At 44.1% G+C, this 57,671-nt stretch carries 46 protein-coding genes (2 of these 46 running past the window's edge); 29 read left to right on the top strand and 17 right to left on the bottom strand.

Annotated features, from left to right (window positions below; genetic code table 11):
* Positions 1–351 carry the beginning of a S8 family peptidase gene (locus PCAR9_RS17190; protein WP_179984666.1) on the bottom strand. 2,127 nt of this gene lie to the left of the window's left edge, so the window shows 351 of its 2,478 coding nt (coding positions 1–351); its start codon is at positions 349–351; its stop codon lies beyond the left edge, outside the window.
* 285 nt (positions 352–636) lie between these two features.
* Between PCAR9_RS17190 and PCAR9_RS17185 the strand changes: the two genes are divergently transcribed.
* The 3 genes from PCAR9_RS17185 (at position 637) to PCAR9_RS17175 (ending at position 4,164) form a co-directional block, all read left to right on the top strand.
* Positions 637–1,695, top strand: coding sequence for a chemotaxis protein (locus PCAR9_RS17185; protein ID WP_179984665.1), 1,059 nt, complete (start codon positions 637–639; stop codon positions 1,693–1,695).
* 92 nt (positions 1,696–1,787) lie between these two features.
* Positions 1,788–2,840: an aldo/keto reductase gene (locus PCAR9_RS17180; RefSeq protein ID WP_179984664.1), complete on the top strand. Its 1,053-nt coding sequence runs from the start codon at positions 1,788–1,790 to the stop codon at positions 2,838–2,840.
* Between the two features lie 154 nt (positions 2,841–2,994).
* A complete protein-coding gene (locus PCAR9_RS17175; RefSeq protein ID WP_179985269.1) occupies positions 2,995–4,164 on the top strand; it encodes a Na/Pi symporter in 1,170 nt (389 codons plus the stop codon).
* Positions 4,165–4,247: 83 nt separating this feature from the next.
* On the opposite strand, the gene PCAR9_RS17170 is transcribed toward PCAR9_RS17175, so the two are convergent.
* Positions 4,248–5,411, bottom strand: coding sequence for a DcaP family trimeric outer membrane transporter (locus PCAR9_RS17170; protein WP_179984663.1), 1,164 nt, complete (start codon positions 5,409–5,411; stop codon positions 4,248–4,250).
* 257 nt (positions 5,412–5,668) lie between these two features.
* Here PCAR9_RS17170 and acs point away from each other — a divergent pair, with 257 nt between their 5' ends.
* On the top strand, positions 5,669–7,615 hold the full coding sequence (acs, locus tag PCAR9_RS17165; protein ID WP_179984662.1) for an acetate--CoA ligase: 1,947 nt from the start codon (positions 5,669–5,671) through the stop codon (positions 7,613–7,615).
* Positions 7,616–7,632: 17 nt separating this feature from the next.
* The gene (locus PCAR9_RS17160; protein WP_179984661.1) at positions 7,633–8,277 is read left to right on the top strand and encodes a response regulator transcription factor; all 645 of its coding nucleotides are present in this window, start codon (positions 7,633–7,635) and stop codon (positions 8,275–8,277) included.
* Here PCAR9_RS17160 and PCAR9_RS17155 read toward each other — a convergent pair.
* The 4 genes from PCAR9_RS17155 to rimK form a co-directional block, all read right to left on the bottom strand.
* Complete coding sequence (locus tag PCAR9_RS17155) at positions 8,237–9,208, bottom strand: type 2 periplasmic-binding domain-containing protein (RefSeq protein WP_179984660.1); 972 nt, start codon at positions 9,206–9,208, stop codon at positions 8,237–8,239. The genes PCAR9_RS17160 and PCAR9_RS17155 overlap by 41 nt on opposite strands.
* Positions 9,209–9,278: 70 nt before the next feature.
* Complete coding sequence (locus tag PCAR9_RS17150) at positions 9,279–9,713, bottom strand: ATP-dependent zinc protease family protein (protein WP_118491981.1); 435 nt, start codon at positions 9,711–9,713, stop codon at positions 9,279–9,281.
* A gap of 15 nt (positions 9,714–9,728) precedes the next feature.
* Positions 9,729–10,760 (bottom strand): succinylglutamate desuccinylase/aspartoacylase family protein, encoded by a 1,032-nt coding sequence (locus PCAR9_RS17145; protein WP_179984659.1) that lies wholly within the window; start codon positions 10,758–10,760, stop codon positions 9,729–9,731.
* 42 nt (positions 10,761–10,802) lie between these two features.
* Positions 10,803–11,708 carry a 30S ribosomal protein S6--L-glutamate ligase gene (rimK, locus tag PCAR9_RS17140; protein ID WP_025257684.1) on the bottom strand — a complete coding sequence of 302 codons (906 nt, stop codon included), beginning with the start codon at positions 11,706–11,708 and terminating at the stop codon, positions 10,803–10,805.
* 336 nt (positions 11,709–12,044) lie between these two features.
* On the opposite strand from rimK, the gene PCAR9_RS17135 reads away from it, so the two are divergent.
* The gene (locus PCAR9_RS17135) at positions 12,045–12,668 is read left to right on the top strand and encodes a mechanosensitive ion channel family protein (RefSeq protein ID WP_179984658.1); all 624 of its coding nucleotides are present in this window, start codon (positions 12,045–12,047) and stop codon (positions 12,666–12,668) included.
* Positions 12,669–12,747: 79 nt separating this feature from the next.
* On the opposite strand, the gene PCAR9_RS17130 is transcribed toward PCAR9_RS17135, so the two are convergent.
* A complete protein-coding gene (locus PCAR9_RS17130; RefSeq protein ID WP_179984657.1) occupies positions 12,748–16,191 on the bottom strand; it encodes a PAS domain-containing hybrid sensor histidine kinase/response regulator in 3,444 nt (1,147 codons plus the stop codon).
* 257 nt (positions 16,192–16,448) lie between these two features.
* Here PCAR9_RS17130 and PCAR9_RS17125 point away from each other — a divergent pair, with 257 nt between their 5' ends.
* The 4 genes from PCAR9_RS17125 to PCAR9_RS17110 all read left to right on the top strand — a co-directional run bounded on the left by PCAR9_RS17125 (position 16,449) and on the right by PCAR9_RS17110 (position 21,045).
* Positions 16,449–16,715: a DUF4212 domain-containing protein gene (locus PCAR9_RS17125; RefSeq protein WP_039216401.1), complete on the top strand. Its 267-nt coding sequence runs from the start codon at positions 16,449–16,451 to the stop codon at positions 16,713–16,715.
* A gap of 3 nt (positions 16,716–16,718) precedes the next feature.
* Positions 16,719–18,425 (top strand): sodium:solute symporter family protein, encoded by a 1,707-nt coding sequence (locus PCAR9_RS17120; RefSeq protein ID WP_179984656.1) that lies wholly within the window; start codon positions 16,719–16,721, stop codon positions 18,423–18,425.
* Between the two features lie 98 nt (positions 18,426–18,523).
* Positions 18,524–20,353 carry a putative nucleotidyltransferase substrate binding domain-containing protein gene (locus PCAR9_RS17115; RefSeq protein WP_179985268.1) on the top strand — a complete coding sequence of 610 codons (1,830 nt, stop codon included), beginning with the start codon at positions 18,524–18,526 and terminating at the stop codon, positions 20,351–20,353.
* Between the two features lie 5 nt (positions 20,354–20,358).
* Positions 20,359–21,045 (top strand): 3'-5' exonuclease, encoded by a 687-nt coding sequence (locus PCAR9_RS17110; RefSeq protein WP_179984655.1) that lies wholly within the window; start codon positions 20,359–20,361, stop codon positions 21,043–21,045.
* Here the strand turns inward: PCAR9_RS17110 and PCAR9_RS17105 are convergent.
* The 3 genes from PCAR9_RS17105 to PCAR9_RS17095 form a co-directional block, all read right to left on the bottom strand.
* On the bottom strand, positions 21,042–22,025 hold the full coding sequence (locus tag PCAR9_RS17105) for a GGDEF domain-containing response regulator (protein ID WP_179984654.1): 984 nt from the start codon (positions 22,023–22,025) through the stop codon (positions 21,042–21,044). The two genes, PCAR9_RS17110 and PCAR9_RS17105, sit on opposite strands and share 4 nt — an antisense overlap.
* A 210-nt stretch (positions 22,026–22,235) precedes the next feature.
* Positions 22,236–22,655 (bottom strand): MAPEG family protein, encoded by a 420-nt coding sequence (locus PCAR9_RS17100; RefSeq protein ID WP_179984653.1) that lies wholly within the window; start codon positions 22,653–22,655, stop codon positions 22,236–22,238.
* Positions 22,656–22,874: 219 nt separating this feature from the next.
* Positions 22,875–23,084, bottom strand: coding sequence for a fasciclin domain-containing protein (locus tag PCAR9_RS17095; RefSeq protein ID WP_232091243.1), 210 nt, complete (start codon positions 23,082–23,084; stop codon positions 22,875–22,877).
* A 75-nt stretch (positions 23,085–23,159) separates the two neighbouring features.
* On the opposite strand from PCAR9_RS17095, the gene PCAR9_RS17090 reads away from it, so the two are divergent.
* Positions 23,160–24,317 carry a tetratricopeptide repeat protein gene (locus PCAR9_RS17090; protein ID WP_179984652.1) on the top strand — a complete coding sequence of 386 codons (1,158 nt, stop codon included), beginning with the start codon at positions 23,160–23,162 and terminating at the stop codon, positions 24,315–24,317.
* 55 nt (positions 24,318–24,372) lie between these two features.
* Here PCAR9_RS17090 and PCAR9_RS17085 read toward each other — a convergent pair whose 3' ends face one another.
* From PCAR9_RS17085 to PCAR9_RS17065, 5 genes are all read right to left on the bottom strand, one after another.
* On the bottom strand, positions 24,373–25,212 hold the full coding sequence (locus tag PCAR9_RS17085; protein ID WP_179984651.1) for an isopenicillin N synthase family dioxygenase: 840 nt from the start codon (positions 25,210–25,212) through the stop codon (positions 24,373–24,375).
* 169 nt (positions 25,213–25,381) lie between these two features.
* Positions 25,382–26,593 (bottom strand): NupC/NupG family nucleoside CNT transporter, encoded by a 1,212-nt coding sequence (locus PCAR9_RS17080; protein ID WP_179984650.1) that lies wholly within the window; start codon positions 26,591–26,593, stop codon positions 25,382–25,384.
* A gap of 12 nt (positions 26,594–26,605) precedes the next feature.
* A complete protein-coding gene (gene udk / locus PCAR9_RS17075; protein ID WP_014950808.1) occupies positions 26,606–27,229 on the bottom strand; it encodes a uridine kinase in 624 nt (207 codons plus the stop codon).
* Positions 27,230–27,417: 188 nt separating this feature from the next.
* Entirely contained in the window at positions 27,418–28,371 is a 954-nt protein-coding gene (locus PCAR9_RS17070) for a hypothetical protein (RefSeq protein ID WP_179984649.1), read from the bottom strand.
* Positions 28,371–29,264 carry a PhnD/SsuA/transferrin family substrate-binding protein gene (locus PCAR9_RS17065; protein ID WP_179984648.1) on the bottom strand — a complete coding sequence of 298 codons (894 nt, stop codon included), beginning with the start codon at positions 29,262–29,264 and terminating at the stop codon, positions 28,371–28,373. The genes PCAR9_RS17070 and PCAR9_RS17065 overlap by 1 nt, the downstream gene beginning before the upstream one ends.
* A 381-nt stretch (positions 29,265–29,645) precedes the next feature.
* On the opposite strand from PCAR9_RS17065, the gene PCAR9_RS17060 reads away from it, so the two are divergent.
* Positions 29,646–32,816 (top strand): TonB-dependent receptor, encoded by a 3,171-nt coding sequence (locus tag PCAR9_RS17060; protein ID WP_179984647.1) that lies wholly within the window; start codon positions 29,646–29,648, stop codon positions 32,814–32,816.
* Positions 32,817–33,014: 198 nt separating this feature from the next.
* Positions 33,015–33,698: a type 1 glutamine amidotransferase domain-containing protein gene (locus PCAR9_RS17055; protein ID WP_179984646.1), complete on the top strand. Its 684-nt coding sequence runs from the start codon at positions 33,015–33,017 to the stop codon at positions 33,696–33,698.
* An 85-nt stretch (positions 33,699–33,783) separates the two neighbouring features.
* On the opposite strand, the gene argR is transcribed toward PCAR9_RS17055, so the two are convergent.
* Positions 33,784–34,248: a transcriptional regulator ArgR gene (gene argR, locus PCAR9_RS17050; protein WP_179984645.1), complete on the bottom strand. Its 465-nt coding sequence runs from the start codon at positions 34,246–34,248 to the stop codon at positions 33,784–33,786.
* Positions 34,249–34,485: 237 nt separating this feature from the next.
* Between argR and mdh the strand changes: the two genes are divergently transcribed.
* Positions 34,486–35,424 (top strand): malate dehydrogenase, encoded by a 939-nt coding sequence (gene mdh, locus PCAR9_RS17045; RefSeq protein WP_015068149.1) that lies wholly within the window; start codon positions 34,486–34,488, stop codon positions 35,422–35,424.
* A gap of 800 nt (positions 35,425–36,224) precedes the next feature.
* The gene (gene katG, locus PCAR9_RS17040; RefSeq protein WP_179984644.1) at positions 36,225–38,414 is read left to right on the top strand and encodes a catalase/peroxidase HPI; all 2,190 of its coding nucleotides are present in this window, start codon (positions 36,225–36,227) and stop codon (positions 38,412–38,414) included.
* Positions 38,415–38,576: 162 nt separating this feature from the next.
* Here the strand turns inward: katG and ppc are convergent, their stop codons facing one another.
* Positions 38,577–41,198: a phosphoenolpyruvate carboxylase gene (gene ppc / locus PCAR9_RS17035; RefSeq protein WP_179984643.1), complete on the bottom strand. Its 2,622-nt coding sequence runs from the start codon at positions 41,196–41,198 to the stop codon at positions 38,577–38,579.
* A 233-nt stretch (positions 41,199–41,431) separates the two neighbouring features.
* On the opposite strand from ppc, the gene bamJ reads away from it, so the two are divergent.
* From bamJ to PCAR9_RS16965, 14 genes are all read left to right on the top strand, one after another.
* Positions 41,432–42,052 carry a BamJ family beta-barrel-assembly machinery protein gene (gene bamJ, locus PCAR9_RS17030; protein WP_015068144.1) on the top strand — a complete coding sequence of 207 codons (621 nt, stop codon included), beginning with the start codon at positions 41,432–41,434 and terminating at the stop codon, positions 42,050–42,052.
* A 331-nt stretch (positions 42,053–42,383) separates the two neighbouring features.
* Positions 42,384–43,562: an enoyl-ACP reductase FabV gene (gene fabV / locus PCAR9_RS17025; RefSeq protein ID WP_179984642.1), complete on the top strand. Its 1,179-nt coding sequence runs from the start codon at positions 42,384–42,386 to the stop codon at positions 43,560–43,562.
* A gap of 509 nt (positions 43,563–44,071) precedes the next feature.
* Entirely contained in the window at positions 44,072–45,412 is a 1,341-nt protein-coding gene (locus tag PCAR9_RS17020) for a Na(+)-translocating NADH-quinone reductase subunit A (protein WP_179984641.1), read from the top strand.
* A 3-nt stretch (positions 45,413–45,415) separates the two neighbouring features.
* Positions 45,416–46,618, top strand: a complete 1,203-nt coding sequence (locus tag PCAR9_RS17015; RefSeq protein ID WP_015068141.1) for an NADH:ubiquinone reductase (Na(+)-transporting) subunit B — start codon at positions 45,416–45,418, stop codon at positions 46,616–46,618.
* On the top strand, positions 46,608–47,372 hold the full coding sequence (locus tag PCAR9_RS17010; protein ID WP_118492034.1) for a Na(+)-translocating NADH-quinone reductase subunit C: 765 nt from the start codon (positions 46,608–46,610) through the stop codon (positions 47,370–47,372). Before PCAR9_RS17015 ends, PCAR9_RS17010 begins: the two co-directional genes overlap by 11 nt.
* 10 nt (positions 47,373–47,382) lie before the next feature.
* Entirely contained in the window at positions 47,383–48,015 is a 633-nt protein-coding gene (locus PCAR9_RS17005) for an NADH:ubiquinone reductase (Na(+)-transporting) subunit D (RefSeq protein WP_015068139.1), read from the top strand.
* A gap of 3 nt (positions 48,016–48,018) precedes the next feature.
* Positions 48,019–48,627 (top strand): NADH:ubiquinone reductase (Na(+)-transporting) subunit E, encoded by a 609-nt coding sequence (nqrE, locus tag PCAR9_RS17000; protein WP_179984640.1) that lies wholly within the window; start codon positions 48,019–48,021, stop codon positions 48,625–48,627.
* A 20-nt stretch (positions 48,628–48,647) separates the two neighbouring features.
* Positions 48,648–49,880, top strand: coding sequence for an NADH:ubiquinone reductase (Na(+)-transporting) subunit F (nqrF, locus tag PCAR9_RS16995; RefSeq protein WP_179984639.1), 1,233 nt, complete (start codon positions 48,648–48,650; stop codon positions 49,878–49,880).
* 131 nt (positions 49,881–50,011) lie between these two features.
* A complete protein-coding gene (locus tag PCAR9_RS16990) occupies positions 50,012–51,037 on the top strand; it encodes an FAD:protein FMN transferase (RefSeq protein ID WP_179984638.1) in 1,026 nt (341 codons plus the stop codon).
* Positions 51,038–51,046: 9 nt separating this feature from the next.
* The gene (gene nqrM / locus PCAR9_RS16985) at positions 51,047–51,280 is read left to right on the top strand and encodes a (Na+)-NQR maturation NqrM (RefSeq protein ID WP_014950791.1); all 234 of its coding nucleotides are present in this window, start codon (positions 51,047–51,049) and stop codon (positions 51,278–51,280) included.
* Between the two features lie 314 nt (positions 51,281–51,594).
* Entirely contained in the window at positions 51,595–55,185 is a 3,591-nt protein-coding gene (locus PCAR9_RS16980; protein ID WP_179984637.1) for an FG-GAP repeat domain-containing protein, read from the top strand.
* A gap of 277 nt (positions 55,186–55,462) precedes the next feature.
* On the top strand, positions 55,463–56,536 hold the full coding sequence (gene dinB, locus PCAR9_RS16975) for a DNA polymerase IV (RefSeq protein ID WP_179984636.1): 1,074 nt from the start codon (positions 55,463–55,465) through the stop codon (positions 56,534–56,536).
* A 430-nt stretch (positions 56,537–56,966) separates the two neighbouring features.
* Positions 56,967–57,215 (top strand): DUF1653 domain-containing protein, encoded by a 249-nt coding sequence (locus PCAR9_RS16970; RefSeq protein WP_179984635.1) that lies wholly within the window; start codon positions 56,967–56,969, stop codon positions 57,213–57,215.
* 63 nt (positions 57,216–57,278) lie between these two features.
* Positions 57,279–57,671, top strand: the 5' portion of a protein-coding gene (locus PCAR9_RS16965) for an MBL fold metallo-hydrolase (protein ID WP_179984634.1). It continues 498 nt past the right edge of the window; 393 of the gene's 891 nt are visible here — the first part of the coding sequence; the start codon lies at positions 57,279–57,281; its stop codon lies beyond the right edge, outside the window.

Below are 57,671 nucleotides of genomic sequence, written 5' to 3'. Positions count from 1 at the left end.
TTCACGCGCGTCTGCGTTGTATAAGCTCATCTCTCGGTTTGCAAATACTGAGCGTACCCCGTCAAATTGTGCAATAGCTTCAATTTGAGCCTTAGTGGCTACTACACCAATAATTGGAAGGTTTTTAAATTGAATGCCTTCTGTAATCCCCAAGTTTAATAGTTGGGTAATTTGCGATTCGGCAAGGGGCGACATCTGATCGTACGTAACAACCGCCATTAGTGATTCTGTAGGGGATAGAGACACTAGTTTATCGGCCATTTGCGAGCCAATGTAAGCGTCGGCTAGCGTGTGAGCCGAAGGACTTGCCAGCATTGCAGCAGCTAAGGTAGATAGGGCGAACTTCTTCATATTCTTCTCCAAATTCTAAAAGCTGCGGTTTGCTTTGGTATCGGGTTACGTCATCGCAGCAATGTACGCCTTAATAGTGACTTTTTGAAAAGGGCCAGAACATAGGGGTTTCACCCTAATTATGAGATTTTTTTAAATAGCAGAACGTTCAAAAATGCTACAAATGTTTAATAATAAAACGCGTATTAAACATCTATATTGTTGACGTATGTTGATGTGTTTTCAGCGTTTATTAGATTTTGTTTATGTAGCTAATGTTCGCCCTTCTCCCAAGAGGAGCTTGTCATGAAGTTCGACTCTATTAAATCTCGCCTAGTTTTAATGACCCTTGTTTGCGTTATTGGTATGGGGGTGTTAGTTGTTAGCCAGCATTACTTCACCCAACGACTTATAGGTTTACACCAGCAGCGTGATGTGTTGTTAAGAATGGGGCAAGATCTGCTGCAAATGCGACGACATGAAAAAGATTTTCTTCTTCGCCACGAGACAGTTTATTACGACAAGTTCCTTGAGCGGAGCTATGAATTTAAAGGGCGGCTAACAACGCTTGTTCCCTTATTTAATGAGTACAGATTGCCTGTGGCCGACGTGGAAAGCCTGTCATCTTCGATGGAAGCCTATAGCGGTACATTTCGACAGGTTGTATCGCTTCAAGAGCGCATCGGCTTAACGCAAAACGATGGTTTAAGAGCACGTATTACCGAGTTAGAAAATACCCTTGACGAAGGGCAACTTGCTCAGGACTCGCAAGCGAGTGAACTGTTAACTAATATTCAACTGGCAACGCGTAACTATCAGATAAACCAAGAAGGCGTGTATGCAAGGCAAATGATGACGTTGAGTGAGCGTTTAGTGGCCGAAAATGGCGGTACCGCTTTACTGAACGGCACTTTGGTTCAGTATAGAGAAGCGCTTTTACAGTTAGTTGATGCATTTACTACCTATGGCGTAACTCATAATGAAGGGCTTCGTGGAGAATTTAGACAAAGCGCTCACAATGTTGAAACTCAGCTAAGAGGTGTTGATGCCGCCTTGCAACCCATGATTGAGCAACAAGAAGCAAAAGTACGTATTTATAGCTTAAGTATTGCCGCGCTTACCTCTGTCGTGTTAATTCTGGTACTGATCAAGAGTTTTGCGACATTTCATCGAGCATTTGTTAACTTTCTTACTTTCTTTTATCGCTGCAAGCGTCAGTATCAAATGATTGATACCAGAAAGTTAGGATTTGCAGAGTTAAAGTCACTTGCAGAGCTGGCGAATGAAATGGTCGAGTCGAAAAGAGATATTGAGGCACGCCTCGCCAGCGTAGAAGCCGAGTTGGCCAATAAGAAAGCCTCATAGCTTTCATTTAAAAAAGCTATAAGTAGGTAGATTTTCTAAAGCGGCCGACTCACTATTGCATTAACAAGGTATAAGCCAAGGTAGAAGCAAAGATGAAGTTTAACCGCTTAGGAAATAGCGACCTACAGGTGTCAGACATCTGTTTAGGAACAATGACATGGGGTATTCAAAACACCCAGCAAGATGCAGATGAACAAATAGCTTACGCCCTTGATAAAGGCGTTAACTTTTTAGATACCGCGGAAATGTACCCCGTTCCCCCTAATGCGCAAACCTATGGCGATACAGAGCGAATTATAGGTAATTGGATCTCGCGAAATGAAGCGAAGCGCTCAGATATTATATTGATGACCAAAGTTGCTGGCAGCGGCTTGAAGTATATCCGCAATGCTGGGCCAATTACGTCTGATGCGGTTAGCAACGCGCTTACTGATTCGCTAGAGCGTTTAAATACTGACTATATTGATGTTTACCAGCTACATTGGCCGAACAGAGTCACGCCACATTTTGGAAAACATTGGCCTGATGGCGCGAATCCCACCAAAACGAATCGCGAAAAAGAAATAGAGGGTATGCGCGATATTCTCATGGGAATTAAGCGTGCATTAGACGAAGGTAAAATAAGACACTGGGGGCTGTCGGACGATACGCCTTGGGGCATTCACATTTTTCTCACCCTTTGCAAAGAGCTCGATATGCCTCTTCCTGTATCTATCCAAAATGAGTTCAGCTTACTGCACGCAAAAGACTGGCCCTATTTAATTGAGATGTGTGAACTAGAAAATATCGCTTACCTGCCTTGGTCACCATTAGCGACAGGCATACTAAGCGGCAAATACCAAAACGGCGCACGGCCAGAAGGTAGCCGGTGGACGCTAGCTCAGCGGATGGGGCTTTTCAGAGATAAAGCGCCTGCGCAGGCTGCTACAGCAGAATATGTGAAAATTGCAGAAAAAGCAGGAATAACACCCTCGCAATTAGCGCTAGCATGGTGTCAGCAAGTACCAGGTGTAACGTCTACTATTATTGGGGCAACAACAATGCCTCAGTTAAAGGAAAATATCGATGCGTTTGATATCACGCTCTCAAACGAGACGTTGGAGGAGGTTCACAAGGTCTTTAGACAATATCCGTTAGGCTTCTAAGCGCGACTTTTTCCAGCTTAAAATGGCGAGCTTTACTAGGGCTAGGTGATATTTGGTGTATATCAAATATCAACTAGCCCAGAGTATTTATCGTCATTTTTGTGTAATACGCACGTCATACTATAAATTTTTCAAGTATGAATCTGTGCGTATTATGTCAATGATTGACCCCCAAGCCGCTCAAACTCAAGCTGCTCAAAACAATGTGGTAGAACACACACACAATGGGCGCAAATGGCTTCTTTTAGTCTTGTTAGTGTATGTAATGTTGCTTGCCGTCAGTATGATTGGCAGCGGCTTTAAATTTGCTGCAGGCGATCACGCTAAGGCCCTTTTCAGCTTTGCCTCTAACCCTGTGATGGGGTTAATTATCGGTATGGTTTGTACTGCGCTCATTCAGTCTTCAAGCACAGTTACCTCAATTATAGTTGGGATGGTGGCGGGTGGCTTACCAATAACCATTGCTATACCCATGATGATGGGAGCAAATATTGGAACCAGCATAACTAACACCTTGGTTAGCCTAGGGCATGTTGCAAGAAAAGAGGAATTTCAACGAGCTTTCAATGCAGCAACAATCCATGACTTCTTTAACGTGTTATCAGTGTTGATATTCTTGCCGCTGGAGATGGCGTTCGGAATTTTAGAGTTTTTGAGCGGCCAGTTAGTTGCTCTGCTCCACACGGGTGAAGCGATGGGAGTAGGGGGCTTTAACCCAATAAAAGCGACGACCCAACCCATTACCGACCTTATAACTCAAGGCTTTTCATTTTTACCCTCCATTTATCCGGGTGTAGCCAAAATTATTCTTGGCATAGGCTTAATCATGCTTTCTATTACTTACATGGGCAAGATTATGAAATCGCTTATGGTAGGTAAGGCAAAAGCACTCCTACATACCAGTATTGGTAAGGGGCCGCTCTCCGGCATTGCCTCAGGTGCAGTAATGACTGTGCTAGTGCAGTCATCATCAACCACAACGTCACTTATGGTGCCGTTGGTGGGCAGTGGCATTTTAAAAGCTAAGGAAATTTACCCGTTTACTCTGGGCGCGAATATAGGAACCTGTATAACGGCGCTTATTGCAGCATTAGGCGTAGCTGGCGTAAACAGCGGTTTCGCATTACAAATTGCGCTGGTACACCTTATTTATAACGTTTTGGGCGTTACGCTAATTTACGGGTTACCCTTGTTGCGTAATATTCCACTTAATTTGTCTTACCAACTATCGGTTGTTGCTGCAGAACGAAAAATGTATGGCGCAGCTTATGTAGGCGGGTTATTTTTCATTATGCCCTTAGGCATAATTTTTACTACCATGTAAATGCTTAAGAAAACTAGAACGCTCTCTTAAGAACAAAAAAACGGCGCTGATGCGCCGTTTCTTAATTAGGTTTCAGTATGTAATTAAAACGCGTATTTAGCTGAAACCTGGAAGCGGTTCATGTCGCCTTCAAGGCCTGCTTCAATTTCGCGCTTTGCGAACGCATATTCAGCACCAACGGTTAGTGCCTTAGTTGGTGAGTACAAGTAATTCACACGTGTACTATAAGTGCTCTCAGTGGTATTTAAGCCTGTGAGTGACACATCATTGTCTGCTTCAAACGCTGAGAACATGATGCTACTGCGCGCTTTTTCGCTCCACTTATGACGGTATGCAATGCCGTAACCCGTTGAGTCGATGGCTTCAAGGTCGCCGCTTTCAGTAAGCACTGCGCCATTTACTGCGTTAAGTGCAGAGTATCTGCCTAAACCTTTACCTGTATTGAACGTGAAGCGAATGTCATCGCCATTCGATAAATTATATTTACCTGTCACCGACACACCAAAGCTGGTTTCGTCAGCGTCAATACCTGCGGCATTATCATAAGAAAGTTGTCTAACTAAGCCCGCTACTTTTACATAACCCCAATCTTGTTTTGTGGTGTAGGCTGCAACCAAATCTGGAACACTGCTGTCATCACTCGTGATCCTGCTACCACCACCAAACGGTGTAATTGTAGATTCTGGGTTTTCTAGTGCAATCTGAAACCCGCCATTGGTATATCTCACCATGACTTGACGGCCAAAGGTGATACCGTCAGTGGTACCAATAAAATCAAGTGATTCTGGTAACGAACCTACGTCCATAAAGGTAGTCCACGTTTGGCCTACCAACCAATTCTTATAAGTTAAGTACGCGTGGCGTACTCGCGGAGTATAAGAGTTACTGATACGCTCATCACCACCGCTAGTCACAACAAAATCCAGCTCGAATACGCCGTTAATAGTGTCACCCTCGGCGGTAGGTGTCGATGTGGCAAAACGGAAACGGGATGTTCTGATGTGTGCATCGAACTGTGGATCTTCGTCAACGCCACCAACGGGAGTTAGTGAAGGTATATAAAAGTCTCGACCTACGCTACCCGAGGCAATGGTGCCATCTGAATAGTCGCTTACCATAGCGTCAACTTTAATATAGCCCGTGAATTTCACACTAGTGTCGCCGATTGTTGCTGCTTGTGCTGTGCCGCCCGCTGCTGCCAGGCACAGCGCTACTGCGGTAGCGGTATTTTTTATTTTAGCTTTCATCGTGTCTGTTCCAAAAAAGTGGTTAAATAAATGTAAATTCAACGTTAACATCGCTGATTGTGTACTTATTATCTCAAATTTAAATAAGCCGATGGTCGCATAAGACTATAGTCTTACTACTTTTAGTCTAACTTTTTTACTAATACCTTAGTTTTATGCTGCTAAGACCAAAGTCTCATTTTGCTTTGTGGGTGAATAGCTAGAGTGTTTCACCATACAACAAGATTTTTACATTATTGATATTGGAGGCAATCTTTATGACCGCCAGCAAAACCTATCCTGTGCCTGAGAACATTCTTCAATCTACTCATTTAACTGCATCGCAGTATGACGAGATGTATAAGCAGTCAGTTGAGGAACCAGAGGCGTTCTGGGCTGAGCACGCGTCTATGCTTGAGTGGTACCAAAAGCCAACCAAAATTAAAAACACCATGTTTGGTGAAAATGATGTGTCTATTAAATGGTTCGAAGACGGTGAGTTAAACGCTAGCTACAACTGTATTGACCGTCACTTGGCAGACAATGCCACAAAAGTTGCCTTTCATTGGGAAGGCGACTCACCGGAAGACAGCCAAGATGTGACATACCAACAAGTGCATTATGAAGTATGTAAGTTAGCGAATGCACTTAAAGAGATGGGAGTCACAAAAGGTGATCGCGTCGCCATTTACATGCCTATGGTACCTGAAGCTGCCTACGCAATGCTTGCGTGCGCACGTATTGGTGCAGTTCACTCGGTAATTTTTGGTGGTTTCTCACCAAACGCTATTGCTGATCGTATTAACGACAGTAGTGCAAAGGTTGTTATTACTGCCGATGAAGGGCGCCGGGCAGGAAGAAGCATTCCGCTTAAAGCCAATGTCGATAAAGCGTTGGCCGATGATGCCTGCCCGTCTATTACACACGTTTTGGTACATAAACTAACGGGTGGCGACGTAGACTGGAACCAGAAGCACGATGTATGGTGGCATGAAGCTGTGGACGGTATGTCTGCCCAGTGTGAACCTGAAGTAATGAATGCGGAAGACCCGCTATTTATTCTCTATACATCAGGTTCTACGGGTACGCCAAAAGGTGTGGTTCATACCACAGGCGGTTATCTACTTTATTCCGCTATGACCTTTAAATACGCTTTCGATTACAAAGACGATGACGTTTACTGGTGTACTGCTGATGTAGGCTGGATCACAGGTCACAGCTATATGGTTTACGGCCCTATGGTTAATGCTGCATCACAAGTCTTCTTCGAAGGTGTACCGACTTATCCAGACGTAAAACGCATAGCTCAGGTAGTAGAAAAATATAAAGTAAACAGTCTATATACTGCGCCAACCGCTATCCGCGCGTTAATGGCGCACGGTGACGTGCCTGCTGAAGGTTGTGATTTATCGTCACTTCGTTTGCTTGGTACAGTGGGTGAGCCAATTAACCCAGAGGCGTGGGAATGGTATCACCGGGTTATTGGTGAAGGTCGTTGCCCTATTATCGATACATGGTGGCAGACTGAAACAGGCGGACACATGATTTTGCCTCTGCCTGGCGCGACAGAATTGAAACCTGGCTCGGCAACCCGTCCGTTCTTTGGCATACAGCCAGCGCTATTTGACGCTGACGGTAATGAACTTGAAGGTGCGGCAGAAGGTAATCTAGTGATTAAAGATAGCTGGCCTAGTCAGGCTAGAACGGTATACGGCGATCATCAGCGCTTTATCAATACCTATTTTAGTGCTTACAAAGGTGTGTACTTCACAGGTGATGGTGCACGTTGTGACGAAGATGGCTTTTATTGGATAACCGGCCGCGTAGACGACGTACTAAACGTGTCTGGTCACCGTTTAGGTACCGCTGAAATAGAAAGTGCGCTTGTTGCCCACTCAAAAGTGGCTGAAGCTGCGGTAGTCGGTTTCCCTCACGATATCAAAGGGCAGGGGATTTACGTTTACGTTACGCCTAATGAAGGTGTTGAAGCAGATGAAGCGCTGACTAAAGAGCTTAAAGCGTGGGTGCGCCAAGAGTTAAGCCCTATTGCTACTCCTGATATGATTCAGTGGTCGAACGGGCTACCTAAGACTCGTTCTGGTAAGATCATGCGCCGTATCCTGCGTAAAATTGCTGCCAATGAGCACGAGCAATTAGGTGATACATCTACATTGGCGGATCCATCGGTTGTTGATACACTGATAGAGGAACGTCTAAATAAGTAGAATTAAGGATATAGACAATGATAACCCTTCTAATCGCTGATGATCACCCGCTGTATCGCGATGCACTACGAGGCGCGTTGTCGTTGTCACTTCCAGCCCTTACTTTAAAAGAGGCGGGAGACCTAAACACCACAGTCGATATCCTTAATAATGAGGATATCGACTTATTGCTTCTTGATTTGCATATGCCTGGCAGCAATGATTTATTCGGCTTGTTGCATATCCGAAAACTTTTTCCTGAACTGCCCGTTGCCGTGGTTTCTGGTACGGAAGACACCACGCTTATTTCAAAAATCATCAGCGTAGGAGCACTCGGTTTTATTCCCAAAACTGCCAGTGCACAAGATATTGCAAACGCAGTAGAAGCTATTTTAGATGGTGACGTGTGGTTGCCTGAAAACTTAAGCGAAGATGTTGATGAGGTAAATGAAGCCTTTTCTGAACTTGCTGACAAAGTCGCGTCGCTTACGCCATCGCAATATAAGGTGCTTTGCTACATGCGAGATGGTTTATTGAATAAGCAAATTGGTTTTAATTTAGATATTGCTGAAGCCACCGTTAAGGCGCATGTTACCGCTATCTTTAAAAAGTTGGGCATCAACAACCGTACCCAAGCGGTACTTATTGCTTCGCAGCTTGAGCTGGAGCCACCGGTTCAGTAACATCGCGTTTAAGCACGGCTTCAGACATAGCAAATTCAGGTAAAAACTTTTCTAACGCCAAGCGGCTTTGCTCGCTCAATAGCGGGTTATTGATTTCAATAACCGTACGCCCATCAATTAAGGTCATCCCTTCTTTAAAGTTCTTATGTGCAAGTAGTAATTCTTGAAACTTCCCGGTTTCAAACAGCATCAGTAGGCCTTCAGCGATACGCCTTGCTAATGCCTGATTATCACTGCCAACAAAGAAAAAGATAGGGCTTGGGTATGAAATGATGAGGTTATCATCAATAGTTAAGCCTTTAGATAAGGTTTTATCGGCGAACTCTTCGTTAATTTCCATCACACTTCGTGGAAATATGTCAGCGAATCCTTCCGAAATAATGCGAAATGAAGCGCGATACGTGGTTTCTAAAACGGGGATATCATTAGCCCGAAAAATCTTTGTATCAGGCCAGTCATACCCCAAAACCGCGCGAAACTCTTGGAGATCTGCAAGGTTTTTTACCTTTTTTAGTCGCACATCCCCCTCTTTAACAAACAAGGCGCGCTTACCAAATAGTCCAGCCATGATGGGAATGCGAATAGGGAGGAACTGGCGCTCGCGCTCGGTTGACGTTACGCTCCACGTTACGTCTAGCATATTGTGCTCTAAGCTACGCAACTGGCGTTCTTGGGCCGTTTCTTGGTTGCTAACAATAAGTTCAAAGGTACCGTACTGCGACTGTGTAACGCGCAAAGCTTCCGTTAGCAGTGACTTAGCGTAAGAGTAAACGCTATCCCTCCCAGGGTGGACATTGGGTAATCGTAAAACGGTATGAGGCAAGTCTGCGCTTACCTCATCAGATGACTGCTGTTGCCCGTGAACAACAAAATGCGCAAGTAAACTCATTAATAAAATGATACGGCTTAATGATTTAGCTTTGATATCCATATTTTTAACTCATATACGTGGCGCGAGCCCTGCTACGTGCTTTGCTAAAGTATAGCCCCTTTTTTAGCTGCTAATCTTTTCCTGTAAGTAAAAAGTCGTGTTCGGGGTCTACAATAAACTGTCCACTCATCGCCTCTCTGCCAAGTAGCATTAAGTAAGTCATTTCAGAGCGGTCTGTAAGCGTTAACTGGATATCCCACTGGAATCCGTCCATAACGATAGGCGTAATGATAACATAGCGTTTCTCACGTGTAGCTGTTGAGCTTTTTACGCGTTTTTTACCTTCAACTCGTGCTTCCCTGCGTACCACACGCTCAACGTTATGAATATCAGGGTGGATATCAAACTTTATCCATAGTTCATCGTTGTGATCAAATTCTTCGATGTTGTCTACATGAAGTGACGATGTTGCCGCACCTGTATCAACACGCACGGTTAAGTCGGAGATAGCAAGTTTGGGCAAGTCGCACAGTTCTACCGCTCCTACAATTTTTTTGTTGTTCATCAGATTTCTACCAATTTATAAATCAGGGCTTTGCTCTGGTGGCAATAAATTGTCTTGTAATAGTTCTACATGTTCGGCAACAGTATCAGGCTCTGAAAAGTATGCAATGTGGTAAACGGCTTCGCCTTCTTGGGTAAGCGGAATATTTTGTTTACCAATAACAACGCCTTCAGCAGGGCTTTCAAGGCTGTCTAAATAATTGCCAAATGGATCTGAAATAGTGGCCAGTTTGTCGCCTTTTTCAACATGATCGCCTAGCTGTGCAAGATGATTGACAAACCCACTTTCAGGCGCGCGTACCCAGCCACTTTGTCTGGCAATGAAACGCTCAATGCTATGGCCTTTGCTACGGCTTTTGTTTAGCATGCCTAAGTGACGCATGGTATTGATAATACCTTTTACGCCTGCGCGAATAGAAAACTCGTCATAGCGTAGTGCTTGGCCTGCTTCATAAAGCAATATTTTTACGCCATTTTCACTGGCCGCCTCGCGCAATGAACCGTCTCGTAATTCCGCGTTTAATAATACCGGCACACCAAACGCCTTAGCCATTTCCAGTACTTCAGGATCGTCTAGATCTGCGCGTATTTGTGGCAAATTACTACGGTGGATAGCGCCTGTATGAAGGTCGATGCCCACGTCACATTTACTTACGACTTCCTTAAAAAACAGGTTCGCTAGTCGGCCGGCAAGCGAGCCCTTTTTACTACCCGGAAAACTGCGGTTCAAATCGCGTCTGTCGGGTAAATAACGAGACTGGTTTAATACGCCATACACATTAACCATGGGCACCGCTATCAAGGTGCCTCTTAAACGCTCAATAGCCTTCGAGCGAATCAGCCGACCCACTATTTCAATACCGTTTAACTCGTCACCGTGAATGGCTGCGCTTACGAACATAATTGGGCCTGGTCGCTTTCCACGCTTCACATAAACGGGAATACTCATGTTGGTAGCCGTGTATAACGGTGGCATCTCCAACTCAATCTTTTTTGTTTCGCCAGGAGCAATGCTTTCACCCCCAATTTTTAAAACATCATTTACCACTAACGTTTTCCTATATTTACGTTACTGCGTAGGTTGAAGGGGTTAGCCTTTACCGCGGGTTTTGGTTTTGTGCGGCTCTGCGCTCTTTTCAATGAACTCAATAATCATACTGGCAACATCTTTGTTGGTCGCTTTTTCGATACCTTCCAGGCCCGGTGAAGAGTTAACTTCCATCACCACAGGACCGTTGTTTGAGCGAAGAATGTCTACACCACAACAGTTTAGTCCCATGGTTTTTGCTGCATCTACCGCCGTTTTGCGCTCGGCAGGGCTTAATCGAACTAAACTTGCCTGACCACCGCGGTGAAGGTTAGAGCGAAACTCTCCCGGAGCAGCCTGACGCTTCATAGCGGCAACGACTTTTCCACCAACTACAAAGCAGCGTATATCGGAGCCGCCCGCCTCTTTGATAAATTCCTGTACTAAGATACTGGCATTAAGCCCCATAAACGCTTCAATAATCGACTCTGCGGCTTTTTGCGTATCAGCCAGAACCACACCTATACCTTGGGTACCTTCTAGCAGCTTAATAACCACTGGTGCGCCACCCACGGTTTTGATCACATCGTCAATTTTATCTGGATGATGAGCAAAGCCGGTTCTAGGCATGCCAATGCCTTTGCGCGAAAGCAGCTGTAGTGAGCGCAGTTTATCTCGCGAACGGCTAATCGCTACTGACTCATTAAGGCTATATGTCCCCATCATTTCAAATTGACGAACGACAGAGGTGCCGTAAAAGCTAACAGATGCACCGATACGCGGGATCACTGCATCATAGTAAGGCAGTTTTTTACCGTTATAGCGAACAGACGGTCGCGCGCTCGTGATATCCATGTAGCAGTGCATAGTGTCGATAACGTCGACCTCATGCCCGCGAGCCTGCCCAGCTTCCACCAAGCGTGAAGTAGAGTAAAGACGTGGATTTCTTGAAAGAATAGCGATGCGCATTATTAAAAAGCCTGTAGTTTGAGATTTATTTTGTCGTTGAATCGACGTTTCATTTACCACGTTAGCACGTGAGTATACCAATCTGTATAGATAATCGCCCACTCAATAGGTTAATTTCTATGCGGGCTGGTATTAAAATTAGACAAGTCATTTTTGCGCGCATACTAATTGAAGTGGTAGGGGGAGTCTTACGAATAATTCTTGTTGTGTCGATTGCTTTTAATGCATGAACTTGTTTGTTATTCACGTTAGCATTAGAGCGCGCTGGCTGTTTAAAAATGATATTAATAATTTTAAGTCAGCATGCTTAACGAAAAGAATTAAGGATTAAAGTTGATGAATGAGTGGTGGCATGGTTTTTTGGCGTGGTTAGTTCAGTACCAGTCAAACGTCGTGTTCAGTGGTTTAGTTCTGCTTATCTACTTGGCAATGTCGCGGAAGTTACTGCCAAAATTAGAAACTAATATCGAAAAATCAAAGCTTAAATCAACGAGTGCCTTGAAAGGGCTTTTTGCTGCGCGTGTGATTGTCGCTACAGTATCGCTTTCCCTGCTGCTTCTGGCATGGGGTATTGATTTCTCGGGCTTACTTGTACTTTCTACGTCAATCATAACTGTCACTGGGGTGGCCCTTTTCGCAAGCTGGTCACTTATTAGTAACATCACAGCGTACTTTATCTTGTTAACGAATGTGGCTTATAGGCGTGGTAATCATGTACGTATTCTTGATGGCGATAACTACATAGAGGGTGTTATTGCGGACGTTGGTCCATTTAGTACACGTTTACTTACTTCAGAGCGTGAAACCCTAATGTACCCAAATAACTTAATTCTAACTCGCCCTGTGCTGCTTAACCCAAAGGAGAAATGGGGCGCAATGGGCAAAGTCGTCGCTAAGTCCAGTGCAGATAAGCCGGTAGTTAAGACCGAAGAGGCTAAACCGCAGGACGAGTTATTATAGGCACGTCTTAATACGTTGTTTGAAGTTCATCTATAGAGAGCGAAAAACGTGGTGAAAATGTATCGTCGCTCCCCATGTACTACACGTTTTTTGCTTCTCTAATGTAACGGGTCATACTTTGAAGTAGCGCACGAAGCTTTGCTGGTTTTAACGGCTTCGCCAAAAAGTTAACACCTTGTGCCTTACATTGGGTAACTAAACTATCATCTGGCGTAGCCGTTATCAGGGCTGCCGGCACAACGATGTTCAACCGATGTCTTATTTCTTCAATCAGCGCGAGCCCATTTTTCTCATCATCAAAACTAAGTTGGTAATCCATCAGTAAGATTTGAGGCTGGATAACTTCACAAACCTTAAGCGCATCTTCCCAGTTATTCGCCAAGAAAACATTAACTCCCCATTTTTGCAATAGGGTTTGCATGGCATCTAAGTTTTCCCTTTGATCGTCAACACAAAGTACATCCATTCCTGTGAACGTGGTGCTGCGTGGCTTTGATGCTACATTAGAAACCAGTTTTGGCTCAGCTTTGGCAAGAGAAAACGCAAAGCAGCTTCCTTTGCCAACTTTCGAGTTAACTCTGATATCACTGTTCAACTGTAGGCTTAAGCGGCGCACCACGCCCAAACCCAAGCCTAACCCATGCTCTTTACTTTCGTTGGCGCGAAAGAAATCGCCGAATATACTGTCTTTTTTATCATTAGAAATACCAATACCTGTATCGATAACCTTGAAATAAACTACTTCTTTAACAGCTTTAACGGTAAAAAGAACCCGCCCTTTTTCGGTGTATTTCACTGCATTTGATAACAAGTTTTGAGTAATTCGGTATAAATAGGTTTTATCCCCTCGTACCCAGCAAGGGCGAATAATCGCTTTAAATCCTAGCCCTTTTTCACGGGCACGCATTGCCATTTCATCAACTAACGGAGAGAGTAGGGCACTTACATCAATTGATTCGATATCGGGTTTCATTTCCCCTTGATCTAATCTAGCAATATCAAGCAAGGTGCCGATGAGCGTTTCACTTGAACTAACGCTATGGCCAAGTTTCTGAATAATAGCTTGGGCCTGCTCAGATAGTTCCTGCTCTTCCAAAGCACTTACGTAGAGCTTAGCCGCATTAAGCGGCTGAAGTACGTCATGACTGGCAAGTGCTAAGAAACGGGTTTTACTGGCGTTGGCATCTTCTGCTGCTTTTCGTGCTCTTATTAGTTCTTTTTCGGCCTCTGAGCGTCGTTCTATTTCAAGGCGAAGCTCAGCGTTGATAGAGTGCACTTCTTCAGTACGCTTTTTAATACGAGCTTCAAGGTCAATATTCGATTCTTCAAGCGCTTGCTGAATTTCCACGTGCCCTGTGATGTCGTTGAAGCTTGTTACAAAGCCGCCGCCGGGCAGTGGGTTACCCACCATTTCAATGACCCGGCCATCTTTGCGTTGTCGAGTGAAGCGGTGTGGCATGCCAGAGCGCAAGTGCGCTAAGCGTTTTTCTACTTCAGCATCGACGTCGTGAGTTCCAAATTCGCCTTGAGAAGCATTGTAGCGGATGAGCTTTTCTATGGGCGTGCCCACAGCAAGTAAGTTGTCAGGGTAAGGGTACAGGTTAGCGTAACGCTTGTTCCAAGCAACCAAATTTAAATGCTTATCTACCACGCTAATGCCTTGATCCATGTTTTCAAGGGAGGTTAACAGCGCTGTCATATTAAATTGCATCGCCTGCGTGGTATCGTCGAAAAAGTTAATAACCTCAGTGAAGTCCATTTTCTTACCACGCAGCGCACTGTCCAGTAAAACCTTAGCGCTCGATGCACCAATTACACCGCCAAGGGCCCGTTCACAAAACGATAAGAACGATTCATCAGGTGTTTCGGTATGGCTTAGCTGGCAATTATTTAACTGTTGGTATTGGTCAAGAAGTTGGTCGCAGCGCCCTGTTCCCATAAAGGTTGAAAGCAAGGTGATGAGATCAGACACGGTAACGTTCGTCGCTTGGGCTTTAACTGTATTATTGCCAGATATAGCGGGTGAAACGAATGCTTCTGCTTGCATTCTGTCAATAAGGCGTTGGGGAGCGAAGTGAGAAAAGAGTACGTAAACAAAGGTGTTTGCAGCCAAGCTAATCATGGCCCCCTGGCTTATAAGTTCGTTTTGCTCCATTTGAGAGACTTGCTCACTTACAATAGGAAGCACTAACCAAAGCACCCAGATAACAAGCCCGACCATAAGCCCCGCATAAACGCCGTGGGCATGAGCGCGTTTCCAGTAAAGACCGCCGACAATGGCAGGCATCAGCTGGATAACCAGTGAAAACGCGATAAGGCCAATGGAGTGTAGAGAGCGACTGCTGGTCATTTGCTGGTGGTAGAGAAAAGCCATCAATAAAATAAAGGCAATAACAATCCGTCTAATTAGGCGGATTTTTTTGGATACGTCTTTTTTGTCGTCGGTGTTGCCTGTGAACGCTAAAATTCGTGGCAATATCACGTCGTTGGTAAGCATGGTACTAAGGGTTAGCGTAGCGACTATGATCATAGCAGTAGCCGCAGACAAACCACCGACAAAAACGATGACTTGAAGAAGCGCAGACTCCGAAAACATCGCAAGAGACAATACATATGAGTCAGGTTCAATGCCCTGACCTGCAAAAATAGCTTTACCTGCGATAGCAATAACGGGAATAACTGCAGAAATAATGGTTAGGTAGAGCGGGAATAGCCAACGCGCTGTGCGTATGTGCCCCAGGCTTAAGTTATCGATAATGGCAACGTGAAACTGACGAGGTAAGCAGACAATGGCTGCCGCAGCCATAATGGTTTGTGCAATGAAGCTAAATGAACCGAACTGAGCAAGTGCAATTTCGTTAGTAAAACTTTCGAAAAATGCACCAGACTGGGTGCGCTTCCACGCGCTATAACCCACGACAGCAACCAGCACTAAAGCAAGAAGCTTGATCGTGGACTCAAATGCTATGGCTAGCATAAGGCCACGCCTATACTCTGTTACATCAGTTTGGCGTGTACCAAAATAAATGGCGAAGGCAGCAATAAAGCCTGTAGCAGCAATGATAATTCCATTGCTGTTAGGTTGCTGAGTTAACAATTGAAAGGTGGCGCCTACCGCCTTAAGCTGAAGCGCAATGTAGGGAATAGTTGCAAGTAGGGCAATAAGAGTAACGACTAGGGCAACGGTTTGGCGTTTGCCATAGCGTGACGCAATGAAGTCTGAAATGGTCGTAATATGCTGCTTTTTACTTACCAACGTTAGTTTATAAATAAACTTGTATCCCAGTGCATAGACTAGGATAGGTCCGAGCATAATCGGAAGGTAAATCCACGTATCCCTGCTTGCTTGCCCCACCATGCCAAAGAAGGTCCATGCGGTACAGTAGATTGCCAGAGCTAATGAATAAATGGCAGGGTGAGAGGTCAATGCTCTTGCGGTAGGCGAGTTCTTTTCTCCCCAACTTGCTAATGAAAACAGCAAAAAAAGGTACAAGACTGCAAGCGTTACCCAACCAAAAACCATAATCTTCCTTTAACTTAGTTTTAACAACTGTGCTGATATTATAATCATTTCGACCATGGTCTACCTACGACCATGGTCTCATTTTGAATTTCACACCTCAGGTCTAGAGTAATAGCCGACCTCCTAAATGCTTGACTTTTGCTGCTTTGTTTCTGTTGTGAACAAAAGTTTCAAACGCAGCAATAACGTTAACAAAGCCGAGCGTTAGGGAATTGTAAAATCATAACAACTAGTTAACCTGACATGAGGGTGAAACAATGGCATTTAGAAACGAAGAGGACAAAAAAGCCTACTGGAGTGAAAACCTTGCGCTCCTAGCTAAGCTTTTAGTCGTTTGGTTCATCGTATCATTTGGTGCCGGCATACTGTTTGTCGATATCTTAAATGAAATTCAGTTCTTTGGCTTTAAATTAGGCTTCTGGTTTGCACAACAGGGCTCAATTTACGTATTTGTTGCATTGATCTTTGTCTATATGGCGAAGATGAACGCCATGGACAAACGCTACGGCGTAGATGAGGAGTAAATCATGGACGTTCAAACTTTAACATTCATTATCGTTGGCGCGTCGTTCGCGCTATATATTGCAATTGCAATTTGGGCACGCGCTGGGTCGACGAATGACTTCTATGTAGCGGGTGGTGGCGTGCCCCCTGTTATGAACGGTATGGCTACAGCGGCAGACTGGATGTCGGCTGCATCGTTTATATCAATGGCGGGTCTTATCTCATTTATGGGATACGACGGTGCGGTATACCTTATGGGCTGGACCGGCGGCTATGTTCTACTCGCACTTTGTTTAGCGCCTTATCTACGTAAGTTCGGTAAGTTTACGGTTCCTGACTTTATTGGTGATCGTTACTACTCACAAACAGCACGTACCGTTGCGGTATTTTGTGCCATCTTTGTTTGCTTCACATACGTCGCAGGTCAGATGCGTGGCGTAGGCGTGGTATTCAGCCGTTTCTTAGAAGTTGATATTGTGTCTGGCGTTGTTATTGGTATGGTTATCGTGTTCTTCTACACCGTACTTGGCGGCATGAAAGGCATTACCTACACTCAGGTTGCTCAATATTGCGTAATGATTTTTGCGTACATAGTACCTGCCGTATTTATCTCAATGATGGTTACCGGGCATATCCTTCCACAAACCGGTTTTGGTGCGACCTTGGCAGACGGTTCGGGGGTGCATATGCTGCAGAAACTCGATAATTTATCCGTCGAGCTCGGGTTCAATGAATACACCTCGGGGACAAAAAGTACTATCGATGTATTCTTTATCACCTTTGCACTAATGGTGGGTACTGCGGGCCTTCCACACGTAATTGTTCGCTTCTTTACTGTGCCTAAAGTTCACGATGCGCGTAAATCAGCAGGTTATGCATTAGCATTTATCGCCATTCTTTATACTACAGCACCGTCGTTAGCAGCATTCGCTCGTGTAAACATGATTGAGACCATCAATGGTCCAGAAATGACGGGCACCAGCTATGCAGAAGCGCCGTCGTGGATTAAAAATTGGGAACAGACTGGCCTTATCGCGTTTGAAGATAAAAATGGCGATGGCAAAATGTTCTACTCGGGGGATGAGCGCAACGAAATGAAAGTTGACCGCGACATCATGGTATTGGCTAACCCTGAAATTGCGAACTTACCAGCATGGGTGATTGCGCTTGTCGCGGCAGGTGGTGTGGCAGCAGCCCTTTCTACCTCAGCGGGCTTACTGTTAGTCATTTCCACCTCTGTATCCCACGACTTACTGAAGCGAAACTTTATGCCGAATATTACGGATAAAGCCGAGCTGATGTACGCCAGATTGGCGGCAGCGGTAGCTATTGTCATTGCAGGTTACTTTGGTATCAATCCGCCCGGATTTGTGGCGCAGGTGGTGGCCTTTGCCTTTGGCTTGGCGGCATCGAGTTTCTTCCCAGCCATTATTATGGGTATCTTTAGCAAGCGCATGAACGACAAAGGTGCTATTGCGGGAATGATTTCAGGCATTGTGTTTACTGCGGCTTATATTATCTACTTTAAATTTGTAAACCCAGCTGCTAATACGCCTGACAACTGGTGGTTTGGTATCTCTCCTGAAGGTATTGGTACTTTGGGTATGATGGTGAACTTCATTGTTGCTTTCTTAGTGTTTAAAGTAACAGATGAAGCGCCTGAAGAAATTCAAGAGCTGGTTGAGAGCATTCGTTATCCTAAGGGAGCGGGTGAAGCATCAGCGCACTAAGTTAGTATTGCCTAAAGATAGGCTTTAGCAAAATAAAACCAATCTACTGGCGAAAGTGAGTAGGTTGGTTTTTTCTTTTTGTGAACTGGACAATTTCTATGACTGCAATGGCTAAACAAGTTGAAGACTTTCTTAATGCTTCCGCGCCTTTTGACTCGCTGGACAAAGAGCAAAAGCAGCAGCTTATAAAACACACCGAGCTAATCTATTTGACCGCTGATAATGTGGATCAAGTTCTAAAAGATAAGGTCGCGCTGTTTCTTATTCAAAGCGGCCAGTTCTCAGTGAAAGACTCTGATGCACCCATTCAACATTTAAGTGAAGGTGACTATTTCGGTTACGCAAACCTAATAGAAAAGCGAAATTTTCCACTAAGCATAACGGTGGATAGCCCTGGGTTGGTTTATTGCTTTGATGCGCGAGCTGTAGAACCTTTACTGGAAATACCTACCATACGGCATTTTTTTGATGGCCTTAGCAATAACTCGCTGCAAAGCCATGCCATTGCAGATAGTAATTCAATGTGGCTTTACAAAGGGCTTCTAGAAGTTATCGAAAAAGCCCCTGTTTCTGTCGAGGCTCAAACTTCAATCACGGTGGCGGCCCAGTTAATGACATCGCAAAAAGTATCTTCTTTGCTAGTAACTGAACACGAGAAGCTAATTGGTATTATCACTGACCGCGATTTAAGGTCGAGAGTAGTGGCAGCCTCTTTAGACACTCACCTTCCGATTAGCCAAATAATGACAGCTAACCCGGCTCAAATTATGGGGAATAGGACCTTATTTGACGCGCTAGCGCTAATGACTGAAAAAAACATTCATCACTTGCCCGTTATTGATCACCAAACGCTAGTACCCCTTGGCATGGTAACCGCCAGCGATATCATTCGTCATCAGCGAGGAAACGTACTCTTCATTATTGGTGAATTGAGCAAGGCCGAGAACCTTTATGAGCTTACGCGCCTGTCGTGGCAACTGCCTCATTACTTTTCGGCCCATGCAAAAAAAGCGGGTGATTACGACATTGCTGGGAAAATATTGTCACAAGCAACTGACATCATGACCAGAAAGTTAATTGGCTTTTTCCAACAAGCTAACGGTAAAGCTCCCATGATGTTCGCGTGGTTGGTATATGGTTCACAAGCCCGAGAAGACCAAACTATGGGCTCAGATCAAGACAACGGGTTACTTCTTGCAAAAACACCTACCGAAGTGCAAGCCGAGTACTTTTCGAATATGGCAGAGTACGTATGTAACGGGTTGGCGAAGTGTGGCATTAAGCTTTGCGATGGCAATATAATGGCCAGTAATCCTAAACTAAGGTTATCCCTTGATGAGGCACTCGAAGAAGCTAAACAGTGGGTAAAAGCGCCCACTAAAGATGCCATTATGCACTTCAATATCTTTTTGGATGTGCGATGTGCTGCAGGTGATGTAGGTTTGTTTAAGCAGCTTCAAAAACAACGCGCTCCATTAATGCAACAAAATATGTTTTTAGCAGCCCTTACCAGACATAGTAACGAAATATCGGTGCCGCTTTCTATGTTCCAGAAGTTTGTTTATGAGAAGGGAAGAAAAGAAAAAGACGTTATTGATCTAAAGACCCGTGCTGTCGCTTTAATCAACAACATAGCAAGAATTTACGCGCTGGCTGATGGTGTGACTTTACCCAACACTCTCGCACGTCTTGAAGCGTTATCTGCTCGCTCCCAACTTTCAAAACGCGATGCAACGAATCTTAGCGATATTTGGCTATTCCTTAATCGTCTGCGCTGGCGTCATCAACTTGAAAATAAAGTTACCGACAATCGCGTGTCCATATCAAGCTTATCATCAATTGAAAAACATCAGCTCAAAGCCGCATTCAAAGCAATAGAACGAACAAATCAAGCTATGGTGATGAAGTTTTCAGGTGGCGTGAGTTAATCGATATGATTAATAGATGGATAAAGGCGTGCGTACAGACGTTTGTGGGTAACACTACGTTGAAACGGCACGTTCGTGAACACCACGTTTACAATACATTGTTTACCGCAGTTGATTTGGAGCTTACGTCGCTTAACCCTTCAACTACGCAAATTACTTCCGTGGGTTATGTGAGCGGCACGGGGGGCCGTATCGATTTGTCGACGAGCGGTTATCATGTCATCAATACCACCGCGAACTTAGGGCAAAGCCCTGTGATTCATGGGTTAACCCCTGACATCTTGCAAAAAGGCGAATATTTAGAAGTGGCGCTGCGTGCGCTCATACCGTTATTTCAACAACAAATACTTATTTTTCACAACGCTAGGCTAGACTTAATGGCGTTAAACAAAGCTTTTAAACAGTTTGCTGTACCAAAGTTAGAGGTGTTTTACATTGATACCCTTCAGCTTGCGCTATATCAGCTAAACAAGCAGCATCAAGTTTTGCCAAGCAATAGTGCCACGCTAAGCGTGTGCCGCCAACGCTTAAGCCTTCCAGCATTTAATGAACACAATGCGCTAGATGATGCGTTAGCTACATTTCAGCTTTTCCTTGCTCAGTTGACAGAATTAGGCGTAGCAAAAGAGGCTACGCTCGACTGTCTACTTCATACCGGGGCTGTTGGGCACATTCAGCTAGGCGGCAGCTAGAAACTTTTTATCGTTTGTGATGAGCGAGAGATCTTTGCTTTTTTAGTAGGCGTAAGTGAAGGTGATACTAACCGATTCCGGCCGGACGTTTTGGCTGCATACAAGTTTTTATCCGCTTCCAGCATGACATAATCAATCGTTTTATCATCGTTGGCGGTTTTTATCGCTAAGCCAGCGCTCAGTGTTATACGCCCGTACTCAGACGAACTATGAAGAATGTTGAGGTCGTAAACGGTTTGTAATAGGCGCTCGGCAACAGCTACCGCCCCCTCTACATCGGTGTTTGGTAAAATTACCAAGAACTCTTCACCACCAATTCTCACCAATTTGTCCATAGGACGAAGGAGTGCATCGTTTATCGTTTTACTAACCTTCCATAAGCAGCTATCACCATCCAAATGTCCATACATATCATTGAATAGCTTAAAGTGATCCACATCAAATATAACCAAAGACAGTGGGGTAGCGTTACGTTCGGCGTCTTTAACTAAACGGGGGAGGTAGTCGTCTAGATAGTGTCTGTTGTAGGCTCCAGTTAATTTATCGATATAAATTAGTGTTTCTAAAAAATCACTTCTAAGCTTGTGTTGGAGATGCGACTTTACGCGATTACGCAGCGTACAAGCATTTACAGGTTTTACCACAAAGTCTACACAACCAGAGTCCCAACAACGGGATTCTTCCTCGTCTGTTGACGAAGAGGTAACGAAGATAATAGGTATGTGTTCACAAGATGGCTTTTGTCGAAGCAGCGCTGTGGTTTCGTGCCCATCCATTTCTGGCATGGAAACGTCCATTAGGATTAGGTCTGGCTTGTTATGCTTGCAGTACTCAATGGCTGCCTTTCCTGAATGCACAGAAAAGCACTCTACTATTTCATCGAGTAGTGTTTCTAAAATAAGTCTACTGCTAGCTTGATCGTCGACAATCAATACACTGCAATCAGCTAAAGTCCGATCGCCGACTTGGTCAATGTACACTGGTACTCCTAAACACATATGTGAGTGTTCAATTAGTAAGAATACGCCTGAATTTCGAAAAAAACATTAATCAAAAGTGTAATATTCAAGCGTAGGATTCATCATCATGGTTATCTGCTTCTCTAGAAAAACCTTTAACAAATAAAGCATTTTCTAAAGCTTAGAGATTACTGTTTTGTGTGATTTTTGTACAGCTTAAGATGTCGCTAGTTAGAACAATAACTGAAATAACGCCAGCACATAAACGCCAAGCGTACATAGAACGCCTAGCATATAAAAATAGCTCCTTGGGCTAGGGTTCTTTTCTGTGGCAATAGCATAGTACAGAACCATATGAATAATACGACTTAGTGCGTAAGCCCAAACCAAAATGGCGAGTACGTCTGTTTGCGCGCCAAGAAATATGCAAAGTAGGGCGGGCAGCACAAATTGGTGAATATTTTCAAGCGAGTTATGAAAGGTTCTGTGGCTTCTAAACACAAAACTATCATGGCTTAGTTCCTCGCTGACTTTACCGGGTATGTAGCGAGTCTGTTTTCTATGCGCCACAGCGGCAACAATGTTTTGAACGAAAACCGTAAAGCTAATGACTAATAGTCCAGCAATGCTGTATGTGTAAACCGTAAACATATGAACTCCTTTTCTTGTCCAAAGATCAAGGCCAATTATTTAAAGCTCTAATGACATTGATATTTATTTGTTCAACTAACGCGTTTGTAGTACTGATACGATGAAAACTGCGTTTCGTATGATTTTGTTTACGAAGAAGTTAGTGGGAGAGATCGGAGACAATTTTGAGAAAAGCAAAGATCAACTCCAGGCGATCTTTACTTTTCTTAGAAACACATCTTATAAAGAGGCTTTTACATCCTCTGGAAGTAATACCGTATCAATAACGTGAATAACACCCTTGCTAGTCATCACATCAGCCTTAATAACCTGAGCACCGTTTATCATGACTTTATTCATAGTAGTAGACACCATAACTTTACTTCCCTCCACCGTAGTGGCATCAGAAAGCGCGGATACGTCTTTTGCGATAAAAGCCCAAATGTGCATGATGTAAATAAAATGTAAAAAATGGTTTAACTGCTATAATTTTAAACTATCGAGTAACTAAAATAGGTGCCTGATATGAATACTCGACTAGTTTTAATTTGGCTACTTTGTTGTTTTTTAAGTGCTTGCCAGTCTACCGACGAGCAAAATGTAGCATCGCCGCCTACCTTATTAAACGATAGCCTATTTCCGTCGTATCATTTGTTTCCCGTAGAGACCATCGACGAAATTTTTTACTTAGGTGAAGACGCTCAGTTTTTTGCTGAAAAAGCGGTGCATAACAAAAGCACTTTGCAGAAAAACGTTAAGGGTTTAGTGAAAGCTATTTTTGACCATTCAGATTACGGCATGCTTTATCGCAATAGTGCGAATACCACAGCAGACACTACGTTTAACAATCGCGCGGCAAACTGTTTATCCCTTTCAATTATGACCTATGCGCTTGCTGAACACGTGGATTTAGTCGCGACCTTCTATGAGGTAGATATTCCAGAATATTGGACACGAAGAGAAGGGTATAGCCTGCTAAATGGGCATATTAATATGCGAGTTTCAATGCCTGAAGTCAACCACGTAACATCAATTGGAGGTTCATGGGCGGACGTAGACTTTGACCCGCAAATGTTGCGCAACTACTTCCCCAGAAAGCCGGTATCGAAAAACAAAATAGTGTCTATGTACTACAACAACAAAGGAGCAGACGCGTTGGTTGCGAATAGTTACACAAGGGCTTACAGCTACTTTCGTGCCGCTGCTACATTAACTCCTGAGTTACAGCAAAGTTGGGTTAACCTTGGCGTTTTATACAGAATGGTTGACGCTTATGAGCAGGCTGAGATGACTTACAAGCATGCACTCTCACTGGATGATGAAAACCTCACAGCTTGGGAGAATTTATCCATTCTCTATACTCATCAAGATAGAGATGAAGAAGCAATGCAGATCACGCAAATGGTTGAAGCAAAGCGTAAAAATAACCCTTTTTATCATTACATATTGGGCGAGCAGGCGTTTGAGGCTGGCGACATTATTGCTGCTATAGAGCATTATAGAAAAGGACTAAAGCTTGATAATGCGCGCCACGAGATTTTATTCGGCATGGCAAAAGCGCATCACGAGTTAGGGGATGTTAGCGAAGCACAACGTTTTTTAGAGAGGGCCGTGAAGCATTCACCAAATCAACAGGAAAAACAGCGCTATTCTTCTAAATTAGCGACCTTGGCAAGCAACTAAAAAAAAGCCGCAGACTAGCTGCGGCAAAAGAATAACACTACAAAAGGAACTTAATTTATATAACGCCCAGCTCACGAAGGCGCTCTTGCAGGTATGACCCTGCAGTATGACGTTCTGAAAGAACAACATCTGGTCTAGGGTGTAAAAATAGTGGCAGTGAAATACGAGATTTCGTCATATCAGTGCCATCTGGGTTTACAACCCTATGCGTAGTTGATGGGAAATATCCGCCTGATGCTTCTTGAAGCATGTCGCCAATATTCACAATCAAGTTCCCAAAATCACAAGGAACGTCAATCCAACTACCGTCTTTAGCTTGTACTTGCAATCCAGGTTCGTTAGCTGCCGGTAAGATAGTAATTAAGTTAATATCTTCGTGAGCAGCAGCGCGAATTGCATCTACTTCTTCATCACCTTTTAGTGGTGGGTAGTGCAGTATACGTAGCAAGGTTTGATCAGAATCTTTGATCATGTTACCCAGCGGTTGACTGTACTTATCACTCACCTCTGAAGGAGAATGTTTTTCTATCCAACCCAGTAGCTCTTTCGCCAGTGTGTTTGCTTCCTCATAGTACTGAGAAATTTGTGGGTGTAGTGCTTCTGGACACTGTCCCCACGGATAGAAGTGGTAATACTCTTTAATATCTTTTTTCGTAAAGCCTTTGGCCACCTCAGATACACTCTGAGGGAAAAATCCGTCTTGTTTACCTTTGTTGTACAGGTAATCATTCTTCTCTTCACTGTCGAAGAAGCCCTGCCAATTGTCGTAAATACCTTGAACTAATGACTGCTGGATAGGGTGATTCTTTAAAACACCGAACCCTGTCTCGCGAAGTGACTTCACGAATTCTTCTTGTGCGTTTTCCGCTTGGTAATCAACAGCAACTAATTGCATAACTTTATCCCGTATATTTTGACTGCGGCATTATAAAGGTAGACGGGCTACAGAAAAAAGTCGCAGAAATTGACATAAATCAACCCCGCGAGGAATTTGCGCGTAATTTACAGAAACCTGACCAGTTAGTCTAGTAAAATCTTGACCAACTGGTCCAAATTAATGAAATTTAACCAAGAGAGAGGTAAAAGCCCGCTAGCGCGGCACTCATTAAGTTAGATAACGTTGCAGCAATAACAGCTTTTAGCCCCAGTCTCGCAATTTCTTTTCTGCGTGTTGGTGCCATAGCACCAATTCCACCCATCAAAATAGCGATAGAAGAGAAGTTTGCAAAACCACAAAGTGCAAAGGTGATAATGGCCTGAGATGCTTCAGATAGCTGTGATTGGTTTTCTAAGAAGTTGAGGTAAGCAACAAATTCGTTGACCACCATTTTCTGACCAATGAAGCTACCTGCAAGTTGTGCTTCCTCCCATGGTACGCCGATTGCCCATGCGAGAGGTTGAAGTACATAACCCAGGATCCCTTCAAACGTAACGTTTTCATAACCAAATAGCGCTGCCGTCCAGCCGATAAGGCCGTTGAACATGGCAATTAAAGCTATGAAAGCGAGTAGCATGGCACCTACGTTTAACGCAAGCTGCATGCCTGACGCTGCGCCACTGGCGGCAGCATCAAATACATTGGCGTAGCCGGTGTCTTCCGCGTCTACGTCATGTAAATCTTCATTAGGCTTACTGGTTTCAGGCAAAATGATTTTTGCCATTAATAAGCCACCTGGCGCAGCCATAAAGCTTGCTGCCAATAAGTATTTAAGGTCTACACCCATGCCCGCGTAGCCTGCCATGACAGAACCAGCAATTGACGCTAAACCGCCTACCATAATGGCAAACAGCTCAGAGCTTGTCATGTGAGGGATGAAAGGGCGAACAACAAGAGGGGCTTCGGTTTGGCCGACAAAGATGTTAGCGGCAGATGACATGGATTCAGGTCGACTGGTACCCAGCGCCTTTTGTAAGAAGCCACCGATAACTTTAATGATAACTCCCATCACTTTAAGGTGATAGAGCACTGCGATAAGGGCTGAGAAAAAGACAATAACGGGAAGTACGTTAAAAGCGAATATGAATGCTATTGACTTGTCGCCAATAGGGCCAAACAGGAAGTTTATGCCCTCTTGGCTGTAAGCAATAATATTAGCAACAAACTTGGTTGCACTTAACAATACCTCTTTACCTGGTTCAGAATACAGGACAAATGCGCCAACTGATGCTTGAATAGCAAATGCGCCACCAACGGTGCGCCAATTTATACTGCGTTTCGCCGATGATAACGCGAAGGCAATACCCAGAAGGACTGCAATGCCCAGTAAACTTACCATAGTAATGTTTCCTTAAAGAAGCGCTTGCTGAATGTGTGATTTGATCACATCTAATGCAATTTGGTTTTTGCCACCTTGCGTCACTACTACGTCGGCAGTGAAGCGGCTCGGTTCGATAAATTGATGATACATAGGTTTTACAGTTTCTTCGTACTGCTTTGCCACTGACTCAATGCTACGGCCACGTTCTTTCAGGTCTCGCATCATTCGGCGCATCAAACAAATATCAAGAGGAGTGTCGATAAAGATTTTTACGTCATATAGAGGTAATAAATCGGTACGCGCAAGCAACATGATACCTTCAAGGATGATAACTGGCGCTGGGTTAAGGCGTTCAGTTTCAGGTAAGCGCGTGTGCGTTTTATAACAGTAGTGTGGATAGTCAATAGGTTGGCCATCACGCAATGCTTGCAAGTGCGCTTTCAATAGCTCGTGTTCAAACGCATTTGGATGATCGTAGTTATTCTTCTCACGCTGTTCCATGGGAAGGTGATCTTGGGCGCGATAGTAGTGATCTTCGCGCAGCACTTGAACAGGGCGGCCTTGAGCACTGAAGCCGTTAAACAAATTTTTTGTAAAAAGAGACTTCCCAGAGCCAGAAGCTCCAGAAATGGCAATAATTAGTGGCGATTGCATAGTACTATAAAGCTGGTTTTGTTGGTGCAAAGATACGCGTTTAGGACTCGCGAATCAATGTTATATTCACAAGTTCTCACTTTTGGGCGCGGTCTTTGCTAGAACTTTATTGTATTTTCAAGGTATTGCGGGCTGTTTTATAAACTCGCATAAAATACAAAAAAGTTCTCCAAGTGGTCAGTTTTTAATTAGTTACCAATAATTTCGATATCCTCTTCTTTTATCGGTGGCAATGCATAAGAGTGTTGCTTTGAACGTGAACCTTCACCCTGAGCACGAGGTGGGTAATACTTCTCTTTTTCTTCATTGTAAGACAAGAATAGCTCATCAAGGGCGGCTCTTATTTCACTTAACGTTTTATCTAGGTTTGCGTTGAAATCAGGGCGCTTTCGCTTCGTATGGCCAAGTTCGATAAGCCGCCCAAAACTTTTGTTTGCCAATGCAAGCAATTCAGGAGGTACATCCTTGTGCGGGGGAAGTGGAGTATCTGAATACTCTATACAATATTTTACTAAAGCAGTATAGAAACATAATGGTTTGTTTTGAAGGGTAACCACTTTATCGTCTACGCCGTTAGAAATTGTTTTGTTTTGCAAATTTATAATAAGCTTTGGAGAAGGAGGTATTTCTTCCTCAAGCGCTTTTTGAGTCTTTTTCGTCTTATTCGAAATAAAGAATAGCGGTGAAATAACCAGTGATGCTAATAAACTGGTCCAGCTGAAAGTTAAAGCGCTAAACGGTGTTTTGCTGCGCAAGACAACGAGAATTTCTTGTTCTGCGTTAACGAAGCGTGAGAAAGTTTCGCTGGGATAGTGAACGAAACTTTCTGTACTTGTTTCTATCCCCTGAATCCCTTTAACAATAACTGGGTAATCATTTTGTTTGAGGTTGCCGTTTAATCTATTCATATAGCGTTGAATAGCAAATTGATTGACCGGCGTATTAAGCGTCTTATTTCCAACATCTAAAAAGGCACTGTCTAAACTAATTCGTCTCTGAACATTATCGACCGCTTGATGTATTGAAGATTGAAAAGAGAAATATTGTGCGACTATAGCAACACACTGTAGCGCCAAAATTAAGGCCAAGACGTTAACAGCAATCAGGGGATTAGACTTAAAATAAACCTTTTTATTACGCATTAGTTACACCCCTGTTCTAACGTAATAGTTTTGTAATAAGGCCTGGGGTGAGACATCGCTATGTCATGAATTACAGACTGCATTGCACAAAACAAGTCGGTGTTTTGCGTTTGCATTTTCAAAAACCACTGCATCCCGCTTACGCTTTCTAATATCGGCGTAGCGTAGTTGCGTGAAAATCTTTCCTTATCTTCTTCTGCCCAATACGAAGAAATAATATCAACATCACCAGCAAGTAGAGCGCGTCTCAGCTCTTGGTGAGAGCTGAAATAGACAATATCGACATTATTGTCACTCAGACCAAATTTTTGCATTACGGTCTTCGGAACAATATGCCCCGAGCGACTACTTGGATAATCTAATAGGCCGATGCGTTTTCCTAAAAGGTATTCTTTTGAAAGGGTTGGCTTTTCTCTTAAAGCAATAAAAAATGCCGAGTAATTAGGATGCGACGCTATTTTAGTTAAGCCATAAATCTGGTCCGCTCCAAATGCATCAACTACATTGCTTTTGACTAAAGCTAAATCAACAACGCCGTGGTTTATATAGCGAAAAGTGTCGTAATCGCCTTGTCCGATAATTATTTTGACCTCTCCATATTGGCGTTTGATTGTTTGGTTATTGCACAACTTTGCCTTCGCTAATTCAGCAATTTCACCATCAGTCACGTAAACAGAAAAAATATCAAAATTCTCCGCAAGTTCTGTCTTGCAGCTTAAATATTGACCAGTTTGGGGGGCTATATCAGCATAAAATGCCGAACTTTGGGAATAATTTATCAAGCCGCAGATAAATGCAGCAATAATAAAAAATATCCATTTTCCAGTAGTAACAATTCTGAAATTCGTCAAAAAAACGACCAAATGAATTAACGATTTATGTAGTAATTTCATCAGCTAAGGTTATTTATTGCAATAGGTAAATTTATTTTAATGAGTTATGTTGTTGATATTAAATGTTTTATTATGGGTAAACCTGATTTTTAATAAACGCTGTTTATTAGTCGTATATCTGTCAAGAATAGCTTCAGCTAATCGGAATGAGTTATCGATAATAACAATAAGTAAATTAACTTGACCATATGGTCAAGAAATAAATTGCAAACTCAGTAGCCTCGGGCGATTAGCGCTAAATAAAAATGTAAAACTGTAATAAAACTGACACGAATGTTTACGACAATTTGTGACATCCGAGTTTAAACACGGCTTAATTGTGGTATTTTTGCTCTACACTAGACCGTGTAAAAAAGAATTTAAACAAAAAGGGAAACACACATGAGCTCATCAGCTAAATTCAGTCGCATTGCGGCTGCGGTTGCGCTGTCAATCGGTTTGTCGACCACTGCAATGGCGCAAGAAACGTCATCCGGTGTTCGAGGTACTATCGTGAACGAAAGCGGTGCTATCGTTGAGGGTGCGGTTATCACTGTCACAGATACTCGTACTGGCCAATCTCGTACCTACAACTCTGAGAGTAACGGTGCGTTCAGTGCACGTGGTCTACGCGTTGGTGGACCTTACACTATCAGCGTAACTGACAGTGAAGGTACACGTACGGTTAAAGATATCTTTCTGACCCTAGGTGAGACATCAAATATTGAAATTTCACTTCAACCAGCAGATGTAGAACGCATTGTTGTTAGCGGTTACGCATCTGGTGTTATGACTGAAGCAACAGGTCCAGGCGCTTCTTTTGGCTTTGAACAACTTCAGTCTCAGCCAAACGTTGATCGTGATATCAAAGATGTAATCGCTATTGACCCTCGTATATCTATCGACCCTACGAATTCTGGCGCAATTGGTTGTGCAGGTGTGAACAACAGATTTAACAGTCTGACTGTAGATGGCGTAAAGCAGAATGATAACTTTGGTTTAAATGCAAACGGATACCCGACTGAGCGTCTTCCTTTCCCATTTGATGCAATTGATCAAGTTGCAGTAGAACTAGCACCATTTGATGTTCTTTATGGCGGTTTCACTGGCTGTACTATCAATGCGGTTACGCGTTCTGGTACCAATGAAGTTCACGGTAGCGTATTCTTCGACTACACTAACGACTCTCTTCAGGGCGACGAAGTAGACAGCAACGAATTTGTTGTTCCAGCTTTTAACGAACGACGCTACGGCGGTACTGTAGGGTTCCCTATTATTAAAGACAAGTTGTTCTTCTTCGGTGCTTTTGAAAAACATGAGCCAGTAGACGTTATCGAGTTTGGACCTGAAGGAGCTCCAGTACTGAATGAAATTGAAGGCCTAACGTCTGAAATTTTAGACAGAGTATCAAGCATTGCTAGCGATGTTTATGGTTATCAAGTTGGTGACGTTCTAAGTGCTCTTGATCTTGAAGAAGAGAAAGTGCTTGCGAAAATTGACTGGGAAATCAGTAACGATCACCGAGCTCAAATTACCTATCAAAACACGAAAGGTTTCACACTTTCTACAACAGGTTTGGGTAACGATAGCTTTGCGTTCTCTGATCGTTATTACCAAAGAAGAAACGAGTTAACGACTTACGGTGTTCAGATTTTCTCTGATTGGAACTCTAAATTATCGACTCAGTTCCGTGTTAACCGTGCAGAAGTTGTAAATGGCCAGACTCCTGGCTCTTCACAGCCAGATTTTGGCGATATCACTATTTTCAACGCGGCACCGGGTGTTGACGTAAGTATTGGTGTTGATCAATTCCGTCAAGCGAATCAGTTAGATTACGATACAGACAATTATGTATTCATCGCAAACTATTTTGAAGGTGACCACGAATTTACAGCAGGCGTTGAGTACGAAAACGTGTCTGTTTTCAACTTATTCGTTCCAGGCAGTCAAGGTATTTTTGAATTTGATTCACTAGAAGATTTCGAAAATCAACAAGCTAGCCGTATAGCCTACAACATTCCTCCATCTTTGGATGTAAATGACGGTGCTGCTGAGTTTGATTTCCGTACGTTCACTGCTTACTTCCAGGACCGTTGGATGGTTAACGCTGATCTAACCTTAACGCTGGGGCTGCGTTATGATAAGTATACTTCTGATAGCGACCCTATTGAGAACAGCCGTTTTGAGCAACGCTATGGTTTCTCAAATGCGCAAGGTCCAGACTTCGACCTAATTCAACCTCGTCTAGGCTTCAACTATATCTATGATGATGAAACATTCATTTATGGTGGCGTAGGTCTGTTTTCTGGTGGTAACCCTAACGTATGGTTGTCTAATAACTATTCTAACAATGGTGTTTCTATCCGTGGTTCAGAGTTTGAAGGTGATTCTACCGATCCTCGAGTTCTAGCAGCACTTGATGGGACAAACACAGCAAACTTTGGTTTTGAATTACCAGCGCTTGCTACTGATCCTGAGTTCTTTGTTGGTGGTGATGGAGCAGTAAATGCGCTAGACCCTGACTTTGACGTGCCAGCACTGTGGAAATATAATATCGGTGTTCAACATGAGTTAGATGCTGGCTTGGTTTTGACCGCAGATATTATTTATACACGCGAAAAGAATCCTGCTATGAGCATTCCGCTCAACATTCGCAACGCCGGTACTGCACCTGACGGTCGTCCGGTTTATCAAGATTTTGATGCTCTGGACGCAGATTGTCAGGCAGATCCAACAAGCTCTAACTGTGGTCGTTCAGGTACAGATTACTTGTTAACAAACAATCCTGATGAAGGTAGCGGGTGGGTTTACACGTTCACTGCACAGAAAAATTTTGAAAACGGCTTTAACGCAACATTTGGTTACTCGCATCAAGATATTGAGCAAGGTAGCCCAATGAACAGCTCAACTGCTAGTTCAAACTACGGTAACCTCTCTGTAGCTGACTTACAGAGCCCTGGGGTTGCTACAAGTAACTATCAGATTGAACATCGTTTTACGCTTAACTTAAGCTATACGCATGAGTTCTTTGACGGTTATGCAACACGCTTCAACCTATTCGCAACTCGTCGTAGTGGTCAAGTGTTTAGCTATACATTTGACGGCGATCCAGGATTTGGTGATGAACGTTTCTTCGAAGATCGTAACCTTCTTTACGTACCTCTAGAAAACGATCCGCTAGTAAATTACGGGCCAAATTTTGACCAAGCTGCATTTGATAGATTCATTGCAGATGCTGGTTTAGAGGGCTCACGAGGTACTATTGTTGACCGAAATGCACAAGACTCAGATTGGGTTTCTCGTGTGGACTTCCGTGTTGCACAAGAAATCCCTGGTTTCATGGAAGGGCATGAAGGTGAAATCTTCTTCGCTATTCGTAACCTAGGTAACTTGCTGAACGATCAATGGGGCGTACTGCGTCAAGTTCCTTTTGAGTATAACGAGCCAGTTGTAGATGCTGAGTTTGCAGACGGTCAATATACTTTCACAAACTTTGATGGACCTAGTGGTCAGCGCATCGATACTGAAGCGTCTGCATGGTCTGCACGTGTGGGTATTAACTACCGCTTCTAATAGCGTTAGCTAATTACTCAGACTACAAGTTGTAGTGTTAGGTGCCACTTTCCTTAACAGGAAGTGGCACTTTTTTATGCCTGCGATTTATCTCACACACAAGCCGCTAATCGATCACTGTGATTGCTTATGATCTAAGTTCCCCCACCACACGAACTAACTGACGAGAAAACTTTTAAATGCTCGCAAGGAGGGCTTATGACAAAACGTATGCTAATGGTAATGACGTCTCACGAAATTATGGGTGATACGGGTAAGAAAACTGGCATGTGGTTAGAAGAGTTCGCAGCGCCATATTACGCATTTAAAGACCAAGGCTATACGATTACGCTGGCATCGCCAATGGGCGGGCAAGTACCTATTGACCCCAATAGCCTTGCAGATGATGCGATGACAGACGACGCAATACGGTATACAAAGGATGAGTTAGCGCGTAGTGCTATCGCCTCGACCATACCGCTTGAAGATGTGCGTGCAGATGAGTTCGACGCCGTATTTTACCCTGGTGGCCATGGCCCGTTATGGGATCTTTCTGATAACGCGCACTCAATTAAATTAATCGAAGACACGATAGCGGCGAATAAACCTGTTGGTGCAGTGTGCCACGCTCCAATCGTGCTTAAAGACGTTAAAACTCCAGATGGCAAATACTTAGTTGATGGCAAACAAGTAACGGGGTTCTCAAACAGCGAAGAAGCTGCAATGGAACTTACCGACGTTGTACCTTATCTGGTTGAAGATGAGCTAGTTAAAAAGGGCGGTAAATACGAAAGTGCGGATGATTTCGCCGTCAAAGTGTTTACTGATGGTTTGTTGGTAACGGGGCAGAATCCACCGTCATCACGCCCCGCAGCAGATGCAATAATTAAGCTTTTATCTTAGGATAATCTTAGCTTATAACGTATTGGGAAACCGCATCTTGTATGCGGTTTCTTGTTTTTTGTTTGTCAGCTTTTAGTTGCCTTAACTAAACATTTTCAAACAAATCTTCAACGCGTTGTCTTAATTCTTCAATTCTTGTCACGTCAGCAGGGGCAATGAAAATAGTGTCATCACCTGCAATAGTCCCTAATACGCCGTCTTTTTTACTCAATGAATCAAGTAGACGAGCGATAAGCTGTGCTGCACCTGGGCTAGTTCTAATGATAACCATGACATTGTTGTGCACAATATCTAATACCAACTGTTTGAGCGGGCTTTTGGCGGTAGGCATACCTAATTCAGGAGGCAAACAGTAAACCATGTCTCCTCGTGCGTTTCGGGTTCGTACTGCACCAAACTTACTTAGCATTCTAGAGATTTTGGATTGGCTGATATTGTCAAAACCTTGTGCTTTTAAAGCGTCAACAATCTCGCCCTGCGAACCATAGTTTTCTGCTTTTAGGATTTCTTTAAAAGCTTTGATGAGTTGCTCTTGTTTTGCGTTTGCCATTAGCGCTCTTTTCTTTTTTAAGTGTTATCGTAAGGAATTGTATTTAGTATGCGTATATTGTGCCGTACAGGTAGACTTTGCGCAATTTCTTTGCATAATCATTCATGATAATGAATATCGAATGAAAATCGCCATAAATAACGTTAATAAGACGATCCGGTGATTGAGTTTTCCCCCGCGTTGCATTAGTGTGACGTTCCGTTTAAATACGTGAAGTAATCCCATAGGAGAAATGGTATGAAAGTAGCCGTGTTAGGTGCTGCCGGTGGTATTGGTCAGGCGCTGTCTTTGTTGTTGAAAACACAATTGCCAGCAGGTTCAGATTTAGCGCTATATGACGTTGCGCCAGTTGTTCCTGGTGTTGCCGTTGATTTGAGCCACATCCCCACTGCGGTAAAAGTAACCGGTCACGGTAAAGATGACCTAGCTGATGCACTTACTGGAGCAGACGTAGTTCTTATTCCAGCGGGTATGCCTCGTAAGCCAGGTATGGATCGTTCTGATCTGTTCAACATCAACGCCGGCATTGTTAAAAACCTAATCGAAGGTGTAGCTGATAACTGCCCGAACGCGTGTGTTGGTATCATCACTAACCCAGTTAACACTACTGTTGCTATTGCAGCTGAAACGCTTAAAGCTAAAGGCGTTTACGACAAGAACAAGCTTTTCGGTGTAACGACACTAGACGTTATCCGTGCTGAAACTTTCGTTGCTGAACTTAAAGATGTAGACGTATCTTCTGTGCACGTACCGGTAATCGGTGGTCACTCTGGTACAACTATCCTTCCTCTTCTTTCACAAGTTGAAGGCGTAGAGTTTACAGACGAAGAAGTATCTAGCCTAACTACTCGTATCCAAAATGCGGGTACTGAAGTTGTTGAAGCGAAAGCTGGCGGCGGCTCTGCAACCCTTTCAATGGGTCAAGCAGCAGCTCGTTTCTGCCTGTCTCTAGTTGCAGCAATGCAAGGTGAGAACGTTGTTGAGTACACTTACGTACAAACTGACGACAGCGACGACGCAGCATTCTTCGCACACCCAGTACGCCTTGGCGCAAACGGTGTTGAAGAAATCTTGCCATACGGTGAGCTAAGCGCGTTTGAAGAAAAAGCGAAAAACGACATGCTTGAAGGCCTACGTGGCGACATCAAGCTTGGCGTTGACTTCGTAAACGGCTAATAGTGCCTTTGGCGGGTAAGCCTGAAAAGGCAACCAAAATATAGGCCCGCCGTGAATACGTCCATGTAGGCTTCGCCACCGCTTTCCTGCGGTGGAGAGCCTATATTTTAATAACCTTCACAGGCCTTATTGCAAGTTCTCATTTCTATAGATAACAATCACTCTTTTAAGACCTTACGTATTTCTGCCTCTTTTGTCGCGTCTATTTAGGCTTCGCCACGGCATTCTTGGCACAGGAGAGCCTACTTATCAAAGCCCCGCCAACTTCAAACTCCCCGATAGCCTAATCACTTAAGTTCTTTTGAAAAGAGCAATCTGTTACAACCTTATATATCTAGAATTTTTGTTGTCTGTTTATCTTCATTCAGCTGCAGTAGCGCTAACTCAGATTTATCTAAGTAAATCAGCATATTTACCCTAAAACCTAGCTATAAAACTATGCGTTCAGCCTTTAGGTGAAACGGCGTTTATCTTCTTTAAGTTACTACCTAGGCGAACAGAAAATGCATAATCAATTAATTACTTACGAACTATCGCAACATACAAATTATCGCTATTTTGCTCATTATTACATGACAAACGAAAAGGGTGGCGTTTCTCTCAAATGATCTTATATGGGCAAGTGCTCGTATTGTGAATTAATGCTTTGAATTATGGCAAAGCGTAAAACTTTGACTATGCTTGAAAAACGCTTTTTTGATGTCGAAGGTGATGTCGCAGCGTAACTCCATAGGTCAATCCTATAACTTAACTAACGTGTGAGTTGTATAACGCAAACGAACAGGCAAAGAGGATGTAATATGAGCAATGCAAAGTTAGGTGATGTGAATGATTCGGCAAAGAAATGCCCAGTCATGCATGGTGGTTTAACAGCCACCGGGACAACAGTAATGGACTGGTGGCCTGAAGCCTTAAACTTAGACATTCTTCATCAGCACGATACGAAGACAAACCCAATGGGAGAAGACTTCGATTACCGTGAAGAGGTTAAAAAGTTAGATTTCCAGTCACTTAAAAAAGATCTGACCGATTTAATGACAGATTCACAGCCTTGGTGGCCAGCAGATTGGGGGCACTATGGCGGCCTTATGATCCGTATGTCATGGCATGCGGCAGGCTCGTACCGAATTGCAGATGGCCGCGGTGGCGCTTCAACTGGGAATCAACGTTTTGCACCGCTTAACTCTTGGCCTGATAACGTTAACTTAGATAAAGCTCGCCGTTTGCTTTGGCCAATAAAGAAGAAGTACGGCAACAAATTAAGCTGGGCTGACTTGTTTGTTCTTGCTGGAACCATTGCTTATGAAAGTATGGGTCTTAAAACCTATGGTTTTGCCTTTGGCCGAGAAGATATTTGGCATCCAGAGAAAGACGTTTACTGGGGGGCTGAGAAAGAGTGGTTAGCGCCCAGTGATGAGCGCTATGAAGATGTTGATAGCCCTGAAACCATGGAAAACCCGTTGGCCGCGGTACAAATGGGCCTTATTTACGTAAACCCTGAAGGCGTTAATGGTAAGCCTGATCCACTTAAAACGGCAGCTCACGTACGTGAAACTTTTGCGCGTATGGCAATGAACGACGAAGAAACCGTTGCGTTAGCCGCGGGCGGTCACACGGTCGGTAAATGTCATGGTAACGGCAGTGCAGAAGCATTAGGACCCGATCCAGAGGCAGCAGGTATTGAAGAAGCAGGTCTTGGTTGGATGAATCACGAGAGCCGCAGCATTGGCCGCGATACCGTATCAAGTGGTATTGAGGGAGCGTGGACAACGAATCCTACCCAATGGGATAACGGCTATTTCCATCTGTTACTTAATTACGATTGGGAACTAAAAAAGTCTCCAGCGGGCGCTGAGCAGTGGGAACCAATTAACATTAAGGAAGAAGATAAGCCTGTTGATGTTGAAGATCCATCAAAACGCTATAACCCTATTATGACCGACGCCGATATGGCGATGAAGATGGACCCAGAATACAGAAAAATTTCTGAAAAATTCTATAACGATCACGAATACTTCAGCGAAGTGTTTGCTCGCGCATGGTTTAAACTTACTCACCGCGATCTAGGACCAAAAGTTCGTTACATAGGGCCTGATGTACCAGAAGAAACGTTAATTTGGCAAGACCCGGTTCCTGAGGGCAGTACGTCTTACGACGTTGATGCGTTGAAGAGTAAAATTGCAGAGTCAGGCCTATCTGTTGGCGATATGGTAGCAACAGCGTGGGATAGCGCTCGTACCTTTAGAGGGTCAGATTTACGTGGAGGCGCTAATGGTGCGCGAATTCGTTTAGCTCCTCAGAAAGATTGGGAGGGCAATGAGCCTGAGCGTCTTAATAAGGTGTTAGAGGTTCTTGCTCCACTTGCTGATGCGGCGGGCGCAAGCCTTGCAGATACCATCGTTTTAGCAGGTAATGTCGGCATAGAAAAGGGTATTGAAGCGGCAGGCTTTAACGTACCTGTTCCTTTCTCACCTGGACGCGGCGACGCCACTGACGACATGACCGATGCTGAATCGTTTGATCCGCTAGAGCCAATTGCAGACGGCTACCGAAACTACCTTCAAAAAGACTTTGCTGTTAAACCTGAAGAGCTGATGTTAGACAAAACCCAACTACTTGGTTTAACTGCAAAGGAAATGACGGTGCTCGTTGGCGGTATGCGTATGCTTGGCACTAACTACGGCGGAAGTAAACATGGTGTATTCACCGACAACGTGGGCAAGCTAAGCACGGATTTCTTCGTCAATCTTACCGACATGAAATATACGTGGAAGCCGACTGGGAAAAACAGCTACGCCATTGTCGATAGAGCATCAGGTGACGAAGTGTTTACCGCTACACGCTTTGACTTAGTGTTTGGTTCAAATTCAGTGTTGCGAGCATATGCTGAGCTATACGCGCAAGATGACAGCAAAGAAAAGTTTGTAAAGGATTTCGTTGCTGCGTGGACAAAAGTGATGAACGCAGACCGCTTCGACCTTACCTGCTAGTACGTGGTACTTATCTTTAGTGTAAGTAAAAACACGTAAGCAATAAAAAGCCCGCTTCATTTTGATGAAGCGGGCTTTTTTATATTATTGCTTAGCGAAGCGAGAGGTGACCAACATAATAAAGCTGTATGCGTCAATTCAACCACTTCGCTAACACAGTGCTTAACCTGTGTTACGCATACCAATAGCGATACCAGTTATCGTTACCATCATAGCACGCTCTAAACTGGTGTTTTGCGCATCGTCACCGGCTTTACGGATACGATCTAGAAGCTCAATTTGCAAGTAATGAAGCGGTTGAAGATACGCTGCACGGATCTCCATCGACTCTTTACCTTGCGGGTCGTTCTTCATAATGTCGTCATCGCCTGTAATAGCCAACAGCGACGAGATGCTTTCTTTAAGTTCGCTGCGCAGCGCCTCACCAAAGTGTTTAAGCTCTTTTGGTACTAAGCGCTCGTCATAAGCTTCGCTGATACGTGGGTCAGCTTTATGGAACACCATGTCGAGCATAGAAAGACGTGAACGGTAGAATGGCCATTCGCTGAACATCTCATTAACCACTTTTTCGTTCTCAGGAGTCTTCACGCTATCAATAGCGCGCATAACGCCTAACCAGCTTGGCAGTACCAAACGGGTTTGTGCCCAGGCAAATATCCATGGGATCGCACGTAGGCTCTCAATACCGCCTTGAGGCTTACGCTTTGCAGGTCGGCTACCTAGTGGTAACTTACCTAATTCCTGCTCTGGTGTAGCCACGCGGAAATAAGGTACAAACTCTTCATCGTGACGTACAGTTGCACGGTAGTTATCACGACCTTGCGCTGCCATTGCGGTAATAAGCTCACGCCACTCTTCTTTTGGTGCCGGAGGTGGGAACAACATGGCTTCAATAATGGCGCTGGCGTAAATACCTAGGCTGCGTTTAGCCAGTTTAGGCATACCGAACTTATAGCGAATGGTTTCGCCCTGTTCTGTTACACGGAAACCGCCTTCTAGTGAGCCAGGAGGCTGTGAGTAAATAGCAGCGTGTGCTGGCAATCCACCACGACCAATCGTACCGCCACGCCCGTGGAACAGGGTGAGGCTTACGTCGAATTCTTCTGCAATGGCAACCAATGCTTCTTGCGACTGATACTGTGCCCAGCCAGCAGCCAATGCACCTGCATCTTTCGCTGAATCAGAGTAACCGATCATAACGAACTGACGGCCCTTCACGTAACCGCGATACCAGTCGATAGACAGGAGTTTGCGCATTACATCTGGTGAGTTGTTCAAATCGTCAAGCGTTTCAAATAGTGGTGCTACCGGCATCGGCCAGTCTACACCGCTTTCTTGAAGAAGCAGCTGAACCGCCATGACATCTGATGGCTCACTTGCCATAGAGATAATGTAGATACCAAAGCCATGCTTGCTGTGTTTTGCAATGACCTTACAGGTCTCAAGTACTTCTTTTACATCGTCAGATGCATCCCATTGAGCAGGGAACAGAGGACGTTTCGAACCAAGCTCGCGCAATAAGAATGCTTGCTTGTCGGCTTCGCTCCACTGTGCGTAATCGCCTAAGCCTAAATAGCGAGTGAGTTCGCTAAATACGTCTGCGTGACGCTCAGAGTCTTGGCGCACATCAAGACGTAGAAGATGAATACCAAATACGCGAGCACGGCGAATGGTGTCTAGAAGTAGGCCATTAGCAACAACCTGCATACCGCAGTCTAATAGCGACTGATAGCAAAGCATTAACGGCTCGATAAGCTCATCGTCGCTTTCTATCCAGTTAGACGTGTCCGGGTTTTTACCCGCAAGATAGTCGGCAATGCCGTCACGAGTAGCAATAAACTTATTAACCAACGGGCGAAGTAGGGCGCGGTACGGTTCGTTTGCATCGCCTACTTGTTCACGTAGTTCTTCGTTGCAATCGTACATTGAAAGTTCTACTTGCAAACGATCAAGGTCGATAGCGAAAAGTTTAGCCGCGCGCTTTCTTGCCAGCAGCAATACTTGCTCAGTTACTTTCGAAGTAACAAATGGGTTACCGTCTCTGTCTCCACCCATCCAAGAGCTAAATTGTACTGGTGACGAGTCTAGCGGTAGCGATACGTCGTAGTCTTCGTTTAAACGACCATCAAGCTCGCGCATGAAGTCAGGTACCGCTTCCCACAATGAGTTTTCAATGACCGAGAAGCCCCAGCGCGCTTCATCAACAGGCGTCGGGCGCACTGAACGAATTTCTTCAGTGTGCCAAGCCTGTGCAATAAGGTCAGCGATGCGTGTTTCTATCTTTTTACGCTCAACATCACTTAACGATGCTTGATGCACAGCCTGAAGACAATCCGCTAGCTCTTTATGTTTATGAATAAGTGTACGGCGCGTAACCTCGGTAGGGTGCGCGGTTAATACAAGATCAATGTTTAGTTTTGCAACGGCGTCTTGTACTTTGTCAGCAGTCAGTTCTGCTTTATCTAGGTGTTTAAACAGAGCATCTATCGATGCATCAACATTCATCGCCGCGTTGTATTCTTGCTCGGCAATATTACCTAGGTTCAAGAATTGTGCGAAGGCACGACCAACAGTAAGCAAATCGCTGTCAGACATTGTTTTGAAAGTTTCTTTCAGTTCTTCGCTACAGGTAGCGTCTCCCTGATAAGAAGCTCGGCCGCCTTTTCGAATCTTTTCAATACGGTCTAACCACTCCTGACCTAATTGATTTTTGATTGTTTCACCAAGGGTTTTACCAAGGTATCGAACGGTATCTTTCAGTTCAGCATCGTAGTGTGTTTGCATGCTTTCCTCCTAAATATATGGGCCTAACCATACTGTGTCCTTTGCGACTTGTCTAACCACTTTCGGTTATAATTTACAACATTTTGATACTTTTGCACCCTAGTTAACATTGCTCAAAGCAAGATATTTTGTGGTGTGATACACTCTTGCACCGGAAAATGCAGAAACATTCTCGCAATATGCGTTTTGTTTGAAATTTGTACTGCATTTGTAATTTAATTTCAGGAGTTCTTGTGACTGATACATTCAATACAGTAGAAACCCAAGCAAGCTACGGCATTGGTTTTCAAATGGGTCAACAACTACAATCAAATCCGTTTGACGGACTAGCGATTGACGCTGTTGTAGCTGGCCTTAAAGACGCCTTCGCAGGTCAAGCACCTCAGGTTGATAACGACACTCTACGTGATGCGTTTGGCGAAATTCACAAGCGTATGCAAGCTGCTAAAGAAGAAGCAAGCAAAGCGGTTATTGAAGAAGGCACAAAGTACCTTGAAGAAAACGCAAAGCGTGACGAAGTAACCGTAACTGAATCTGGTCTTCAATACGAAGTTGTTACTGAAGGTGACGGCGAGACTCCAGATGCTTCTAGCACAGTACGTGTTCACTACCACGGTACGCTTATAAACGGTACTACGTTTGATAGCTCTTACGAGCGTGGTCAGCCAGCTGAATTCCCAGTAGGCGGCGTAATCAAAGGTTGGACTGAAGCACTTCAACTTATGAAAGCAGGTTCAAAGTATCGTCTATACGTACCACACGACCTAGCTTATGGTGAGCAAGGCGCTGGCGCAGCTATTGCACCTTACAGCACCCTAATCTTTGACGTAGAACTTCTTGACGTTCTAGGTTAATGATTTCTTCACGGGAGTGCCCAGTGGTACTCCTGTGAATACCTGTATTCTTCTTTGTTTAATCTTTGATTCCTTTCTATCTTCTAGTCTATTCCTCGTACTTTTCTAACGCTTAGTTTGTAAACGAGCGATGTACTCATACTTTGAGGTCGTTTGTGTTTCGCTTTTTCAAATCTAAATATGTGATGCTACTATGTTTTGTAGGTGAGAATGCATGTATGCGATATGCTGGAAAAAGAGTATTAAATGTCAGCAGAGTTCCATCTGCTCCGAGTTGTTATCAGTGGCTTCGGCATTACAATAGCCCCACGCTCAAATAAGGAAAATTATTATGGTTATCAAGCCTAAAGTGAGAGGCTTCATTTGTACAAACGCGCACCCGGTAGGCTGTGCTAAAGCGGTTGATGAACAAATTGCTTATGTGGAAGCAAAAGGTGACTTAGGCGAAGGCCCTAAAAATGTGCTGGTTATTGGTAGCTCAACAGGCTATGGCTTAGCGTCACGCATCACATCTGCCTTTGGTTATGGCGCAAAAACACTAGGTGTGTGCTTTGAAAAACCACCAACGGAACGCAAAACGGGTACTGCTGGTTGGTACAACACTGCAGCGTTCCACGAAAAAGCCAAGGCAAAAGGCTTGTATGCAGATACAATTAATGGCGATGCCTTTTCTGATGAGATTAAAAACGCAGCTATCGAAAAAATCAAAGCTGAAATGGGTAAGGTTGACTTGGTTATCTACAGTCTTGCATCTCCGCGCAGAACCGACCCGGAAACCGGTGTGACCTACAAGTCGACGCTTAAGCCAGTAGGCGAGGCATATACCACAAAAACTTACGATACAGATAAAGATAAAGTGCATGAAGTGGCGCTTGAGCCTGCTAATGACGATGAGATCCTCAACACTATTAAAGTGATGGGTGGCGAAGATTGGGAACGTTGGATGGACTTTCTACGCGATGCTGATGTGCTAGCAGAAGGTTGCAAAACCACTGCCTATACCTACATAGGTAAAGAGCTTACATGGCCTATTTACGGTCAAGCGACTATCGGCAAAGCAAAAGAAGACCTAGACCGCGCAGCTGCAGCCATTATCGGCAAAAACAGTGATTTGCTTGTACAAGCAAACGTGAGCTCACTAAAAGCGCTAGTGACTCAAGCAAGTTCTGCCATCCCCGTCATGCCCCTTTATATTTCACTTATCTACAAAGTGATGAAAGAAGAGGGCACTCACGAAGGCTGTATTGAACAAATTCATGGCTTATTCACACAGTGCCTATTTGGGAATACTCCTACGCTAGATGAAGCAAATCGCTATCGCATGGACGGCAAAGAAACCAACGATGCTACCCAAGCGAAAATTAAAGCGCTATGGGACCAAGTGACACAAGAGAACTTTCATGACTTAAGTGACTACAAAGGTTACCACCATGAGTTCCTAAAGCTGTTTGGTTTTGACATTGACAGCGTTGATTACGACAGTGAAGTTGACCCGTTGGTTAACTGGTAAAATCTAAACTTACCATTAATTAACTTAATGCTATTTGTGCAAAAGCCGTCTGATTTGACGGCTTTTTTGTGCATTATTACAAGCCGATATAGGGTGCTAGCGAAAAAAATGTAAATGAATAAGACCAAAGGTTTACATTAAATTGTAGAAAAATTTGCCTTTATCTTGAAATAGCGTGGCACAAACGTATGGGTTAATGCTAAAATCCCGAAATTAAGTAGGGGTCTTTTCTGCCTCTACCAAAACAGCAGTGGCGATTGCAGCTACACAACAACAATAATAAGTGTAAATTTCTGCTGGTGGTCTATATAGAAAGGGCGAACAAAGCGTCCGCTAAAGGAATTATGCGTTACGGCTTCATAACAGGCTGACCGTAGCAATTGCAGCAAGTTCCATCAATCAACAAAAAAGGTGTTTAACACCTGTTAATAGTGCGTTTTTGCATGCTGACAGGCAGGTTTTCTGCGGTCATGCAAAAGGGTATTTCTATTAGAGTAGTGCAATTACATATGATAAAAATCAAGAAAGGTCTCGACCTCCCAATTGAGGGAGCGCCAAAGCAGGAGATTGCTGATGCATCTGCTGCAACGCGCGTTGCCATTCTGGGAGAAGAATATGTGGGTATGCGCCCTACCATGCACGTCCAAGTTGGCGATGTAGTGAAGAAAGGTCAGGTTCTTTTTGAAGACAAAAAGAATCCTGGCGTTAAATTCACTGCTCCCGCTGCGGGTGAAGTGGTAGAGGTTAACCGTGGTGCAAAACGTGTTCTTCAGTCTGTAGTTATCAAAGTGAACGGCAGTGATGCCGTAACATTTGATAAAATTGCAGCTGACCAGATCGCGAGCGCAACACGTGAGCAGCTTCAGTCAATCCTTGTAGAGTCAGGCATGTGGACAGCGTTACGCACACGTCCATTCAGCAAATCGCCTCAGCTAGACTCTGTACCAAACTCAATTTTCGTTACAGCAATGGATACTAATCCACTTGCAGCAGATCCTGCTGTGATTATTGCTGAGCGCCAAGACGATTTTGTAAATGGTCTTAAAGCGCTAACGCAATTGAGTGGTGGCAAAACTTACGTTTGTAAAGCGGCAGGTGCTTCTGTTGCTACTGGCGATGCGGCAGTTGATGTTGAAGAGTTTGGCGGTCCTCACCCTGCGGGCCTACCGGGTACTCATATCCACTTCCTTGATTCAGCCGGCATGAACAAAACGGTTTGGCACATCAATTACCAAGACGTTATGGCGATTGGTGCATTGCTAACTACGGGTGAATTAGATAACCGCCGTGTTATCTCAATTGCAGGTCCTGCTGCAACAAACCCACGTCTAGTGCGCACTGTAATTGGCGCAGACGTGACCGAGCTAACTGCGAACGAGCAGGTAGACGGTGAAGTACGTGTTGTTTCTGGTTCTGTACTTAACGGTACCACTGCAATGGGCGTACACGGTTTCTTAGGTCGTTTCCACACCCAAGTTTCACTATTAAAAGAAGGTCACGAGAAGAAATTGTTTGGTTGGATCCTACCTGGTTCAAACCAACACTCAGTGACACGCGCTTACTTAGGTCATCTAAGTGGTAGCAAGAAATATGATATGACAACAACTACCAATGGTTCAGAACGCTCTATGGTTCCAATTGGTAATTACGAACGCGTTATGCCCCTAGATATCATTCCTACGCTTCTGCTTAGGGACCTGATTTCTGGTGATACTGACGGTGCTCAGACGTTGGGTTGCTTAGAGTTGGACGAAGAAGATTTGGCACTGTGTACTTATGTATGCCCAGGCAAATACAACTACGCTCCTATCTTACGCGACTGTTTGACCACGATAGAGAAAGAGGGTTAAGTCATGGGTTTAAAAGCGTATTTAGAAAAAATTGAGCCGGATTTCGAGCCGGGTGGTAAGCATGAAAAATGGTACGCGCTTTACGAAGCTGCAGCGACCATCTTTTATACGCCAGGTAAAGTAAACAAAGCTAACACGCACGTGCGTGACAGCATTGACCTTAAGCGCATCATGATCATGGTATGGATGGCAACATTCCCAGCTATGTTCTTTGGTATGTATAACATTGGTTTCCAAGCGCAAGAAGCTATTGCTGCTGGTGCGGGAACGCTGCCTGACACATGGCAGGCGGGTCTTTTCACTGCATTAGGTGGTGATCTGACAAATGCTGGCATTTTAGGTCTATTTTTCTACGGTGCATGTTTCTGGCTACCTATTTATGCAGTAACTTTTGCTGTTGGTGGTTTCTGGGAAGTACTTTTCGCTTCTGTGCGTAAGCACGAAGTTAACGAAGGCTTCTTCGTAACGTCAGTACTGTTTGCACTTACACTTCCAGCCACTATCCCTCTATGGCAAGTAGCACTAGGTATTACCTTCGGTGTTGTTATCGCTAAAGAAGTATTCGGTGGTACAGGTCGTAACTTCCTTAACCCAGCTCTGTCTGGTCGTGCATTCCTTTACTTTGCGTATCCTGCACAAATCTCAGGTGACCAAGTATGGGTAGCAGCAGACGGTTATTCGGGTGCAACGTCTCTTAGCCAAGCAGCGTGGGGTAACCTAGACTACGCTGATATGACTCAGTGGATGGATAGCTTTATCGGTACTATCGCGGGCTCTGCGGGTGAAGTATCTACTCTTGCTATTATTCTTGGTGGCTTGTTCATCATGTACATGCGTATAGCAAGCTGGCGCATTGTTGCTGGTGTAGCGATAGGTGTTGCCTTCTTCGCAACTTTGCTAAACCTAATTGGCAGCGATACTAACCCTATGTTTGCAATGCCTGCACATTGGCACTTTGTTGTTGGTGGTCTTGCTTTTGGTATGTTCTTTATGGCGACAGACCCAGTTTCTGCGTCGTTCACAAACCAAGGTAAGTGGGCTTACGGTATCTTCATTGGTTTCATGACGGTACTAATCCGCGTCCTTAACCCAGCCTTCCCTGAAGGTGTAATGCTAGCAATTCTATTTGCTAACTTGTGGGCGCCACTGTTCGACTATTTCGTCGCACAAAGCAACATCAAGCGGAGGGTAGCACGTGTCGGCTAAGAAAGAATCTTTAGGCAAAACTATCGGTGTAGTAGTTGCCGTATGTTTGGTTTGTTCAATTGTTGTTTCTGGCGCGGCTGTTGGCCTTCGCTCTTTACAGCAAACAAACGCGGCTCTTGATAAAAAGAGCAACATTCTTAATGCTGCAGGCCTTTACGAAATGGGCATGAGCAACAACGCTATCGAAAGCACGTACAGTGAGCGAGTAGAGCAGCGTTACGTAAATCTTGAAGAAGGCACATTTGTTGAGGCGCCTGCTCCAGATTACGATATGTATAAAGCTGCTAAGCAAACTGAGTACAGCACAAAGGTAACTAACAGCAATGTTGGTTTTCAACGTCGCCCTAACGTGGCGAGTGTTTACTTAGTTCGTGACGAAGCAGGTGATGTATCTCGTATTATCTTACCTGTACACGGTAGCGGTCTTTGGGATCTTATGTACGGATTCTTAGCGATAGATGCAGACGGCCAAACGGTTCGCGAGCTTATTTACTATCAGCAAAAAGAAACGCCAGGACTAGGTGGTGAAGTGCAAAACCCTGCTTGGCAGGACAAATGGGACGGCAAAGAGCTTTACGAGAATGGCGAAGTTGCTATTCGCGTAGTGAAAAATGCTAACCCTAGCAATCCTCACACTATCGATGCGCTTTCAGGTGCAACCCTAACTAGTAACGGTGTTGAAAACACCATTCGTTACTGGGTAGGCGAGCAAGGCTTCGGCCAGTTCCTGAAGAACCAAGCATGGCGTTCATAAGGGAAGTCTCATGGCAGATACTAAAGAAATGAAAAAGGCCCTCTTTGGGCCAATCCTGGACAACAACCCGATCGCCCTACAGGTATTGGGTATCTGTTCAGCACTGGCAATTACCACTAAGCTGGAAACAGCCTTGGTAATGTCGCTAGCGCTTACAAGCGTTGTAGCGTTCTCAAACTTGTTTATTTCACTTATTCGTAACCAGATTCCATCTAGCGTTCGAATTATTATCCAGATGACCATTATTGCGTCGTTGGTAATCGTTGTTGACCAAATCCTAAAAGCGTATTCGTATGAAATATCGAAGCAGCTGTCGGTATTCGTTGGTCTAATTATTACTAACTGTATCGTAATGGGTCGTGCTGAAGCTTACGCCATGAAGAGCCCACCTCTGATGAGCTTCCTTGATGGTATCGGTAACGGCTTGGGTTACTCTTTCATTCTAATTGTTATTGGTACAATTAAAGAGCTATTTGGTTTCGGTACTATTTTAGGTTTCGAAATCCTTCCACTGGTTCAAAACGGTGGCTGGTACCAAGGTAATGGTTTGTTAATTCTACCATTCAGCTCATTCTTCTTAATCGGCGGTATGATTTGGGTTATCCGTACTATCCGTCCTGAGCAAGTAGAGCCTAAGGAGTAAGTCATGGAACATTATTTGTCGTTATTTGTTCGCTCAATTTTCGTTGAGAACATGGCGTTATCACTTTTCTTAGGTATGTGTACCTTCCTTGCGGTATCTAAGAAAGTAAAAACTGCTATGGGTCTTGGTGTTGCTGTTATCGTGGTACTAGGTATCTCGGTTCCGGTTAACCAAATTATTTATGTAAACATTCTTGCTCCAGGCGCATTAGCATGGGCAGGTTTCCCTGAAGCTGACTTAAGCTTCCTTAACTTCCTAACCTTTATCGGTGTTATTGCGGCATTGGTACAGATCCTAGAGATGAGCTTAGATAAGTTCTTCCCTGCGCTTTATAACGCACTAGGTATCTTCCTTCCGCTTATTACCGTTAACTGTGCAATCTTCGGTGGTGTAGCGTTCGCAGTACAGCGTGAATATAACCTGAGCGAAAGTGTTGTTTACGGCGTAGGAAGTGGTATTGGCTGGGCAATAGCAATTGTGTTGCTTGCGGCAGTACGTGAAAAGCTTAAGTATGCTGATATGCCAGATGGTGTTCGTGGTCTAGGTTCTGTATTTATGATCGCGGGTCTAATGGCACTAGGCTTCCAGTCATTCACTGGTATTCAGCTGTAAGAAAGCTCGGGAGCATATAAATGAATAATGTAGAAATATATCTAGGCGTAGGCATGTTCATTGCCATCGTTCTAGCGCTGGTATTTATTATCATGTTTGCCAAGTCTAAATTGGTACCAAGCGGTGATGTTACTATCACTATCAACGGTGACCCAGACAAAGCAATCAAAACAGAGCCAGGTGGTAAGCTACTTGGTGCTCTAGCTGATGCGGGATACTTCGTATCTTCTGCGTGTGGTGGCGGTGGCTCATGTGGTCAGTGTCGTGTAGACGTACACTCAGGTGGTGGTGAAATTCTTCCAACTGAACTAGACCACATCACTAAAGGTGAAGCACGCGAAGGCTGCCGTCTTTCATGTCAGGTTGCTATTAAGCAAGACATGGAAATTGAGCTGGAAGAGTCGGTATTTGGTGTTAAGAAATGGGATTGTGAAGTTATCTCTAACGATAACAAAGCAACTTTCATCAAAGAACTTAAGCTTAAAATTCCTAACGGTGAAAGCGTACCTTTCCGTGCAGGTGGTTATATTCAGATTGAAGCGCCAGCTCACCACGTTAAGTACAAAGAGTTCGACATTCCTGAAGAATACCGCGGTGACTGGGAGCGTTTTGGCTTCTTCGACATCGAGTCTAAAGTAGACGAAGAAACGATTCGTGCGTACTCAATGGCGAACTACCCAGAAGAAGAAGGCATTATTATGTTGAACGTGCGTATCGCTACGCCGCCACCTAATAACCTAAGCCTACCTGCTGGTAAAATGTCATCGTACATTTGGAGCCTGAAAGAAGGTGACAAAGCGACTATCTCTGGTCCATTCGGTGAATTCTTCGCGAAAGAAACTGAAAACGAAATGGTATTCGTAGGTGGTGGTGCAGGTATGGCCCCAATGCGTTCTCACATCTTCGATCAGCTTCGTCGCCTTAAGTCTAAGCGTAAGATGAGCTTCTGGTACGGTGCACGTTCACTTCGTGAAATGTTCTATACAGAAGACTTCGACGAGCTAGCAGCAGAAAACGATAACTTTGAGTGGCATGTAGCACTTTCAGATCCTCAGCCTGAGGACAACTGGGAAGGTTACACTGGGTTTATCCACCAAGTACTTCTTGAGAACTATTTGAAAGATCACCCTGCACCAGAAGACTGTGAGTTCTACATGTGTGGACCACCTATGATGAACGCGGCCGTTATCAACATGCTTAAAGATTTAGGTGTTGAGGACGAAAACATCATGCTAGATGACTTCGGTGGCTAAGCGTTTAATTTAAGAGCTACTCGCTTAAAAGTTATTAAGCATATTAAAAGGGGCGTAAGCCCCTTTTTCGTTGAAGCAACATGCATAATGCACGTAATTTCGTTTCGTGCATATTAGCTAAGGACAACATCGTGATTCGATTTGCTATTCGAATTTTCCTCGCCTTTGTTGCGGTAGGTATTCTACTTCTCGCAAGCTGTAGCGACGAAAAAACGCCTGTAGTGCATCTTCAAGGGCAGACAATGGGTACAACCTACAATGTTAAATACCTTGTAGCGGAGACGCCGGTAGAAGGCTTAAAGGCTGAAATAGATGCTCGCCTTGTTGACGTTAATAAGATGATGTCTACTTACGACCCAACGTCAGAACTATCAAGGTTTAATCAATATCGTTACACCGATAATTTTGCTGTGTCGCCAGATACGTTAACCGTGGTAAACGAGGCTTTGCGCCTAGCTAACCTAAGTAGCGGTGTACTTGATGTGACCGTTGGTCCGCTGGTTAACCTATGGGGGTTTGGCCCCACAAAGCGCCCTGAGAAAGTGCCCAGTCAGGCAGACATCAACGATATCCGTGAATATGTGGGCTATAAGAAGCTGTCGACCACGCCAACGGGCTTAAAGAAAATCCATCCTATGCTGTACGTTGACCTATCGACCATTGCTAAAGGTTTTGGCGTTGACGAAGTGGCTGAAATCCTTGAAAAGCATGGTATTGAAAACTACCTTGTGGAAATAGGCGGTGAAATGCGCGTAAAAGGCGAGCGAGGCGACGGAAGTGAATGGCTTATTGCTATTGAAAAGCCGGTCACTACTGAACGTGCAGTTCAAAAAGTTGTCTCAATAGGTGAAAACGCAGTTGCTACATCGGGTGACTACCGCAACTATTACGAAGAAGATGGCGTTCGTTATTCGCATCTAATCGACCCGACTACCGGTAAACCGATTTCGCATAATTTGGTATCGGTAACCGTTGTTCACCCCTCATCTATGACGTCAGATGGTTTAGCTACGGCATTTAATGTGATGGGATGGGAACAAGCAATAGCGGTTGCTGAGCAAGAACAACTCGCTGTATTCCTCATTCGTCGCACAGATGACGGATTTGAAGAGTATGCGTCGCCAGAATTTGATAAACTGGTGACAGTTCATAATTAGGGGGTAGCTATGTCTACATTCATTCTTGCTTTTGGTTTCTTTCTAACAATGGTGCTAGCTATGGCCGTTGGCTACCTTTTTCAGAAAAAATCAATTTCTGGAAGCTGCGGTGGCTTAGGCGCACTAGGTATTGAAAAGGCCTGTGACTGTCCAGAACCTTGCGATCGTAAAAAGTCACGTATGGAAAAAGAAGAAGCCCGCCAGAAAAAATTAAACGAGTGGAAGCAAAACCAAATTTTGTAATGCTTAGACTCTCGTTGGCTTAAGTTATAAAAGCGCTGTTTGATACTCGTCGACAGCGCTTTTTTGTATCTGTTAGATGGACATTCAACACTGAGTCTGAACAGCTAAATAAATGTAACTTGTCGGGGATGCTTCATGGGCGAAACAGTTAAAGGGAACGTTATCTTTACAAACAAGCCATGAACCGGCGTTTATATTTTGTAGCTTTGTTTCGCTCAACTTATATTTCGTTGCTCCACATTTGTATTTAGGTTAAATTTACGTCTCATAAAATACCAATACCAATACCAATAATAAAACATCAAGGAAGAGTTATGACACGCAGTGTACGCCTCGGGACCTTCAGTATAATCGCATTATCCCTAGCCGCATGTGGAGGCGGAGGTTCAGACTCTGATGTGTCGGATAACGGAGGCTCCACTCCGGTTTCGTCATCATCCATCATCTTAAACGCGAAAGACTACACCCCATCACGGCTCAACACTGCAGCCAAGGCAATTGCAAATGCACAATACCAAGGCGAGACAGATAATGCGGAAGTAGATATAGAGCTGGTCCAACAAGCCTTCAATTTATTATTTAATGATTCCGTCATGACAGTACCAGAACTGGCAGAACAGGATTTTTCTAATGACATAAACGGCGGAACGATTAAGAAAACGTATGCCTGTGCTCTAGGCGGTAGTGTCGCTTATGACGGCAAAGTATCCGATACCTTAACAGGTACCATCGCCATGAATTACCAAAACTGTTGGTTGCATAGCAATGGCGTTGCTATTTCTGGGTCGACGGCTATTGCCATTGAAAGTGTGTCAGATAGCGCTGCGAAATACAGTATGTATTTCGACAGTCTGACATGGAATATCGAAGGTATACCTTATACTTTGTCAGGCGTTGTCTCAATCGATGAAGGCTACAACGAAACTAACGGTAACTATCACTTCTACGTAGATACCAACCAACATGTCGCGTTCACTATTGGCGCAGAGCAATATAAATTGGTGGGGAATTACAACATATCTGATTCACCCGGTGAAAGCGTTAACCATGCTGAATTAGATTTCTATGTAGGCTCTAAAGGTAAATTAGCGATTGAAGCAGAGGGCCCAGAGTATTTATCGCCGTACATGTATATGGGTGAAGTAGTGGTAGCGGGTGATAAAACTGCAACCTTACTTTTTGAAGAAGGCATTATTCGTTATTTAGAAGATACTGATAACGACGGTAACTACGATGTAGGTACATTTATAGTTGATGCCTATGATTTAATTGGTGGTAACCTTGCAGACAGATCACTTGTCGCTATTGCTGACATGTCTATCCCACCCACTGTCTATGCACCTGAATTTTATACCTGGGACTCAGTAGACACGACGACACCCATTACTGTCAGCCCTGGCTATTATAATGATAGCGATACAGATTACGAAGATTTATCCTTTAGTTATCGCTGGTATCTCAACGGTGTTTTAGTAGAAGACGTTACTGGAGATACCTTTCCAGCCTACCGCGCTGTATTTAACGATGTAGTAGAAGTGTCTATGGTCGTCTCAGATAGCGCTAACACTGTAGAGTCAGGTCGCACTTCAATTACCTTGTCGGATGCACCAGCACAAGTAGCTTTTGAGAATTTACCAGAGTCAGTGTCTCCGGGAGAATATATCGAATTCAGAGCAATTGTGTCTGACCCTGATCTTGGCGACAATCAAGGTGCTCCTACCTTAGTGTCAGCGCCTGCAGGCGCTACCATTAACGAAGATGGATTGATTTCATGGCAAGCGCCGAGTAATCAGTTGTTTAAAACCCAACTTTATGAATTTGGTTTTTCAACTGGCGAAGAAGGTGCTGAAGTAGTCAAAACTGATGTCTCAGTGACCAATAATGACGTTCAAGAGTTAGCTCGCTCGGGTATTGAAGTGCCTAAGATGAACAATTCAATGGTAGTGGGTGATTTCGACCACGACGGCGACAATGAAGTTCTCTCTACTGATTCTGCAAATCGCGTGTTTTTACTGTCTTATCAAAACGGCAGCTACAACCAAACTTGGATGTACCCCTACAAAATCGAGCACGGTGAAACAGTAAAACAAGTTCTCAGTACCGATTTTGATAACGACGATTACCCCGATATTTTAGTGATATCTGAACACGGCGTATCTATCGTTACCGATATTGACGAAGCGGCCACAACGCTTTTTACTACCGACAATTTCATACATAGTGCTGTTCTAGGAGACATAGACAATGATGGTGACGATGAATTGGCCTACCTATATTCATCACGTGATTACGGCGATGCCAATAATATTGTGGTGGTAGATCTTAATTCGCCAGAATCACCTTTATTTACGTTTACCGCTGAAAATACCTATGAAATTGCTCTGGGTAATGTAGATTCCGACGCTCAGTTAGAACTGGTTACCAATTCTGGTTTGGTTTATGACCTTGATACTGGTGAAAACCAGTGGTTTTTGAACTCAGGATTTGGTAGTCATCACATTGCCGTTGCCGATATAAATGGCGACGGTATTGATGAAATTGTAGGCGCTGACAGTTGGTCTTACATCTATGTATACTCAGCACAAGACAAGTCTCAAATTACGAGTGTTGAGAATTTTAATACTTGCGACATTAGCGCAGGAAAACTGACTGACGATAGTAACCCTGTATTGCTTGTAGGGGACTGCCAATGGGGCAACGTCCACGCCATGAAGCTGTCTAATAATACGCTCACTTCAGTATTTAGCGTTGATATGGTTGATCACGGTTCAACCTCGCTGACCCTTGGCGATGCCGACAATGATGGCCTTAACGAACTGTTATGGGGCACTGGCACTACTTCTTCTGGTGAAGATTTACTCGTAACGGCAGATGTCACAGCCACTTCTGCAACAATAAAAACGACGGCAACCACACATCAACTAGACAGCTTTAACGCGGCTGGGTGGGCAGATTTGTATCCTGGTGACGAACGTGCTGTTTTCTTTGTGCCGAGTACGGGGAGCGGTTATGACGGCTCCAAGGTCTTACTAATGGAGAACTCAGGGAATTACATTACTAGTGAAGAGATTTCATCTAACTGGGATAACTCTAGTATTGCTGTAACTACCGATTACAACAATGACGGTGCTGGTGATTTATTCCTACCTAGTGCAGAAACCTATGATGGCGCCTTCGCCGCAATGCGATTAAATGATTTCTCTATCCAATACGAGATTACAGGCGATTATTCGAACAACGTTTCAGTTATCAAGGCATTCGACTTTAATAACGATGGTTTCGATGATGCAGTGTATGTTGATGGTCGCACATTGAAAGCGGTCGACGTGAACAATCAAGTTATGTTGGCCACTTACACCATGCCTCAATATTTCCGTGATTTTGATATTGTCGCGATGAATGGCAATGTGTATGTGGCGCTTTCTCAAGGCGACGACATAACGCAATTACTCAAGCCAACAACATCAGGTTTCTCTATTCAGGCAAGCGCCGATATTTCTTGCGCGCGCCTTGCCTTTATTAACGCTGATAGTGACGCTGCCGCTGAACTGGCCTGTTATAACAATCAGAACCAATCACTGGTTATATTTGATGTAGCTGACACTAGTTTGACTAAGACATCAGACGTTTCGGTGAGTAAGGTTATTGTAGACATGGTAGCTAATCCAGTAACCGCTACTGAACAAACACTTCTTGTGACAACGGCGCATGACGATGATTGGAGTTACTACAGTGCTTCTGAACTCAGCGAAATGACGGTTGAAGGCATCAGTATTTGGAAAAGTCCAGCGTTGATTGGGCCGGCCCGCAGCCACTCTCTACACGCGAGAAAATCTGCTGAGGGAAGCCTAGAAGTGATGATGGCAACATCTCGGGTAATGTACTGGTTAGGCCGAGCGAATTAAGTAAAACTGCTGGAACAATTCGGATACTTGTTTTGGCGTTTACATAATTGAGCGGCGACACATCAATGTTGGTGTGTCGCCGCTTTTTTGTTTAGTACTTTAATTCTGGCAACGTTCTGTAAAAAACACTCGTTTTAACTTAAACCGTTTACGAAAAAGAGCGGGGTCCAATCAATCTCGTTAATAATCCAAACGAGGTAGTGTAATTAAACGCTATTGATAATATACTGTCTTTTTGTACAGTTTCGTGTGAGCACGTTAAGAGCAAAGGCAGGTAATGCGAAAAATTATCCACGTCGACATGGATTGTTTTTACGCCGCAGTTGAAATGCGCGACAACCCAGCTTTGCGCAATATTCCCATCGCTATTGGTGGAAGTGCCGACCGCCGCGGTGTTATCTCTACCTGTAATTATCCCGCTCGAAAATTCGGTGTGCGCTCAGCTATGGCTACTGCGTATGCCCTAAAGCTGTGTCCGAATTTAACCCTGGTTAAGGGGCGTATGGATGTATACGCTGCCGAGTCGCAAAAAATACGTAAGATTTTTGCTGACTACACTGACCTTATTGAGCCCCTATCATTAGATGAAGCCTATTTGGACGTGACCAATAGTGAGTTTTGTGGGGGCAGTGCCACGTTAATTGCTGAAGAAATACGCGCTCGTATTGAAAGCGAGTTAGGTCTTACCGCTTCAGCAGGGGTCGCGCCTTGCAAATTCGTGGCAAAAGTAGCCAGCGATGAAAACAAGCCTGACGGTATCTGTGTGATCACGCCCGACAAACTTGATGAGTTTGTACGCGAAATGCCGCTAAAGAAAATTCCAGGCGTGGGCAAAGTTACCATGCAAAAGCTGCAGCGCATGGGGCTTAATACCTGCAATGACGTTCGTAAGTATCCTTTCGAACGCATCCAAAAAGAGTTGGGTAAATTTGGTAGTGTGCTTTGGGAACGGGCTCATGGCATCGATGAGCGAGAGTTGTCAGTATCGCGAGAGCGCAAGTCTATAGGGGTAGAGCGCACGCTAAGCGAAGATATACACACTATCGATCAATGTATCGACTTTCTGCCCCATTTGTTTGAAAAGCTTCAGGAGCGCATGGAAAACCATAAGAAGCGGACGGGCAAGCCTGTGCGTATTCGTACACAAGGCGTAAAGCTTAAGTTTAATGACTTTCAGCTAACTACGGTTGAACATCGTTGCGCCACGCTAGATGAAGCTTATTTTCGTACATTAATGCAGGAAGCTTTTGAGCGAGCAACAGGGCGTGGCATTCGTCTTGTTGGCGTGCATATAGGCCTCGCTGCCGACCAATCAACACAACAGCTGGTTTTGCCTTTTGAAGGCTACTAATCGCCAGTACTTTTTATAATGTAAATCGTGCACTGTAAGCGCCCTATGTATTCTAGAGTGTATTGGTTAGGCAAGTTTCAGATTTTAGTGTTCTAACATGTTTTTTTAGAGTACAAAGGTTACAGCGAGAAACAGGGACGGAAAATGCAGATTAGAAAAATTTCTTTTTTGGGGCGATATTGCCTTTACTATTTTAGCAAGTGCTGTAGTGATCGCTTGCTTCTTCAACCCTCAATTATTTGTAGAAAATAAGGCTTTGAGAATAATTGTGTTGGTCGGTGGTGGGCTACTGCCTTTGAAGTATGCTCTGAAATCAGCTAGGCATTCTAAAGAGCTGAAGTAAGTCGCCAACATTCGCAGTCTACATTACACGGTCAACACGAAGTATACTGGGTATATGAAGACTAACAGTAATGAACTTTGAGGCATCATGATAGATACAAACCTTAAAACCCCCGGTCGTTACAAGCATTACAAAGGCAATTTATACGATGTATACGAAGTGGCGACCCATTCAGAAGACGAAAGCAAATTAGTGGTTTATCGGCCGTGCTATGGTGAAAAAGCGTTATGGGTTCGCCCTCTGGATATGTTTTTAGAGTCAGTTGAAAAAGATGGAGAAACCCTTCCTCGTTTCGCTTATGTGGGTGATATCCCTAATGACGAAAAAATGATCTAATTGTGAAATTAGGTCATAGTGTAAAAGGTCTTATTTAAACAGGCTTCTTACAAGGAAATAATAATGAAAACTGCACCTCGTTCTAGCGCCCATATTATGGCTGCGTTCTTAGCTGCAAGCCCTTTAATTTATTCAGCGATTCACCCGGCAAATGCACAAGACAGGTTCGCCGATGTCGAAGTTAAAGCCACAGCGATAAAAGGCTCTGTGCACATGCTTACAGGTGCAGGTGGAAATATTGGTGTATCAGCTGGGGAAGACGGTGTTCTTATCATCGACGACCAATTTGCGCCACTGGCTGAAAAAATAGCGGCACAGCTTGGTGAGCTAGGCAGTGATAAGCCTAAATATGTGATAAACACGCATTATCACGGCGATCACACAGGCTCTAATGCATTTTTCCACACTCACAAAGGTGCCACCATTCTCGCCCATGAAAATGTGCGCGTTCGGCTA

Source organism: Alteromonas macleodii (genome assembly GCF_903772925.1).
In the GTDB taxonomy this organism is placed as follows: Bacteria; Pseudomonadota; Gammaproteobacteria; order Enterobacterales; family Alteromonadaceae; genus Alteromonas; species Alteromonas macleodii_A.
Note: the sequence above shows the minus strand (reverse complement) of the source record. Positions and strands in the feature narration are given on the sequence as shown.

Excerpts from the sequence above, each read along its gene's own strand:
- nqrM (WP_014950791.1), top strand. The coding sequence starts at position 51,047 with ATGTCTACATTCATTCTTGCTTTTGGTTTCTTTCTAACAATGGTGCTA.
- PCAR9_RS17180 (WP_179984664.1), top strand. The coding sequence starts at position 1,788 with ATGAAGTTTAACCGCTTAGGAAATAGCGACCTACAGGTGTCAGACATC.
- PCAR9_RS17080 (WP_179984650.1), bottom strand. The coding sequence starts at position 26,593 with ATGGTAAGTTTACTGGGCATTGCAGTCCTTCTGGGTATTGCCTTCGCG.
- acs (WP_179984662.1), top strand. The coding sequence starts at position 5,669 with ATGACCGCCAGCAAAACCTATCCTGTGCCTGAGAACATTCTTCAATCT.
- PCAR9_RS17150 (WP_118491981.1), bottom strand. The coding sequence starts at position 9,713 with ATGAACAACAAAAAAATTGTAGGAGCGGTAGAACTGTGCGACTTGCCC.
- PCAR9_RS17015 (WP_015068141.1), top strand. The coding sequence starts at position 45,416 with ATGGGTTTAAAAGCGTATTTAGAAAAAATTGAGCCGGATTTCGAGCCG.
- PCAR9_RS17055 (WP_179984646.1), top strand. The coding sequence starts at position 33,015 with ATGACAAAACGTATGCTAATGGTAATGACGTCTCACGAAATTATGGGT.
- PCAR9_RS17125 (WP_039216401.1), top strand. The coding sequence starts at position 16,449 with ATGGCATTTAGAAACGAAGAGGACAAAAAAGCCTACTGGAGTGAAAAC.
- PCAR9_RS17120 (WP_179984656.1), top strand. The coding sequence starts at position 16,719 with ATGGACGTTCAAACTTTAACATTCATTATCGTTGGCGCGTCGTTCGCG.
- PCAR9_RS17130 (WP_179984657.1), bottom strand. The coding sequence starts at position 16,191 with ATGGTTTTTGGTTGGGTAACGCTTGCAGTCTTGTACCTTTTTTTGCTG.
- katG (WP_179984644.1), top strand. The coding sequence starts at position 36,225 with ATGAGCAATGCAAAGTTAGGTGATGTGAATGATTCGGCAAAGAAATGC.
- mdh (WP_015068149.1), top strand. The coding sequence starts at position 34,486 with ATGAAAGTAGCCGTGTTAGGTGCTGCCGGTGGTATTGGTCAGGCGCTG.
- PCAR9_RS17090 (WP_179984652.1), top strand. The coding sequence starts at position 23,160 with ATGAATACTCGACTAGTTTTAATTTGGCTACTTTGTTGTTTTTTAAGT.
- dinB (WP_179984636.1), top strand. The coding sequence starts at position 55,463 with ATGCGAAAAATTATCCACGTCGACATGGATTGTTTTTACGCCGCAGTT.
- PCAR9_RS17065 (WP_179984648.1), bottom strand. The coding sequence starts at position 29,264 with ATGAAATTACTACATAAATCGTTAATTCATTTGGTCGTTTTTTTGACG.
- PCAR9_RS17095 (WP_232091243.1), bottom strand. The coding sequence starts at position 23,084 with ATGCACATTTGGGCTTTTATCGCAAAAGACGTATCCGCGCTTTCTGAT.
- PCAR9_RS17155 (WP_179984660.1), bottom strand. The coding sequence starts at position 9,208 with ATGGATATCAAAGCTAAATCATTAAGCCGTATCATTTTATTAATGAGT.
- PCAR9_RS17110 (WP_179984655.1), top strand. The coding sequence starts at position 20,359 with ATGATTAATAGATGGATAAAGGCGTGCGTACAGACGTTTGTGGGTAAC.
- PCAR9_RS17060 (WP_179984647.1), top strand. The coding sequence starts at position 29,646 with ATGAGCTCATCAGCTAAATTCAGTCGCATTGCGGCTGCGGTTGCGCTG.
- rimK (WP_025257684.1), bottom strand. The coding sequence starts at position 11,708 with ATGCGCATCGCTATTCTTTCAAGAAATCCACGTCTTTACTCTACTTCA.
- PCAR9_RS17100 (WP_179984653.1), bottom strand. The coding sequence starts at position 22,655 with ATGTTTACGGTTTACACATACAGCATTGCTGGACTATTAGTCATTAGC.
- fabV (WP_179984642.1), top strand. The coding sequence starts at position 42,384 with ATGGTTATCAAGCCTAAAGTGAGAGGCTTCATTTGTACAAACGCGCAC.
- PCAR9_RS17005 (WP_015068139.1), top strand. The coding sequence starts at position 47,383 with ATGGCAGATACTAAAGAAATGAAAAAGGCCCTCTTTGGGCCAATCCTG.
- ppc (WP_179984643.1), bottom strand. The coding sequence starts at position 41,198 with ATGCAAACACACTACGATGCTGAACTGAAAGATACCGTTCGATACCTT.
- PCAR9_RS17135 (WP_179984658.1), top strand. The coding sequence starts at position 12,045 with ATGAATGAGTGGTGGCATGGTTTTTTGGCGTGGTTAGTTCAGTACCAG.
- PCAR9_RS17185 (WP_179984665.1), top strand. The coding sequence starts at position 637 with ATGAAGTTCGACTCTATTAAATCTCGCCTAGTTTTAATGACCCTTGTT.
- nqrF (WP_179984639.1), top strand. The coding sequence starts at position 48,648 with ATGAATAATGTAGAAATATATCTAGGCGTAGGCATGTTCATTGCCATC.
- PCAR9_RS17175 (WP_179985269.1), top strand. The coding sequence starts at position 2,995 with ATGTCAATGATTGACCCCCAAGCCGCTCAAACTCAAGCTGCTCAAAAC.
- udk (WP_014950808.1), bottom strand. The coding sequence starts at position 27,229 with ATGCAATCGCCACTAATTATTGCCATTTCTGGAGCTTCTGGCTCTGGG.
- PCAR9_RS16970 (WP_179984635.1), top strand. The coding sequence starts at position 56,967 with ATGATAGATACAAACCTTAAAACCCCCGGTCGTTACAAGCATTACAAA.
- PCAR9_RS17085 (WP_179984651.1), bottom strand. The coding sequence starts at position 25,212 with ATGCAATTAGTTGCTGTTGATTACCAAGCGGAAAACGCACAAGAAGAA.
- nqrE (WP_179984640.1), top strand. The coding sequence starts at position 48,019 with ATGGAACATTATTTGTCGTTATTTGTTCGCTCAATTTTCGTTGAGAAC.
- PCAR9_RS17070 (WP_179984649.1), bottom strand. The coding sequence starts at position 28,371 with ATGCGTAATAAAAAGGTTTATTTTAAGTCTAATCCCCTGATTGCTGTT.
- argR (WP_179984645.1), bottom strand. The coding sequence starts at position 34,248 with ATGGCAAACGCAAAACAAGAGCAACTCATCAAAGCTTTTAAAGAAATC.
- PCAR9_RS17115 (WP_179985268.1), top strand. The coding sequence starts at position 18,524 with ATGACTGCAATGGCTAAACAAGTTGAAGACTTTCTTAATGCTTCCGCG.
- PCAR9_RS17020 (WP_179984641.1), top strand. The coding sequence starts at position 44,072 with ATGATAAAAATCAAGAAAGGTCTCGACCTCCCAATTGAGGGAGCGCCA.
- PCAR9_RS17160 (WP_179984661.1), top strand. The coding sequence starts at position 7,633 with ATGATAACCCTTCTAATCGCTGATGATCACCCGCTGTATCGCGATGCA.
- PCAR9_RS17170 (WP_179984663.1), bottom strand. The coding sequence starts at position 5,411 with ATGAAAGCTAAAATAAAAAATACCGCTACCGCAGTAGCGCTGTGCCTG.
- PCAR9_RS16980 (WP_179984637.1), top strand. The coding sequence starts at position 51,595 with ATGACACGCAGTGTACGCCTCGGGACCTTCAGTATAATCGCATTATCC.